The following is a 57,671-nucleotide window of genomic DNA, read 5'->3' on the forward strand; positions in this document are numbered from 1 at the left end:
CTGAGTGGTTTCTTCACTACCAGTTAAATTCTGTTCTATGTCTTCTTCACGCTCTTTTTTCATATATCGTGCAATCAAATTGGGGCGGAAAGATAATCAATTATGCAATAATAGGCCCCAAATGTGCAAAATCCGGGTCTTTTATTGTAAAATCTGCCACAGTATCCACCAAATGATTGGTACTACAAAACGAGACGCCAATACCAGCATTTCTAATACAACAAATATCATTTTCACCGTCGCCAATATAAAGCGTGTTTTTTATGTCAATTTGATATTTTTCACACAGAATATCTAAACTATTTAATTTGCATAATTCGTGTTTGCATTTACTTTTTGCATGATTAATAAAAAAAGAAGGGATTCTTACTTCACCTGTTGCAATGCTTCTTGAAAATTCTAATTCATTGGCTATGGAAAAGTCAAATCCATATTTATTCTTTAAGTGATTGGTAATGCAATCATAGCTATCACTCATAATGCCAACGATGTACCCATTTTCTTTTAATTGTTCAATAATTTGAGGAAGATTTGGCGTTACATCAATTTGCTCTACTATTTGAATTAATTCATTCAAGTTTTTACCCTTTAATAAATTTGCAATCAATTTGGTTCTTACAAATGGGTTACTATTATTAGCCACTATTTCAACTAAGCTTTCTTTAAACCCAAATTGATTGGCAGCCTGATTAATGAAGCTTCCTCTTAAAAGGGTATTGTCCATATCAAAAATGGCCATTTTTTTAAGTGTAAGTAAGCTATCTCTAATGGCAAAATCCATTTGCTCTCTTACTACTTGAATATTTTCAAATAACTCTAAATTATGATGCTTTAATCCAGAAGATTTTTGAATAATTGTTTTAGCAACTTCTCTAGACATTTTTCCCAATTGATCAAGTTGCTGCATTCTGTTTTCAATTTTGCCAATATTCACTTCTGTTATTCTTGCACCCAACTGAAACATATCTATCAGCAATCCTATATCTACTCCATAGCCATCCTCAAATTTACATTTTACAAAAAAGGATTTTTTACCACCAATCATTCCACTCAATGGTTGTTTAAACATAGGGAAATTGGGTTTAAGTAAAGCCAATAATGGCTTGGCCACTAATTCAGTTACTCTGCCAGCCTGACGATCAAAATAAGACTTAGTAAAATCAGCACTATCATCTAATATTGGGAAACTCAATAATTCAATCACATTAGACTGGTAGCTGGTAATATCCGCATCTAAAAAAACAACGCATTCGTTTTGGGCTATTAATATTCCGTCTAACATAGAAGCTCCTTTGCCCAATTTTGTACTAGTAATTACGGTGGCACCTGCGTTTCTTGCATTTATCACCGTTTCATCCATAGATTTATCATCCACTACTATAACTTCTGAAACATTGTTGGTTTTTAATGCCAGCTGAACAACTTGTGCTACTGTTGAAGCTTCGTTTAAAGCTGGAATTATGACACTAATCATGATAAAATCATTTAAGATTAAAAAAAGCTTAAATGCAATCGCAATCATCATGCCACAGAAATACCCTGCTTAATTAGGTTTAATAAAAAACTCCATATAGTTAATGTAACTATATGGAGTTTAAGGTATTAGGAAAAATAGATTATGCGTTTCTATTAATACAATTCAAGTCTTCAAAAGCTATTTCTAATCTTTTTGAGAAGCTTTCTTCTGCTTTTCTTAACCAAACCCTTGGATCATAGAACTTCTTATTCGGTTTATCTGCCCCTTCAGGGTTACCCAATTGGCCTTGTAAATAAGCTTCGTTCTTTTGGTAGAAGTCTTTTATCCCTTCCCAAAAAGCCCATTGTAAGTCGGTATCTATATTCATTTTGATTGCCCCGTATCCAATAGCTTCTCTAATTTGGTGTTGAGGAGAACCACTTCCACCATGGAAAACAAAGTATACTGGCTTTAGGCCAGTTTTTAATTCGGCCTGAATAAAGTCTTGGCTATTTTTTAAAATTTCTGGCCTTAATTCTACATTTCCAGGCTTATATACACCATGAACATTACCAAAAGCAGCTGCTACAGTAAACATATTTCCTACTTTGCTTAACTCGGTATAAGAATAGGCAACATGTTGAGGTTGTGTGTATAATTTGTCGTTTTCTACATCACTATTGTCTACGCCATCTTCTTCACCACCGGTAACTCCCAATTCAATTTCAATACTCATGCCCAAAGGAGCCATGCGCTTATAAAATTCAACAGAGGTTGCAATATTTTCTTCTAATGGTTCTTCTGAAAGATCCAACATATGTGAACTAAATAATGGACGTCCTTTCTCTTTAAAGTATTGTTCACCGGCATCTATTAAGCCACTTACCCAAGGCAACCATTTTTTTGCAGCATGGTCGGTATGTAATACTACCGGAACACCATAATATTTAGCCACATTGTGAATATGCAATGCGCCAGAAACCCCACCAGAAATATTTCCTTGAAGGGCATCATTGGGCATCCCTTTTCCCGCAACAAACTGAGCCCCTCCATTCGAAAACTGAATAATCACAGGAGAGTTTACTTTAGCGGCGGTTTCTAAAGTAGCATTTATGGTATTAGTACCAATGGTATTTACGGCAGGAAGAGCAAATTGATTGTCTTTAGCATCGTTGTATAATGCTTCTAATTCGTCTCCAAACAAAACGCCTGAGCTGTATTTTTTCATGTAGCTAAGATACTAAAAACCCTACAAAATCCCATAGCCAATTATAGCGCTTCCGTTACTTTCTGGGTTAATAATTTAAAGTAACTGGCCGCTTCTATTAACCTGCTGCCATACCAGCTGAACATTTCCCCATCCACCAATAAGATTAATTTATTGGGAAAATATTTTTGTAAAACATCAATATGCATTTGTTTAAATGGGTATGGCTCACTCGATAAAAAAATGACTTTACAATTAGATTGTTCAATATCCGATATGCTAATAGAAGGATATCGTGTTGTTTTAGCAAATACATTGGTGAAGCCTATTTTTTCAATTAAATCATTTATATAAGTATCGCCTCCAATGGTCATGTAGGGGTCTTGCCAAATTAGATAAGTACAAGGGATGGATTGAAGCTGTTGAATTTGCGATAGTTTACTTAATTCTGCGAAACGGTCTTTGATTGTTAAGATGATTTCATTTGCTTTGGCCTCAGAATGGGTGAGTGATCCAATATCTTGAATCATTTTTAAAGCATCATCAAAATTAGATACATCGGTTACATGCACATTTGTAAAAGCTTGCAAAGCTTCCACTTGTTCTTTTATATTTTCTTCTTTATTGGCAATTACTAGGGAAGGGGACAATGCTTTAATTTGGTCTACATGAATATTTTTGGTGCCTCCAATACGTGTTTTAGTTTTATACCATTCATGAGGATGAACGCAGAATTTGGTAATTCCTACCACTTGATCTGATAAACCTAAAGTATATAAAAGCTCAGTAATACTTGGTACAAGAGAAATAATTCGTAAAGAAACATCAGGCATTATTCTTATTTTAAATGCCTAATAAAGATACTGCATAAGTATGCAACAAATTATCTGTACTTATACCATGAACCTGTATTCATTAATAAAATTTTATCTGTATTTTTTGCCCAACCTGTTTTTAATAATTGTTGCGTAGCTACATAAGTGGCGGCTCCTTCTGGGCTTAATAACAAACCTTCTATTTTAGCAATTGCTTCCACTCCAGCTTCCATCTCTTTTTCGGTTACTGTTAATGCAATGCCATTGCTTTCTTTTAAAACTGCCAACATCATGGCGGTAGCAAAAGGATATGGAACTGCCAAACCTAATGCAGCTGAAGATTTAGGTGCATAATTGATGGGTAACTGTCCTTCATGAAATAGATGCACCATCGGACTGCACTCGATGGATTGTACCAATACCATTTTGGGTAAAGGCCCTTTAATGGCATTCAGTGCAATTAATTCTTTAAATGCTTTCCATATACCAATTAGTCCGGTTCCGCCCCCTGCTGGATAAACAATGATGTTGGGAAGTTCCCAATTAAATTGCTCCGCAATTTCATAGCCCAATGTTTTCTTCCCTTCTAATCGATAGGGTTCTTTCATGGTAGACATATCAAATGCCCCCGTTGAAGCGGCTATTTCTCTGGCTTTTTTACCACAAGCATCTATTAATCCATCTATTTGAATAAGATTGGCACCATATAATCTGCATTCTTCTTTTAAAGTATCAGCAGTATGTTTGGGCATAATTACCGTTGCTTCAATTCCTGCTTTTGCGCAATAAGCACTCATAGCTCCACCTGCATTCCCAGCTGTTGGAATAACCATTCGCTTTATTCCTAATTCTTTTGCTTTGGATACTCCCATGCTTAAGCCCCTTGCTTTAAAAGACCCAGTAGGGTTAACCGCCTCGTCCTTTAAATACAATGAATCTATGCTCAATTGGTTGGACATTTTTTTTAATTGGCTAATAGGAGTGAAGCCCTCGTTTAAGGATATTATATTTTTTGAATCTAAAACCGGCAACACGAATTGGTATCGCCACATAGAGTAGTCGGCAACATTAATTGCTTTGATTGTTTGATTGCTTAGATTGTATTCTGCAGATAAAGGCACATTGCAACAAGTAGAGAACGTTTGTATGTTTTGATGATCAAAATGGGCATTGCATTTACTACAAACAAGATGGGTAATTAAAGACCCAGTATTAAACTGCTGGTTTTTCATTCAGCAAATTTATTCAGCAGTCAATAACATCAAATGATTATATAGTTATAAACAATAACTACAAGTTATAGATTGATTTAGCCATTTTAATGAACCCCTTATTTAAATCACTCGTTTCACCTTTGCGTTCTATAAAAAAAAATTGTCTTTGTAAGGCCAACCCTTCAATGGTAACTTCTTTTAATTCTCCTGCTTTTAATTCTTTTGCAATAGATATCTTAGGAAGAAAACCCAATGAGTCAGATTCTAAAAGAAAATTTTTAAGCGCCTCCGTTCCACCTAATCTAACTTTTACATTCAGTTGAGCAAAATTGATTTTATGTTTAGTGAGCGCCCTTTTTAATACGGCCAATGTTCCACTGCCTACTTCTCTTAAAGCAATTGGCAACAGAGGTAAGTCTTGTATGGAATAGTTTTTTTTCTTGAGTAGTTTACTTTTACTGCTGCAAACAGCAACTACCTTATCGGTAATAAATGGGGTATATTGAATTTGATTTACTTTGCTATTCTCTTCAATTATACCTAAATTGATTTGTTTTGCCAGTAAAGCATCTTTTACCGACTCTGAATTTCTATTTAATACACTTATATCAATTTGTTGGTATTGCTGATGAAAAGTAGACAACACTTTTGGTAAAATATACAATGCCACTGTGGTACTTGCTCCCAACTTTAGATTTCCCTTGGCTTGAATGGCATCATGTAAAACAGAAATATCGAATTCTGTTTTGTTTTCAATTTCCTTAACTGCTTGTAGTCTTTCATACAACAATTTGCCTGCAGCAGTTAATTCAATATGCAAACCTTTTCGTTCAAATAATTTGGTTTGGTATTGCTCTTCTAGCAATTGTATATGCTTGCTTATTGCAGGTTGCGAAATAAATAATATTTGACTGGCTTTTGAAAAACTCAGTTCTTCTGCAACATTCATGAAAACCACATGTCGCATCGATATCATGATAAGCTATTTTGCAAGGCTTTGTATAACATCGTACTTAGTTACAATATGGTAGTCTCCTTTTTCGTCTTTGGCTAATACAGCACCCATTTCTTTGGTAATTAAACTACCTAATCTTTCTACAGGTGTGTCAAAATCTACTACTGGGTAGGAAGGTTCTATCACACTGTTTACGGTTGCATTTTTAATTTCAGGATTACTGAATACTTTTTGAAATAAACCATTTTCACTAACAGATCCAATTGGTTGACCATCTTGCATTACGGGTATATGTTCAATATCATATTTCTTCATTAACTCTACGGTTTCTGCAACAGTACTGTCAGGAGATATAGACACCAACCGTTTAGCATGTCTTCCATTTACAATGTCTTTAAAGGATTTCACGTCTAAGAAACCTCTTTCCATCATCCATTGGTCGTTATAAATTTTACCAACATACCTACTACCATGATCGTGAAAAATACATACTACTACTGCATCATTAGGTAATTTGTCTTTTAGCTGAATTAATCCTTGTAAGCAAGAACCTGCACTGTACCCACAAAACAATCCCTCTTCTTTAGCAATTCTGCGAGCCATTACTGCTCCATCTTTATCGGTCACTTGTTCAAAATGATCTATCACACTCATATCATAGTTCTGTGGCAGAAAATCTTCCCCAAATCCTTCGCTAATGTAAGGATGTACAAATTTCATATCAATTTCACCCGTCTTGTAATAGTTGGTTAACAGAGAACCATATACATCAATAGCCCAAATTTGAATATTGGGATTTTTTTCTTTCAAATACATAGCAGTTCCGGTAATGGTTCCGCCCGTTCCTGCAGTACAAACCAAGTGGGTGATTTTTCCTTCTGTCTGTTCCCAAATTTCAGGGCCTGTACTTTCATAATGTGCTTGACGATTAGCCAAGTTATCGTATTGGTTCATGTACATTGAATTGGGAATTTCTTTTCCCAAGCGTTTTGCCACACTGTAATAGCTACGTGGATCTTCGGGCAATACATTGGTAGGGCAAACAATCACTTCTGCACCTACTGCTTTTAATATATCTGCTTTCTCTTTTGATTGCTTATCGGTTGTTACAAAAATGCATTTATACCCTTTTACACAGGCTGCTAATGCTAATCCCATTCCAGTGTTACCACTGGTTCCTTCAATAATAGTTCCACCGGGCTTTAGCTTGCCTTCTTGTTCGGCTACTTCAACCATTTTTAAAGCCATTCTATCTTTTATGGAATTGCCTGGATTAAAGTAATCTACTTTTGCAAGGATAGTCCCTGGTATACCTTTAGATACTTTGTTTAATTGTATAATAGGAGTGTTCCCAATTGTTTCTAATACATTTTTCTTCCACATAAAAACGAACGCTTGTTTGTACAAAGGTATTGTTTTGACCTAATAGTTAGTGTCTACAGAAAATAAGTGTGGGTGCTTGGGTGTAATGGTACTATAAAAGTCCATTATTTCTTTCATGGTTGCAGAATAAGTAGTAGGAATAACTGTTTTACCAATCCCTGCGATTTTTTTACCATAATCTACATAGCCTAATAAAATAGGTACTTGAGCGTTGGTAGCAACGTGAAAAAATCCAGTTTTCCATTCTGTACGTTTACTTCTTGTGCCTTCTGGAGTAATAACAATAATCAATTCTTGGCAATCATTAAATAATTGCGTCATCGCTTCTACAAAACTAGGTCTATTCCCATCTTTTCTTGGAGTTCTGTCAATGGCAATTCCTCCCAAAGGCTTCATAATTAAACTAAATGGGAATCGCATCCATTCTTTCTTTACAGTGAAGCGTATTTTTAAACCATAGACCCCAAATGCTAATATCATATACCAGAAATCCCAATTGCTGGTATGAGGGGCAGCAATTACTATGCATTTATGTATGTCTTTGGGTAAACTGGAATCTAATTTCCACCCGCTTAATTTTAATAAAAAACGACAAATCTTGCGGTACATGATTTATGAATTAAAAAGACAAGAAATTAAATTGGCCGTTAAGCAGACTGAAAAGAATCCGCCATCTTAGTGCAAATACTGCTAGAAATCATTTTTTCTGCCAATGAAATCATATTCGAAAAAGCTTTAGCAGAACTGATGCCATGTCCTATAATAACTGGTTTTGCAACCCCTAATACAGGAGTACCCCCATAGTTTTCATAATGAAAACGACTTAAATATTCATCGTTGGCTAGCCCTCTTTCTTTTGCCAAATCATAAAAAGATTCGGCCATTTTCAACACAATATTTCCGGTGAATCCATCGCAAACCATTACGTTGGCTTTGTCATTAAAGAAATCTCTTCCTTCTATATTGCCTATAAAATTGATTTGTTTGTTCTCTTTTAAAAGGGGGTAGGTGGCCTGTGCCAAGATATTCCCTTTCCCTTCTTCCTCACCCACATTAACTAAACCAACTGTTGGTGTATTAATGCCTAGAATATGCTCTGCATATAAACTGCCTAGTATGGCAAATTGATTCAATAATTCGGGCTTGCAATCTGCATTTAACCCTACATCTAATAATACGCCAGTAGATCCATTTACTTTAGGAATAACAGTTGCAATGGTAGGTCTACTTACCCCTGCAATGGCTTTTATGCTAAACATGGCACCCACCAGCATTGCGCCGGTATTGCCTGCACTTATAAAAGCGTCTATTTTCCCTGATGCAAGTAAGTGAAATCCAATAGCTATAGAAGAATGCTGCTTTTCTTTTAAAGCTTTGGTAGGGTGTTCATGATAACCAATGGTTTCTGAAGCATGTACAAAATGCAAATTAGGTGATGAAACTTCATACTCCTTTATTAAGGGTTGTACTAAAGATTCATCACCTATGCAATATAAGTTTACCGCGGAATTTTTATTAGACATGAACAGAAGTATTCCTTTCACCGCTTCTAACGGTGCAAAATCTCCTCCCATCATGTCTATTCCTATATTCATTGCAGTAAGCTAAGGGTATAACTGATCTGTAAAGGTTATGCTTTCAACGGTGCTTTCTCAGCAACTAACTTTCCTTTATAGAACAATTTACCTTCGCTAACATGTGCACGATGGCGTACATGAATTTCTCCTGTTGTGGAGTCTTTGCTCAAAGTAACTTCTTGTGCTACATAGTGCGTTCTTCTTTTAGCACTTCTCTGCTGTGAATGTCTGCGTTTTGGATTTGGCATTGCTCAAAATTTATGGTAACAAAATTTTTATTCTAAATCTTTAAACTTTTCTAAACCCTTCCATACGGTTGGGGTACTGTCTTTGGTTGCTTCTTCTTCCATCTTCCTTAATTTCTCTAACACTTCTTTGTTGCATTTTGAACCACCCATCTCTTCGGGAGAACAGGTTTTTTGCAAAGGAATGCTCAAGTTAACAAACTCGTAAATCCAGTTAGCTACCTGTAGATGACTTTCGTTTCTACTGATATAATACACATCTGGATCTTCTTCCTGTTCATTTAAAGTGTCGGGCTCATCTACCATTTTTACAATGATATTGAACTCGTCCCATAATTGAAGGGGAAGTGTATTTCCGCAACGATCGCAACCTGTTTGAATGCTACCATCAATATCAAATTTCAATTGCATGAAACCCGATTTTTTGTCTAGTAGCAATTTTACAGTAGCATCACAATTACTGAAATCTTGCTCGCCATAAGGAATAAAGAACTTATCATCCACCTTGTATTCGTACACATGAACACCCGGCTTCAAACCCACAAAAGCGATCTCATATTCGCGCCGATGATTCATATCCACGTTTTAAGGGTTTGCAAAGGTAGAAAAAACAGCCCAATTTGCCAAAGTAAACTAAAAATAAGCCGTTTAAGTGCAGCCACCATCCTAACTTTAGCTTAGAACTAAGCAAATATGCAGCTAATAATAGATGAAAAAAAGATAAAAAAGACCTTTTTGCTGCTTCTTGGAGGCGTTTTAACCTATTTAGCAGGCCAATCTACTTGGTTTGTGGAAAACTGGTATGTAGTAAAATTTTATCCACTTTGGTCTAATTTTTTAAAAAGAGGGTCAAATTTTTTCCCTTTTAGCCTTGGAGATTTTCTTTATGCTGGATTAATCATCTATTTCATTGTCCTTTTTATAAGGTGGTGTTCTCGTTTTTTACGAGCAAACCAGCGCTCGGCCTTTTTCTGGTCTGGTATAAACCGAATGGTTCAAATGAGCTTAATTGGTTATATGCTGTTTCAAGTATTTTGGGGGTTCAATTACAAAAAAGGAGGAATTGCGCTACAGTTAGGTTTAAATCCCACCGTATATAGTCAAGAGGAAATAACCGAATTAACGAATGGATTAATTGATTCTGCAAATTATTATAGAAGAAAAATAGGTTCAGGTGATTTACCTGTTTTCAGTAAAACTCAATTAATTAAAGATGCTCAATACGCATTCACTAAAGCCTCTATTCAATATCCTTTTTTAAGTACAAATATTGCGTCTGTAAAATTTAGTTTGTTTGAACCTATTGCAGATTATATTGGTTTTTCTGGTTACTATAATCCTTTTACAGGAGAAGCTCATTTAAGAAATGACTTGCCAGGTATTTTAAATTTGTTTATCATTTGCCATGAAGTAGGTCATCAAATTGGTTACGCAAGTGAAAGCGAAGCCAGCTTTGTAGGCTTCCTGGCAGCAAAATCGAGTACGAATCCTTTTTTGCAATATTCAATGTATTTAGATTTATTGAATTATTCGTTTAATGAACAGTACCTTTTGTATGCAAAAGAAAACTTTGCTGCATTTGACCAGGTTGTAAAAAACAATCGCAATAGAATGGATTCATTGGTTAAAAAAGATCGAAAAGATATTCGTGATTTTTTTTACAATCGACGTAATTATATTAGTCCTATTAGTAATAACGTTTACGATCAATTTCTAAAAATGAATCAACAAATGGCTGGAATAGAAAGTTATAATGAAGTAGTAGCATGGTTAATCAGTTTTCAAAAAAGAAAAAATGAAAATAAGTAATACACAAAAACTAGTCATATCCATTGTTGCAACTGTTGGGCTTGGGTCACTTGGGGGCATTTTTACCATTGCAGAAATACCTAACTGGTATGCTGGACTAAATAAACCTTCTTTCAACCCGCCCAATTGGATATTTGGCCCAATGTGGACTACTTTGTATGTTTTAATGGGTATTAGCTTTTACCTTATTTGGAAATTACCCGTTAGTGCAACCAGAACCCAGGCCATTCGAATATTCATTATTCAATTTATATTGAATTTTTGTTGGTCAATTATTTTCTTTTCTATGCACCAAATTGGATGGGCATTGGTAGAAATTATTGCAATGTGGTTGTTTATTATACTTACGATAGTGCAATTCAGGAAATTATCCATTCTTGCTGCTGTGTTATTAATTCCTTACTTATTATGGGTAAGTTTTGCTAGTATACTAAATGGCAGCATCTGGCAATTAAATTAAAATTGATTCTTCCACATCATGCTCTCAATAGGCTTATTGGGTTGGCCGCTGTATTTGGCATTTCCTTTTTGATTGTATTTTACCCCAATTTCTCCGTCAACTGGGAAATAAATTAATTGACCAATGGGCATGCCTTTGTAAACACGAACGGGTTGTTTGCAAGAGATTTCTAAGGTCCAGTTACCGCAAAAACCCACATCGCCTTTTCCGGCAGTTGCATGGATATCAATGCCCAGTCTCCCTGTAGAAGATTTACCTTCTAAAAAAGGAACATGTGCATGGGTCTCCGTATACTCTTCGGTAACACCTAAGTAAAATCCACTTGGATGCAAAACATACCCTTCTTCAGGAATTTCAAAGTAAGTTATGGTATTGTGTTTTTTAGCATCCAACACTTCATCGGTATAAGTAGCTAACCATTTGCCTAAATGAACATCATAGCTATTACTTCCCAGGTCGGTTCTATTGTAAGGTTCAATTTTAATAGTCCCTTTTTCAATTTCTTCTAAAATGCGTAGATCACTTAAAATCATTACCGTTAATTTTACTGTTGAATTGCAAAAAAATGCTAATTCTGCAATGTATACGCTAAAATCTTTTTGTGCCCATCTATTATCAACAAAATATCAACGATTTTACTCAATTAGCCGTTTGGAAGATTGATGAAACGGAGTCATTTTTTAACCAAAAAGTAACCATACAACAGCAGGTAACCCACCCCCACAAACGATTACAGCATTTGGCTGGCAGGTTTTTGCTCCCTTATTTGTATCCAGATTTTCCCAGTGAGTTAATTCAAATAGCAGATACCCGTAAACCCTATTTACCCAATGAAGCCTATCATTTTTCAATTTCTCATTGCGGGGATTATGCTGCAGCCATTGTTAGTTCAACCCAAAGAGTAGGGGTAGATGTAGAAATGGTAACCCACCGTGTGAACAAAATCAGGCATAAATTCCTGCATGTTTCAGAATTAGAAAATTGGAATATTGAATCGTTAGAAGAACAAGAAAAATTCCGCACACTCACTTTGTTATGGAGTGCAAAAGAAGCTATGTTTAAATGGTGGGGAAGGGGCGATATTGATTTCAGTGATTGTATGCAAGTTGAAGCGGCAGACTTAAAAGCAAGTGGTATTTTAAAAGCTATTTTTAGAAAAGAAGATTTTATTGCTTCTTTGCAATTGCATTATCGGTTAACGAATGAGTTGAGTTTGGTTTGGGTAAACAATGATTAATTTATTCGTATTTTCCTGTCTTGGGCATTTTCTTTAAGTATTTCCTTAACGAACATTTTAAATGGGTTTTTAATAACTGTCCCATGGTGCGGGCTTTCAAATATTGTGGATTATTAAAGTGGACGAACAAAGATTCTCTTAATTCTGCAATTTTTTCATCTGTAGAAATTTGATCATCATCCATGATATCTAAAATTTCTTTAACTCGGTAACGGGAAGAAACCAATCGAAATGTCATCATTGTTTTTTCCTCTGCTTGGTATTGTTCTATAGACTGTTTATCTAAGTGTTTCAATACCATATTCACTAATGCTTGATTGTCTTTAAAAAATTGTGGTAGGTATAAATTTTTACGGCCTTCATAAGATTGCTGATCAAAATCGATGGCCCTTATTCGGTATTGGAAGTCTTCGATGTCTGGAATAATATTAACAACAAAATTATAGGAACGCATATCGCCCAATAACTGAACAAAACATCGCTCATTAAATTTGACAAACTCTTTGGCTAGCCTTATTTTGTTAGTGTTTTCAGCTTCTATATAATCTTGGATAAATAAATCGCCTGGTATACCTGGAATATGTTCCTCAATTAAAGTGTCTTTACTAGTAAAGTAAGTAATGCGATTGGGAGAGAGAATATGTTCTAATTCTAATCCATATATTCTACTTGCATCAGCTCTTTTAATGTAATAATGATCGTAATTGTCGTTAAACTTGTTTACAATCCTAATGCGAAAAGGTTGACTATTACCAAAATAACAGTAGTCAATTCTTGCTACATCCAAGTGATTGGCAAAACTTAAATCACCTTCTGTTTTTAAAATGGCATAAACTTTTACTAGACTTTTTCTGAGAAAATCCCATTCGCGCATATCATAAGAAACCTGCTCCCAAGCAGTATCTTTTCCATTTTTGTCTTTTAATGGAGTAGTATAAGTAAACCTTTGTAAATCTTGGTAGCTAAAGGGGAGTAGAACCTCTCTTCCATATCGCTTTAAGTAATGACGTAAGTCTTCCTTAATGGGAAACATAGGTTTCCTTTTTGAAGGGATATTCGCTTTACCTTCTGGGTTAATATGGTCAAAGAAATTAATCAATTAACATGGTATCATTGTCTTCTAATAAATTCAAGTTAACCGCATCTGCTCCAGCAATTCCTTCTACTGAGCCTTGTATATGGGCAGCATTCAATAACACTTTCTCTAATTGCTTTTCGCGAGCCTTCCAAAGTCGTTCCATAGTATCTCGTTCTTTTTGAATACTCTGACGCATACTCATGAACCCCTCTCTAATGGCTTTCCATTGTTCACTAAACTCGGTACCTGTTAAATAGTCGTAAAGCATGACCATTTTATCGCCCTTGTTCTCTTGACTTTTACGCGCATCTGCAATTTTCAACAACGCATTTCTAAGCAATAAGGCCACACTTCTAACTTCATTAAAGGTACAGATATATACCCCGTCTTTTTCTCCAAATCGTTCCATGTCTTTAGGGAAAGTTTGGGTTACAATAACTGCCACATCTGCGCCATGACTTCGCATGTCTTTTTTTAATTTCTCAATCCATTCATTGGAAAAATCTTTGGTACGTTTGCTCTCGTAAATAATTTTACCAGACTCATTGCCAAATTGATTTCGCACAATTTGAACACAATCTGCACCACGAACACCTTTACCAACTTCTTCAATTTTGTCGAACGGAAAGGTAGATTGCAACATTTCCTCTAACATCAATTCTTGTACTTCACCCTGCAACTGCATGCTGCCTTGCTCAGACTTCCTGCGCATTTCTTCAACCAGCTTTTTCTGGTCTTCAATTTGTTTTTCTAGCTCTTTTGTTCTTAGTTGGAACTCTTGTTCTTTAAGGCTTATTTTTTCAGATTCTTCTTTTTGTAACTGCTCCTTTAATTTAGACCGCTCTTCTAATAATTGACGTTGAATAGTCAATTGCATTTCTTCCTCTCGTGTTTTAAGAGCTTGTTCCTTTTGTAAGAATTCTAATTCTTTTCTTCTAGATTCTTTTAACTTCTCTGCATTTTCTGCGGCTTCTTGTTGTAATAATTTTAGTTGATTTTCGTAATCTGCAGCCAATGATTTTTTAACTGCCTCTTGCATTTCTGTTTGCATTTTCTTCTTTTCTACCTCTAGTAGTTCAGCAGTTTCAATCTCCTTTTTCTTTTGCCATTCTTTCATTTTACCACGCAGTTCTTTCTCAATTTCATCACGCATGGTATCTCCAGGTTCAAACTGGTGACTACAATTAGGGCAGGTTATAATAAAACTAGACATATACAAATTTTCTGCTGTGAAGGTATTAAAAAACAAAGAACTGATTTAGTTTAGTGAAACTGCACATTAACTAAGGCTAAGTCTGCTATGTATTGAGCTTGTTCTAATGAGATATAAGGAATGGTTACTGTTTCACCTGCAGTGTGCAATTCAATGCTTGCAAGATTTTTTCGCCGCTGAAAAGGAGTTGTTTTAACCATTACATGTTGAGTCTTATTGAAATTGAGCAATACATTTTCTTCGCCCCAAATACCTTTTTGAATTTGAATTGAGTTTTCATTATACCAAAACCTAAACTTTTGATATTTAACCCAATTGGACAAGGCCAAATAAATCAATATTAAAAAAGGGAAAATGATATACCATGGATTCCAAAAAAAGATGGCTATACTACTCCCAATGGTTATTGGCAAAACGAATAATAGGGTATTTCTCCATCCATATGATGGGTGTACATTATTTAATATAGCATTGGAAGATGGCCAAACTGCTTGATATGGTGATACTAATTGATACAATAAATGGGGACGCATCACCGGTAGCTGAATATGTTGCTTTGTTAGGTTTATGTCTTCTCCAGCCATATAAAACCGAAGTATTTTAATCCCTAATATTCTTCTAATAAAATTATTGTTCCAGCTAATCAATTGAACCTTATTTTGAAAGAGCATTTTTTGTTGGGTTTGTAGGAATCCCCATTCCATTTGAAACCCTTTTATGGTAGAAATAATAGTCATTTCATGATATCGGAGCATAACTCTAATAAATGAAACTAGTAATGTGAAAAACAAGCCTGCAATCAATATGGTTAAAAACCCCGATAAAGAAAAAGCTGCTATATCAACTTGTTCGTCAATTATATCTGATGCATCAAACCCAAATAATTGTTTTAAATCTTCCAATCTTGAATAAGCAAAAGCTAGAATAATTAAGAAGGTTCTTATATGGTTTTCTGAGATGGCTAATCTAAGTAAATCGAGAAACTGAATTCCTATAAGCTGTTGCGGCTCTTCAGCTATATTTACATTTTTTTCTGCTATTGAACTTTGCAATAAAGTTTGCAGCAATAATGCTTTCTCTTTACTGATGGCTTGTACTTCAATTTCTGTTGCATCAGTACCCGCTGTTTCAATCTTCAATTCGCAGGTATTCGTCAATTTATGCAAATAGGTTTCTATTAAGTGAACGGATTGCACTCTATTTATTGGCACAATGGTTTTTGTTTTTGTTATCAAACCACCTGTAACTATTAATTCAGACCCTAAAATGTAAATTCGAAAAAAGAAAAAATTAATCAGTTGGCTAATATGAATTAATAATATTAATAGGGAAATTCCTAGAATAAAAAAGATGCCAACACTCGTATTAGTTTTTGCTTCATTTTGTTCATTAATGATTATTCTGCCAATTACTATCAAAACAAGTGGCCAACTAGCTTTAATGACTTTTAAGAGTATGAATAGCAATGCAACTGGAGAAAGCCTTTGTGGAATAGACCAATCAAATTTGCTGGTGTTCATGCGCTTCAATTTTTTCCATAATAAAGGCTTTCAATTGTTCTGCAGTTTCTTGTTTAAGCCCCTTAATACTTATATCAATATTGTTACTTGATGCCGTATTAATTCTAATAGAAGCTAAACCATATTTTCTGCCTATAGGGCCACTAACCAACTCACAATGCTGAACTTTATTGAATGGAATAACATGGGTGGTTTGAAATAGCCAACCTTTTTTGAATTGAATATCTTTTTCTCTAATTGCCCATCCTTTATTTTTAAAACCAATTTCAACAGCGGCAATCGTGATTGAAATAAGTAGAAGCAGGGTCGCCACCACTAAGTAAATTAACCAAGTAATATGTAATGCGCTTATGAAAATAAATAGTGTTATCAAGATGGCAAATAAAAAAGTATAAGCAATAAACCAATTAATGTATAATACATTCTTGTATGCCTGTTCTACTGGTTGTAAAGTAACACGCGCATATTGTGGAATTTCCAAATGCGGAATTTGATTATTTGTATGCCTAATTGGTTCAATTAAGTCCCAAAGATTTCCATATAAGTCTTCAAATACCGCTACTGTGCCATACTCCTCATGGCTAGGCGTTCTAACTATTTTGATGTCCATATCAATTAGGTTCTGATAATCTCTTTTAAAATCATCAGTATACAAGAATAAGAAAACTCTTCCCCCTGTTTGATTCCCAATTCTACTCTTTTGCTCACCATTTGCTGCTTTAGCTAATAGTAAACAACATTCATTAGACCCCTTCGGTCTTACTTTAACCCAGCGCTTAGTTTCGCTTAAAACGGTGTCTTCAATTAATTCGAAATGTAGTTTCTCTGTATAAAATGCAATGGCTTCATCGTAGTCGTCTACAACAATGGCTATATGTGCTAAATGTTGTTTCATTGGTTAAATGCTTCCTTTATATTTTGGATCATAATCTACCATCCATTCAATTCCATATTTATCTCTAAACATTCCAAAGTAGGAGCCCCATGGACTATCAGAAATAGGCATTTCAACTTGACCGTCTGCAGATAACCCATTAAACAAATGGTCTGCTTCCTCTTTGCTTTCTGCACTGATAGAGATTTTACTTCTGGTTTCCATCAAATTGTGAACTCCAAGGGCTTCAGGTGTATCACTACCCATTAAAATATCTTTTTTACCAATTGGCAATGCAATGTGCATGATCTTATTTGATTCACTTTCATTGGTGATGCTTCCCTCAAAAGCCATATCCTTAAAACGCATTACCATAGCAAACTCACCTCCAAAAACAGATTTATAAAACTGAAATGCTTCTTCTGCATTTCCATTAAAATGAATGTAGGGATTAATTTGTGCCATATAGCTAATTATAAAGTGGTTTTATTTTTATTCAGGTTTAGGCCCTTTTGAAACGATTGTTCTCACCAAGCTAGGCAACCATTGTTGTAACCAAACAAAAAATTTACCATGTGTTGTGAAAACATAATTTCTTTTTCGCTTGATTATAGCTTTCACCATAACTTTCGCCGCTTTATCTGTTGGCCACATTAATTTAGTTGGACGTGGATCTTGACGATCAGGATGCCACTGACCCTCATTATCAACCCTAGCAATTTCCGAAACCACGAAACCAGGATGTAGGGTTGTGCAACTTACACCAGTACCCAATAACTCAACTTGTAAGGTTAGTCCTATTGAATGAACTGCAGCTTTTGAAGCACCATATGCTCCAACATATGGATTAGGAAGAAATGCGCCAACGCTACCCACTAATCCAATACGACCTTTGTTTAATTTCAAGTAGGGGAGTGCATATTTTACTGTTAATGCTAATCCTATCACATTACCTTGTAATTGTCTATTCCAATCCTTTGCAGTTAATTTATCTATTGATCCAAAAACGCCAAAACCTGCATTTGCAATCACAATATCAATTCGTCCCCAATAGTTAATGATATGTTGAACTGCTGTCTCAATTGAATTCTCATCCATAATATCAACAAACACAGCCAATGATTCTCCACCTGATAGATTAATCTCTAGTGCAATTGCATCTAATAATTCTTTCCGTCTAGCAGAAAGTATCACTTTATAACCCAATCTTGCCCACTCAAAGGCCATTGCTTTACCAATCCCAGAAGAAGCTCCAGTAATCCATACAACTTTGTCTTTTGTACTTGTCATTTCAGGTTTAATTTAGTAAAATTATTTGAACTAAAGCTGATGAATAAGACAGATATTAATGGTTGGGCTTTTATTTTAGAAAATTATTTGTATTTACACGCATAAATTCTGGGGAGCAATCAAAAAAGTAATTAAGTAAATTTAAGTGCCCCGCACCATAAATTATCAGAATCTTATCAGAGGAATTAACTTCAATCCGCTGTATATTCCTAAAGATTTTTAAATTTCTATTAAACCACCTTCCTGTTTCAAAATCAACCCCAGTAAAATCCTTTTCCTGAGACTCATACTTAAAGAGACCTATTAAATAGTTCCCCAAACTTCTTTTTATGTTTATTTCGTCGTTATATTCCCGTAAGGATGCTAAAATTCCAATTGTTTTAAATTGGGTTGTATTTATAAAACGTTTTGGCTTGTCGGGATTATTTTCAAAATATGCTTCAAATTTTTTAGATTCTATACTGTCTTTTCCATTTAAGATTTGATTGATTTTGTTATTAAAATTTCCCCATTCATCAACACAGTAAAGCTTCTTCAATCCAAAACGTTTTGCTAATCTAAATCCAATCTGTTCCTCTTCGCTTCTCTTAAGTTGATAATTACCTGCTAAATATTGTTGAAAAATAGAATCAATTTTCGGCTGTTCTGAAGGTTGTCTTTCAATAATAACAATAGTGGGTTTAAATCTTGCTATTTTATTCACAATGTCCTCTATTTCATTTTGAAAAACTGGTTCGAGTACATCAATTTGGTCACTCTTGTTAATCTTGTTTACATCTAAATTTGGAAAATTAAAATGAAAAACCCCCAATGTCATTACTTCTGTTTTAGAGGATTGAGCAGTTAATGATGAGAAAAAAAGTGCCAACAAAATTGTTAAAAATACTTTCATAATATTAAGTTATTATTATAGTACGATCAACAATTCATAAATGTTACACTATATAACTGAATCTAAATTTTTCGCCTATATAGTTAGATGCAATTCGCATTTATTAATGATTGTCGGCTTCGCCAACTACTCCTTTAAAAATGATTGTCGGCTTCGCTTCGCTGCGCCGACTTCCTTGATTGGGGGGCTTACCCAAATCCCCTGCCGCACCTTTGGTGCTGCTAGGGTTTCCCATTTTCATGCTTACAAAAGCAAGCTTTTGACGCATTCAAATAGAAAACCCCGACACTTCGTGTCAGGGTCTTTGTGCCCGAGACTGGATTCGAACCAGCACGCCGTTTCCAGCACCACCACCTCAAGGTGGCTTGTCTACCAATTTCAACACCCGGGCGCCTAAATGATAGGCTGCAATATTAAAATATTTTTCTTACATCCGCTCGGGTACTTTAATACCCAATACTTCCATTCCGTTTTTAATAGCAGTTGCAGTTAAAACAGATAACATCATCCGCAATTGTTGCTTAGAATTACTCTCTGCATTTGCAATTGAATGCTCACTGTAAAATGAACTAAAAGTCTTTGCTAAATTAAAAATATAAATAGCCACTTTAGAAGGATCTTGTTCCGTACCTGCATCTTTTAATACCGCTGGAAACTGTTCTAAGGTTACAATTAATTCTTTTTCTAATGGGAACCAAGTATCATTTGCATCAACCACTAATTCAGTTAAAGCTTGATAATTCAACTTCCTTAAAATACTACTGATTCTTGCATAGGTATATTGAATAAATGGCCCTGTGAATCCATGAAAGTCAATACTCTCTGCTGGATTAAAGACCATTTTTTTCTTAGGGTCTACTCTTAACAAGAAAAACTTTAGTGCCCCTAATCCAATGGTATCATATAATTCAGCTCTTTCAAATTCTGTAAAATCATTCACTTTGCCCAACTCTTCTGTTTTCTCTCGAGCTATTTTGATCATTTCATCCACTAAGTCGTCTGCATCTACTACAGTGCCTTCTCTGCTTTTCATTTTACCTGTTGGTAATTCTACCATTCCATAACTTAAATGATCTATGCCATCAGCAGAGGGGAGTTTCAACTTTTGACAGATTAACTTTAATACTTTAAAGTGATAATTCTGTTCATCGCCCACCACATATATACTTTGATTAGCATTGAACTCTTTTTGCTTTTGTTCGGCCAGTCCAATGTCTTGAGTAATATAAACCGATGTTCCGTCTTTACGTCTTACCAACTTTTCGTCTAATCCATCGCTGGTTAAATTGATCCAAACACTATGGTCTTCCTTTTGATAAAATACTTTTTCTGCTAAGCCTTTATCAACTAAATCCTTGCCTAATAAATAGGTATTGCTTTCATAATAAACCTTGTCGAAGTCGGTGCCAATCCTTTTATAAGTAGCGTCAAATCCTTCATACACCCATCCATTCATATTCTTCCACAACTCCATCACAGCTGGGTCTCCAGCTTCCCAGTCTAATAACATTTGCTGGGCTTCTTTCATGATGGGTGCATCTTTCTCTGCTTGTTCTTCTGTAAGGCCAGTTGCTTTTAATTCTGCAATTTCCGTTTTATATGCATCATTGAATTTTACATAATAATCTCCAACAAAATGATCGCCTTTCATTTGGGTGCTCAAAGGGGTTGCTCCATTGGCATATCGCTTCCAGGCTATCATGCTTTTACATATATGAATACCTCTATCATTTACAATGCAGGTTTTAACCACTTCGTTTCCTGTAGCTTTTAAAATTTCTGCAATGCTTCTTCCCAAAAAATTGTTTCTTAAATGTCCTAAGTGTAAGGGCTTATTGGTATTGGGCGAGGAATACTCTACCATTACTTTATTACCAATAGGAGCAGCGTGGCCAAATTTAGGGTCATTGTATTGATTCATTAAAAACCCCGACCAATAGCTAACATTTATGGTTAAATTCAGAAATCCCTTAACTACATTAAAGGCAGTAAATAATTCAGGAAAACGCCCAACCATTTCGGCGCCCAATTCTTGTCCTAATTGCTCGGGTGATTGCTTCAGTTCTTTTACAAACGCAAATAAGACCACGGTATAGTCACCTTCAAATTCAGGTTTGGTTTGATTTACCAACACTTGTTCTGGCTGCACGGGGGAACCATATAACTGATGGATACTGCTTGCTGCTGCTTGTTTAATCCTATTTACCACACTCATAATCTTAACAATTTCGGGATGCAAAACTAACTATTTATAAGCTACCTTCGCCGCCAGTTATGCAAAAGCTGCACAAATACATTAGTCATTTCATCCTTTCGGTGGTGGATTGGTTCTATCCAATGTTCCAAAAGCTAATGCCCAAACAAACCTATCGTTATGCGGCTTGTGGCGGCTTTAATACCGTTTTAGATATTGGCCTTTTTTTTATTGCCTATAATTATATCTTAGTGAAGTCTACAGTGCAATTGGGTAATATAGTCATCAGTGGGCATATTGCTTCCTTTATGATGAGCTTTATTGTCACATTTCCTACGGGTTTCTATTTAAGTAGGTATGTTGTTTTTCAAGAAACATCTGTTACAAAAAGAGAACAATTGGGCAAATACTTTCTAGTGGTATTTGGGTGTATTTTACTCAACTATATCTTCCTCAAGATTTTTGTAGACAGCTTCGGCTGGTATCCAACCCCTTCCAAAATACTGACTACTGTATTTGTGGTGATGTTTAGTTATTTCTCTCAAAAGAACTTTACATTCAAAGCCAAGTCCTTAAAATAGTGGCACCCAAACCGCTAAAATGACCTTTAAATTAGGTACAACCAGACTTTTTGGTAGTTAAAATGGCCGAATATTGGCCTTTTACTTCGTTTGCTGACAATATTTCACGTTTACCACCCGTGGCATAATGATTGAATAATAAGCTGTAATAGAAAACAAATATTATGGCAAAAATTATTGGAATAGACCTCGGAACCACCAACAGTTGTGTATCCGTTATGGAAGGTAATGAGCCTGTAGTCATTGCAAATGACGAAGGACGTAGAACTACGCCATCGGTAGTAGCATTCTTAAAGAATGGAGAAAGAAAAGTTGGAGACCCTGCAAAAAGACAGGCTATCACTAACCCTCAAAACACTATTACCAGTGTAAAGCGTTTCATGGGTCGTCGTTTTGACGAAGTAACCGAAGAAATTAGCCATTGGAGCTATCAAGTTGCCAAAGGCGATAACAATACAGTGAGAGTACAAATTGAAGATCGTATGTACACTCCACAAGAAATTTCTGCAATGATTTTGCAGAAAATGAAAAAGACTGCTGAAGACTATCTAGGTCATGAAGTAAGCGAAGCAGTTATTACTGTTCCTGCTTATTTTAATGACGCACAGCGTCAAGCTACCAAAGAAGCTGGTGAAATTGCTGGTTTAAATGTTAGAAGAATTGTGAATGAGCCTACTGCTGCGGCTTTGGCTTATGGTTTAGATAAAAAACATGCTGACCAAAAAATTGCAGTATTCGACTTAGGTGGCGGTACTTTCGATATCTCTATTCTTGAACTAGGAGATGGGGTGTTTGAAGTTAAATCTACCAATGGAGATACGCACTTAGGTGGTGACGATTTCGATAAAGTAATTATGGACTGGTTGGCAGATGAGTTTAAATCTCAAGAAGCAATTGATTTGCGTAAAGACCCAATGGCTTTACAACGTTTGAAAGAAGCTTCTGAAAAAGCAAAAGTAGAATTGAGCTCTTCTTCTGAAACTGAAATCAACTTACCCTATATCACTGCAGTAGATGGTGTTCCTAAGCACTTGGTACTAAAGTTAACAAGAGCTAAGTTTGAAGCTTTAGCAGACAACTTATTTGCTCGTTGTTTAAAGCCTTGCGAAGCTGCATTAAAAGATGCTGGTTACAGCAAATCTGAAATTGATGAAGTAATTTTAGTAGGAGGTTCTACTCGTATTCCTAAAGTACAAGAAATTGTTGAAACCTTCTTTGGTAAAAAACCAAACAGAAGTGTAAACCCTGATGAAGTAGTTGCTTTAGGTGCTGCTATTCAAGGTGCGGTTTTAACTGGTGAAGTAAAAGATGTTTTGTTATTAGACGTTACACCTTTAAGCTTAGGCATCGAAACCATGGGTGGAGTAATGACTACCATGATTGCTTCAAACACTACTATTCCTACCAAAAAAACAGAAGTATATTCAACTGCTAGCGATAATCAACCTGGTGTACAAATTCATGTATTACAAGGCGAGCGTCCGATGGCTAATCAGAATAAGAGCTTAGGTATGTTCAACTTGGATGGAATTCCACCAGCTCCAAGAGGTGTGCCTCAAATTGAAGTGACTTTTGATATTGACGCAAACGGTTTATTAAACGTAAGTGCGAAAGACAAAGGAACTGGTAAAGAGCAAAAAATCAGAATTGAAGCAGGTAGCGGTTTAAGCAAAGAAGAAGTAGAGAAAATGAAAGCGGAAGCTAAAGCCAACGAAGCTGCTGATAACGAAGCTAGAGCTCGTGTAGAAAAATTAAACCAAGCAGATAGCTTGATTTTCCAAACAGAGAAGCAATTCAAAGAATTTGGAGATAAGATTCCTGCCGATAAAAAAGGTGCAATAGAAACTGCTTTAACTAAGTTAAAAGAAGCACATAAAAATCAAGACATTCCTGCAATTGATGCTGCAATGGAAGAAATGAATGCTGCTTGGACTGCAGCAAGCGAAGACATCTATAAGGCGCAACAAGATGCTGGTGCTCAACCAGGTACTGATGCCGGTGGTGCTGAGCAGCCTAAGTCTGATACGGTTGAAGATGCACAATTTGAAGAAGTAAAATAAACAAACTAGATAAATTAAAAGCCCTGAGTAATTTGATTTACTCGGGGCTTTTTTATTTAATATGGTAATCGTATAAATGCTTTATTATCTAAGTATCACTGTTCCTAATTGCTTGGTGATGGCAATTTCAAATTCTTTTAATTGTTTGTGCAATTGAATTAATTTCATTTGCTCTTCAAAGGGAGCAAATTCCATGTCTCGTTGGTTTTGCTCAAACATTTTTTTAATCTTTCTGAGTTTAAAATAATTCAAACTCATTTCTGTATCGGCTATTGAAATGTCTTTATTTACAATATTCATATTGGGCAATATTTCATCCCAACGATTACTTAATTCGAATGGGAACATAGAAATATTAATCAATAATTGGCGCACTTGTTCGTCTTCATGATACAACATAGATTTAGTAGTGGGTTCTAAACCTTTATTGTACCAATCCTTATATAACTCTATTAACTTTTCGTAGTCGGGGTTTTCTAAAGGATAATTTTCCAACTGCTCAAATATATATGCGGCAATGGTTTGCTCTTCACTGTAGTTTTTTAAACCATATTCAAACAATACCCGAATTACATTTTTTTCTACCTGATCATCCTGTTGTAAAAGTAGTTGACCTTCATCATAGTCTTGGTTGGTTTGAGCCGAATCTTGTTGAATAAATTGTGCTTCATCAAAAGGCAGTTTTTTCTCTTCTTTTGAAATTTTATCTCGCTTAAACTTATTTACCAAATTCGTGAATCCAGCTTCGTCTATTCGCAATAGCTGTGCGCACTGTTTTATATAATCTTGTTGTCGAGTAAAATCTTCTGCCTTGCTAATTTTACTAAGCGTTTCTGCAATTTGATTTACAATACTGCTCTTTTTATTAACGTCATTTCCTGCTTCTTTTAACAGCACTTCTAATTGAAAGAGGATGAAGTCTTTCTTTGATTGTGCTATGAAATCATTGAATGCAGTTGCACCCACTTTATTTACATAACTATCAGGGTCTTCTCCGTCGGGGATCAATACCAGCCGAACGTTGAGGCCTTCTTCAATAGCCAGGTCCAATCCACGCAGTGCTGCTTTTATTCCTGCGCTATCACCGTCATAAATGATAGTTAGATTATTGGTGTACTTTTTTACCAATCTTAATTGATCTATGGTTAATGAAGTACCACCACTTGCCACCACATTTTCTATACCTGCTTGGTGTAAGCTTACCACATCGGTATAACCCTCTACTAATAAACACTCATCCGCTTTATCAATGGCTTGCCTTGCAAAATAAGACCCATATAAGATTTTACTTTTACTGTAAACTTCGTTTTCTGGGGTATTAATATACTTGGGCGCTCTATCTGCTTTGCCAATTACGCGTGCCCCAAAGCCAATAATTTTGCCAGTATTATTATGAATAGGGAAAATAATTCTGCCCCTATAATTGTCTACCAATTCTTCGTTTCTTAAAGCAACCAATCCTGTTTTAGGTAAGAGCTCTTTATTAAATTGATTGGCAACCAAGGCCTTGGTTAATGCATCTTTTCCTTCGGGATTATAGCCGACTTGAAATTTTCGCAGCACTTCTTCTCTAAAGCCTCTTTCTTTTAAATAGGAGAGGGCAATTAGGTTTCCTTCTTCAGAATTAAATAATTGTTCAGCAAAAAATTGTTGGGCAAATGAATTGATGGCATGCAAACTCTCGGCCATTTGCACTTGCTGCAGTTGCTCAGGTGACTGCTGGGTTTCTTCTACTTCTATATTGTATCTAGTGGCCAACCATTTGAGCGCTTCTACATAACTGTACTTTTCGTGCTCCATTAAGAAAGTAATGGTATTGCCACTTTTGCCACATCCAAAACATTTATAAATTTCCTTGGCTGGAGAAACAGTAAATGAAGGTGATTTTTCGCCGTGGAAAGGGCAGAGGCCTAAATAGTTGGTTCCTCTTTTCTTTAATTTAACAAACTCACCTACCACATCAATAATGTCTATTCTGCTGGTAATTTGTTGTATCGTGTTGGGAGATATCATAAATGGACACCAAAATTAGGTAAGCAGCACTGTAAAGGCCAAAATAAAAATTATTTGCGTGATTATGCGGGAACGCATTAATTTTAAAGATGCTTAAAAAAGAACGACAGGCTTACATTATACAGCAAATCAATATCCATAATAAAGTATTATCCTCTGATTTGTGTGTACAATTAGCTATTTCAGAAGACACCGTACGCAGAGACCTGCAAGAATTAGCCGAAGATGGAAAGCTAATTAAAGTTCATGGTGGCGCATTGGCCAAATCCTTTCATTTTACCATAGAAAGCAAACAAGTTTATTCCTTACCTGAGAAAAAAATCATAGCCCATAAAGCCATCGATTTAATTAAAGATGGCATGTTGGTGGTCATATCTGGAGGAACCACTATGCGTGAATTAGTGAATATGCTCCCCCCAGACCTTAATGCTACTTTTGTAACTACCAATGTACCCATTGCATTGGAATTATTGGAACATCCCAATGCTGAAGTCATTTTTTTTGGCAATAAATTATTGAAAAGCGCTCAAATGGCTGTTGGAGCAGAGGTAGTTCAAAGATTTGGACAAATTAAAGCCGACCTATGTTTATTGGGTACCAATAGTATCGATTTGAACTTTGGTATTACCGATTTAGAGTGGGAAATCATTGAAGTGAAAAAAGCCATGATTGCTTGTGCCCAAAAAACGGTATCATTAGCAATATCAGAAAAACTCAATTCTACTCAACGTTTACAAGTTTGCGCACTTGACCAAGTAGATATCTTAATAACCGAGTTAGCCCCTTCTGATGAAAAACTATTGCCTTATGCTAAGCGTGGCTTAGCTATATTATAATAAAAATTAATGCGACTCGGTTAATACCCGCAAAAAAATGTGCATTATTTTGCTGTGATTTTTATGGTTTTAACAGATGATTAACCATATATTTATGCCATCAATTAATTGATTAACGAAATGCTAAAATTTTTTGCAGCTTTTTGCAAGTAAATTTTGTCAATGAACCAAACACTGTAGTTATGAGAAAACTCGCTTATGCCTGGAGGATTGCTTTCTTGCTTTTCTTCCTTGTGATGAAAGTCTCTGCACAGGATATTACCATAACAGGTAATGTATCCGATTTAGAAAAAGGCTCTGCATTGGAGTCTGTTTCCATCCGTGTAGTAGGCAAAACCGTTGCAACCAAAACAGATGCCAAAGGTAATTTTACCATTAAAGCATCAAAAGGTCAAACCTTATTGATTACTTCTCTGGGATTTGAATCTCAGCGTGTATCAATTAAAGATGATCAAAAAATAATCGTTCGCTTAAGAGCTGAATCTTCTGAATTAGAAGATGTAGTGGTAGTAGCGATGGACCAGAAAAGAAAGCCACGTGAGTTGGGTTACTCTACTCAACAAGTAAAGGGGGCTGAAATTCAGGAAACCCAACGTGATAACTTTGTGAACAGTTTACAAGGTAGAGTTGCGGGTTTAACTGTGAATCCAACTTCAGGTACCGTTGGGGCATCTTCTCAAATTGTACTTCGTGGATTTAACTCTTTGTCTTTAAGCAACCAACCATTGTTTGTGGTAGACGGGGTAATCATGGATAACTCTTCTTTTGATGAAACTTCTGATGGTGGTAGAAGCGTAGGTTTAGCTTCTGATCGTCCTAATAGAGGTAGTGATTATAGCAACAGGGTTTCCGATTTAAACCCAAATGATATAGAAAACGTAACTGTATTAAAAGGACCTGAAGCTACCGCATTGTATGGTAGCCAAGCTAGTTCTGGTGCAATTGTTATTACTACAAGAAAAGCGAAAACCAGCAAACTAGCAGTACAATATGACAATGCTTTTAGAATTCAAGTGTTGAATCGTTTCCCCCCAACTTTTGATGGTTATACAAATGGTACCAATACTTTGCCTAGTAATATCTTCCGTTATTTTGGACCTGCTTACCCAAGTGGAACAAGATTGTACGATAATATTGGTTCATTTTTTAGAAACGGTAAATCTCAAACGCATAACCTTGGTGTAGACTTTGGTATCAAAAAATCCATTTTCCGTTTCTCCGCTTCTTATGTAAAGCAGGAGGGAGTTGTGCCAAACAATGACCAAGAAAAAATTAATTTAAGCTTACGCAATACTACTAAGATTGGTAAATGGTTAGAAATTACCCCAGCTGTTGCATACACTAGAACCAATACTGCTAAAGTATTGCGCTCTGCCGGTGGTTATTTGATTGGATTAATGCAATATCCCAATACGGTTGATGTTACTAAGTCTGAAGATGATGGTGGTAATAAATTGCCTTTGTTCTCTGCTAATGCCAATGGAGAAGTAGACAATCCATTATGGAACGTAGAGAATAATAGAGGTCGCGATCAAACAGACCGTTTGTTTTCATCATTAGGTATAAATATTAATCCAACCAAATGGTTAAGCATCACCGGACGTTTTGGATACGATACTTATAAAACAATTGGGTACCAGAATTTCCACCCACAGTCTTTCTTTGTATCAACAGCTGTAAGAGGTTCTCAGGATAATTACTGGAATACTTATAAAGGATATAACCATACCATTAACGCTACCGCCAAACAAACTTTTGGAGACTTTAGTGTACGTGCTATGGCTGGTACCATGTGGCAAGATTATAGAACAGAAGTATTTGCAGTAACTGGTAATAATGTTGCAGATCCAAATAGAACAGATAGTAATAATACAGCTCCAAATACTAGAAGAAGATTACTTCGTAATGAATACGGCGAACCCAATCTTAGAGTAATTAGGCAAATCGCTTTCTTTGGCGAATTGGCATTAAGCTATAAGAATTTATTATTCTTTAACTATTCACACCGTTTTGAATCTGCTTCTACTTTACCTTCTCAGAATAGAAATTACAACTATCCTGGTTTAAGTTTAAGCGCCATCATGACCGATATCTTACCTGGATTAAAGAAAAGCGGCGTATTTAATTATTGGAAATTGAGAGGATCAATGGCGAATACTGCTCGTTTAAATTCTGCTTATTCAACCCAATCGGTTTTTGTAAACAATTTTGGTAGTTCAAATGGTCCAGCATATTCTTACGGTTTCACCAATAATAATCCAGACTTACAACCTGAGCGTCAAAGTACTTATGAAATTGGTACTGAATTCAAATTTTTGAAAAACAGATTGAGTATTGATGCAACTTATTATAATACGCTAACCAAAGGTCAAATCATTGAAAATATGCGTTTGAGTTATGGTACTGGGTTTGTACTAAATACGCAGAATGCTGCTAGTACCAGAAATGAAGGCGTTGAAGTTGCAATAGATTACCAAGTAGTGCAGAAAAAAGACTTTGGTTGGAATACTCGCTTGAACTTTAATAAAATGTGGAACGCGGTTGTTGGATTCCCTGCAAACGTATCTGAATTTTATATTTCTGATACCTGGTTATATGGTAATGCTCGTGCGAGCGTACTAGGATTAGGTAGCCCAACTACTGGTATTGCGTCATGGGGTTATGCAAGAAATACTGCTGGACAAATTTTAATTAACCCATCAACAGGTCTTCCTTTTGCCGAGCAGTTATTTAAACTTAGAGGTGATCGTAATCCAGCATTTACTTTAGGAATTCAAAACTCATTCCGATACAAAAACTGGCGTTTGAGTTTCTTATGGGATTTGAAAGTGGGTGGAGATATATTTAATGCCAACGAAATGATGTTAACCAGCATTGGCAGAAGCAATAGAACCATTGATCGTTTCACTCCAAGAGTAATTGATGGAGTATTAAATGACGGATTTGCAAACTCTGCAACTCCTACAAAAAACACCATTTCGGTTATTCCTGCTTACAATGATGCTTATTATACAGCTTTAGTTATGCCTGAAGAAGCCTTTATTCAGAAGAATGTGAATTGGTTAAGAATGCGCGATATTACTTTAAGCTATTCTTTAACTGAACGTACTTTAAGGAACTTGAATGGCGTAAAATCGGCCAGCATTTTTATCACAGGAAACGATTTGTTCTTAATCACCAATTATATGGGTGCTGATCCTCAAGTTAGTGGAAACACAGCTGCTACAAGAGGAGTAGGAGCATTTGGTTTTGATTATGGAACCCTTGCTACACCCATTGGTGTAAACTTTGGTGTAAGAGTAGGTTTTTAACTTGAAAAAATAGCTAAAATGAAAAAATCATATATAAATATTAAAACATTAGTGAGCCTTGCTTTTGCCGGCTTACTAGTATCTTCTTGTCAGAAGAAATTGGACGAAGCTTTTGCTAATCCAAATGCAGGGGTTCGAGTGCCTGTAGAATCATTATTACCTGGTATTATTAGTAATATGGGGGGTAGCTCGGCTGCTGCAGGGTCAGCATATGGTACACAGAATGATGGACTTTACATTGGAAGGTATGTGCAATTTTGGGCAACCAATACTGCAGGAAATGCATTTGACCAAATGGGTGGTGCAACTGGCGGAAGTGATTTGATGGGGTCTATTTGGGCCATGCACTATTATGGTATGGGGCAGAATCTCAAGCGCATGATGGAATGGGCTGCAGTAGAAAAAAAATGGGATTATGTTGGGGTAGGTCAGGCTATTTCTGCTTGGAGCTGGCTAACTACCGCTGAAATGTATGGAGACATAATTGTAAGAGAAGCATTCAAGGCAGATCAGTTGGTGTTTAATTATGATGATCAGTCATTAGTTTACGACACCGTTAGACAAATTTGCAGAAGGTCAATTGTTAATTTAAATAATACAGGTGACAGCGCAAGCCCAGCCAATTTAGCAAAAGGCGATGCTTATTTTCACAACGGCGATGTAAACAAATGGAAAAAATTTGTTTATGCAGTAATGGCTCGTTCATTTAACCATCTAAGCAACAAAGCTTCCTACAACGCAGACTCTGTTATCTTTTATGCAAACTTGGCAATGAATGTAAATGCGGATAATGCCACTATGCGTTTTGCCAATACTGGTATAACTGGTACATCTAACTTTTTTGGACCTGTAAGAAGCAATGTAGGCGCATTAAGACAAACGGAATATATTGCTAACTTAATGAGTGGTTTGAATAGTCGTTTTCTTGGGGCAGTTGATCCAAGAGCTGCTTATATAATTAGAGAAAATACGAATGGTACTTTTAAAGGTGCAAGACCAAATACCGGTGCAAGTGGTTTAGCTGTGAATGATCAGCCTAGAAATTTTTGGGGTAGCATATTTACTTCTACTGCAGCACCCACTTCAGATGCAGATTGCAGATATATTTTTAAGAATGGTTCGCCATTCCCAATTATTACTGCAAGTGAAATCAAATTCATGGTTGCGGAAGCGCAATACCGCAAGGGGAACAAAGCAGCTGCAAGAACAGCTTATTTAGACGGTATACGTTTGAGTTTTGATTTATTGATGAATAATTATGGATCTGCTGTTCCTGCTGCAAGAATTATTACTGATGCAGTAAGAGATGCTTATTTAGCCAACCCAATAGTAGCACCAGCAGCTAATGATTTAACTTTATCTCATATCATGTTGCAAAAATACATTGCACTATATGGATATGGCATGCATGAAACATGGACCGATATGAGAAGGTTTCATTATACCGATGTGGAAGCTGGTCAAACCACTCCAGTATATGCAGACTTAGTAGTGCCAACTGGAATCAATTTATTTGCAGCTAATAATGGAAAGTTAACTTATAGAGCTAGACCTCGTTACAATTCTGAGTACCTGTACAATGTAAAAGAATTAACCAGAATTGGGGCTATTGCACTAGATTATCATACCCTAGAACAATGGTTCTCTAAACCTTAATTACTACGATTAAAATGAAAAATATGAAAATGAAACTCTTTTCTATAATAGCAGTAATTGGTTTATTCGCTGCTTGTAAAAAGGATTTTGATGGCCGAGCCACAGAATCTGCTGGTACAGAAAACAAAGCATTTATACGCTTTGTTCCAGGAAGTCTAGCTGCAACTAGAAATTTTATCACATTAGATGGCGCTCGTTTAAATGGGACTGCACTGGCAATGGGTGGTGTTTTTCCTGGGGCTTCTACTGTTACCGCTTTTGCAACTATTTTACCTGGAGCTAGAACTATAAGAGTATTTGATAGTGCTGCTGTGCCACTGCAAACACCAGTGAGTATTTCTGCCACATTTGACGCGGGTAAATTTTATACCGTATATACTTATGACACTAGTAATGCAGTAAAAGCGTTAATTCAAAATGATGTATTTACTGTTCCTTCTGATACAACAGCAAATGTGAAATTCGTAAATATTATTTTTAGTTCTTCCGCAGTTCCTAATGTGGATCTTTATTCTAGAAGAAAGAAAGCGAATATTGCTTCTAATATTGCACCATTAGGTTCATCAGCGTATATTAAACATATAACAGGGTTGTCTGACACATTGGAAGTGAGGGCTACTGGCACTACTACCGCACTGACTATTGTAAACGGCTTTACATTTAATGCAAAAAGGACTTATAATGTGGTTTTCAGAGGTAGATATCAATCCACTTCTGGAACCATGTCTAGAGGCTTAACTGTAATGGCCACTTATTAATTGAAACCTACAAATGATATTTATGAAAAAAAATATGTTATTCATAGCTGGTTTATTTTCGGTATTACTTTTCACAAGTTGTGCAAAGGATCCGGTAAATCCAGGATACGCCCAATATATGTTTATTAATGCAGCACCTGATGTAGCTGCAGGATTAGACTTTTATATGGGAGATTTAAAACAAAATATTTTACCTATTGCTTTTGGCTCTAATACTATTTATAATAGTACAACCCCAGGTAGCAAAGCGATTCGTGTAACTATTGCTGGGCAACAAACTGTTTTTTCTGCCAACAATTACAATGTATCTGATTTAAGAGATCAACCAGCTAGGTATACTTTGTTAGCAGTTAACAAAATTCAGAATGCTGAACTAGTTTGGATTCAGGATAACTTAACCACACCAGCAGCTGGTAAAGCGCACTTAAGAATTATTCATGCCAGTGAAGATGCACCTGCAGTGAATGCTTTTGTTGGTACGGCAACCACCGCTTTATTTCCTTCAGCAATTTCTTTTAAGGGATCTTCTAGTTTTGTTGCATTAGATGCAACATTATTAGGAACATCATACAGCATTCAAATCAGAAATGCAACCACCAATGCAGTTGTAAGAACGCAACCTATGACTGCTGTAACGGGTAAAATTTATACCATTGTTGTAAGGGGGTCAGTAACACCATCTCCATGGCTACCGGCTAACACCCTATCTTCTACTTTGGTAGCTAATAACTAAAGTAGAAAACTTTAAATATTAATCCCAGTTGCTCTGCAGCTGGGATTTTTTATTTAGATAGTATATAGATTCCCAAACACAGTAAAGCACTTAAAAAAGCTACTAACGGAATTTTAAATTGATCCCATTTTGCTTCTGATTTTTTCTCACTAAATAGTTGGTTAATTGCATAGATATACTGTGGATTTGAAAAACAGAATTCCATTTTTTGTTGATAAGCCTTCAGTTCATGGTAGGGCAAGAAGCTTAAAACATACAATACCTGTTTCAATAATTTTTGTTGTTCTTGTTCACTGCCCAATTGAATCATCTCGCTAATTAATGGTAAAAACAGCGGATAATTGAGTTTACATTTTATTCGATCATAATTGATAAACCGAAAATCGGATTGTTGCATTTCTCTTTCAAATAAATGGAAATACCTTATCAGGTCTTGAATATGTTGAATGGAAGGTTTTGTGTATGCTGATTTTCCTTCGAGTTGAATACTTTTATCGTACAGCCTTTTTGATTCGTTATTCCCTAAAATTTCATAAGCTTTTTTTATTTGCTTAAACTGTTCAAAATAAATAGGGTTACTATTTTTATCTGGGTGATAAATATGCGCCAACTTTCTAAATGCCCTTTTAATTTCAGACTCAGTTGCAGAAGAAGTAATTCCTAAAACTGCATACCAATTTTGTTCTACCATTATTTTCTACTTTAAGCAGGCTCTTCAGGATGATTCTCAAAATTGATATCGTCTCCATCTAATAACTCACGTTCAATTTCTTCCATTTGAACAATGTCCCAGGCTTCAGATTCTGTAGGCGTAATATTCCACATTTCTAATACTTCCATTTGATCCAGCTCCGCTTCTAGTTTTTCTTTAATTCCGCAAATTACAAATGAAGCACTATTTTCATAAAAATGTTGTTGAGATTCAGTTAATGCATCCACTACTTCAGCATCCATGGTTTGCACATTTTCTAAATTCAAAACCAGGTTTTTTTGTGGAGAATTTAGCACTGTTTTGCATTGATTGGTCAAACTTGCTGACATATTTGCAGTTATATCGGCGGTTTCCAACGTTAGAACCGTGAATTTTTCCTTGGTATCAATTTTGACATTTAGCATATAGAAGGTATATTAACATACTGTGTACAATTACCGCACAACTTCACTCAAAAATATTCGTTATAATTGTATAAATCCAAATAAGATATGGATAATAATTTTTCAGCTCAGGTAAAAGAAATCATTTCCTTTAGTAGGGAAGAAGCGCTTAGGTTAGGAAACGACTTTATAGGAACTGAGCATTTATTGCTTGGTTTAATTAGAGACGGGGATAATACAGCTATTAAAGTACTCAAACAGCTGAATATAGACCTATACGAACTAAGGAAAGAAGTAGAACTTGCCGTAAAAGATAAAACCGGTAAAAATATTGCCAATATTAATAGTCTGCCGCTTACAAAACAGGCAGAAAAAGTAATTAGGGTAACTGTTTTAGAGGCCAAAGCTTTGAAAAGTCCATTGGTAGAAACAGAACATTTGATGTTGAGCATCCTTAAAAACAAGGAGAATATTGCTACGCAAATTTTAAATCAGTTTGATATTGATTACGATTTATTTCGCAATGAATTAGGCATGGTGGGCACTTCTAATCCTCCTCCAAGGAGCGAATTCCCAGAAGACAGTGATGATGATTTTGATGAAGAAAAAAAAGGATCGGGCTTTCAACAATCTAGACCTGGTAAACAAGCACCTGGTGCTGCTAAAAGTAAAACGCCAGTATTAGATAACTTTGGAAGAGATATTACCAAATTAGCCGAAGCAGGAACCTTGGATCCAATAGTAGGCAGAGAGGCTGAAATTGAAAGAGTAAGTCAAATTTTAAGTAGAAGAAAGAAAAACAATCCTATTTTAATTGGTGAACCTGGTGTGGGTAAAACTGCCATTGTAGAAGGTTTGGCACTGAGAATTGTTCAGCGAAAAGTGAGTCGCGTATTATTCGATAAAAGAGTAATATCATTAGATTTAGCCGCTTTGGTTGCTGGTACTAAATACAGAGGTCAGTTTGAAGAACGCATGAAAGCCATCATGAATGAGTTAGAAAAGAACAGAGATGTGATTTTATTCATTGATGAAATACATACTATTGTTGGCGCAGGTGGCGCAAGTGGATCTTTGGATGCTTCAAATATTTTTAAACCTGCTTTAGCTAGGGGAGAATTGCAATGTATTGGTGCATCTACATTAGATGAGTATCGCATGTACATTGAGAAAGATGGCGCATTAGATCGTCGTTTTCAAAAAGTATTGATTGAACCACCTAGCGTAGAAGAAACCATTCTAATTTTAAATAATATCAAGTCTAAATACGAAGATTTTCATAATGTTCATTATGGGGATGACGCTATTGATGCTTGTGTTAAATTAAGCGATCGTTATATGACCGATCGTTTATTGCCCGATAAAGCCATTGATGTAATGGACGAAGTGGGCGCAAGGGTACACTTGAAAAACATCAATGTGCCTGAAACGATTGTTGAACTAGAGAAAAAAATTGAAGAAGTTAAGAATGAAAAAAACAAGGTAGTTAAAAGCCAACGTTTTGAAGAAGCTGCTTCTTTAAGAGATACTGAAAAGAGACTAGGAGAAGAGTTAGAAAAAGCCAAACTTCAATGGGAAGAGGAGAGCAAGAATAAGCGTTATCCTATTACCGAGGAAAATATTGCCGAAGTAATTAGTATGATGACGGGTATACCTGTTAAGCGTATGGTTCAAGCCGAGACGGAAAAACTTCGTAGAATGAGCGAAGACATGAAGGGTATGGTGATTGGCCAAGATGAAGCCATACAAAAAGTAGTTCGTGCTATACAAAGAAATAGGGTTGGATTGAAAGATCCTAAAAAGCCTATTGGTACCTTTATTTTCTTAGGTCCTACAGGAGTTGGTAAAACAGAATTAGCGCGATCTTTAGCACGTTATATGTTTGACTCAGAAGATTCTTTAATTAGAATTGATATGAGTGAATACATGGAAAAATTTACAGTTAGTAGATTAATTGGTGCGCCTCCAGGATATGTTGGTTACGAAGAAGGTGGTCAGCTTACAGAAAAAGTGAGAAGAAAACCTTACTCAGTAATTCTTTTAGATGAAATTGAAAAAGCACATCCAGATATTTACAATATTTTATTGCAAGTATTAGACGATGGACAATTAACGGATGGGCTAGGTAGAAAAGTAGACTTCAAGAACACGTTGATTATTATGACTTCAAATATTGGAGTTAGACAATTAAAAGAATTTGGAGACGGCGTTGGTTTTGCAACTGCAACTAGAATGCAGAATGCAGAAGAGAACAACAAAGCTGTTATTGAGAAAGCGTTGAAGAAAACCTTCTCTCCGGAATTCTTGAATAGAATTGACGATGTAGTTGTGTTTAATTCTCTCACTAAAGAAAATATTTTCAATATCATCGATATCCTGATGAAGGGTGTTTCAAAGAGACTATTAAATCTAGGCTTTGAACTAGAGTTAACAGCAGAAGCGAAAGACTTTATTGCAGAGAAGGGTTATGATGTGCAGTTTGGCGCCAGACCGCTTCATAGAGCAATTCAGAAATATCTAGAAGATCCTTTGGCAGAAGAAATCATGAAAATGTCTATTAAGCAAGGAGATGTATTAATTGCCGATTTAAATAAAGAAACTAGTTTATTGGAATTCAATTATAAATCTAGAATAGAAGAAGAAGAAGCTAAAGCTGAATCTTAATAGTACAATTGTTTTATACAAGTCCCGGTAGCAAATGTTATCGGGATTTTTATTTGCCCCAACGGTAACTTTTTACATTGATGCCTGCTAAATCTAAAACACGATCTACTACTGTAGCAGCTACTTCTTCAATGGTACTTGGTTTGCTATAAAAAGAGGGGGTTGCGGGGCAAATAATTCCACCCGCTAGTGTAATGGTTTCCATATTTTTAATATGAATCAAATTATAGGGGGTTTCTCTTGCAACTAGTATAAGTTTCCTTCTTTCTTTCAATATTACATCTGCCGCCCTGGTAAGTAAGTCATCACTTATTCCTGCAGCAATCCTACCCATGGTACCCATACTACAAGGAATTACAATCATTGTATTGTACTGGGCTGAACCCGATGCAAATGGGGCATAGAAATCTTGTTTTTCGTAAAATGAAAATGGGTATTGGGTGTAAGACTGATCTCCTAATTCGGTTTCCCAAACATCTTTGGCATTCTTGCTCATCACAATACCAACTGCTTCATATTGGTCAGGGTATTGCACTAACTTATCCAATATCCCTTTTGCATAGATGGAACCACTGGCACCGGTAATGGCTATGATGAGTTTGTTCTTCATTTAATACTAACAAAGCTAAGTAGGAAAGGTTAAAAAAATACCCTCCTTATTGGGGAGGGTATTCCATTTTATCATTTCTAGCTTACTTGTACATGATTTCATAGTACTCGTGAGCCATTCTATTACTGTCGAACTGAAAACGAACATCACGCATTCCGTTTTTCATGATTTGTCTCCAAGTATCATGGTCATCGTAATACAATGGGATAATCTGTTGCTCTAAAATTTCATATGCCTTGTTCAAATCATATTCATCTTGATCATGAGTAGTCATATTGGCATAATCTGCCTTTGGAACCACAAATCCATTGTTACCATGGTTTACAAATTCTGGTATCCAACCATCATCAGTTGAAAAGTTAACCGCACCGTTCATAGCTGCAGTCATACCACTGGTTCCAGAAGCTTCTCTTGGAACTCGAGGATTGTTTAACCAAATATCGGAAGCTTGCTTTAAGCGCTTACTTAAGGCCAACTCGTATCCAATAACTACAGCCACATTTTTGTAGTTTTTACTTAAATGAACCAAGTTGTTGAACTGAGAAATAGCTGGATAATCTACTGGATAAGGTTTTCCTGCCCAAATTATTTGAACGGGATGCTTTGTATTACTCAACATTTTCTCAAAACGCTCCATGTCATAGGTGAGCATATCTGCACGCTTATAGCCTGCAAAACGTCTTGCCCATACAATGGTTAATACATTTGGATCAAATACTTTACCTGTTTGGTCTGCAACAATTTCAAATGCACGTTTTTTCAAGAATTTCTTACGATCATCGTACACTTCGTCATTGCCTTCTTCCATGGCGCGATACATTTGCTTATCTGCCCAATAACGCCAGTTCTGTGCATTCGTTATAGAAGTGATAGGGCAGATGCCTTCGTAATTCTTCCACATTTCTCTACTCACTTCACCATGTAAAGCAGAAACTCCATTGGCTTTTCTTGCAAACCTAAGTGCAGCTAAAGAGTGATTAAATTGATCGTCTGTAATACCGGTGAGTTTTCTTACTTCATCTATACTTAATCCACAGAAATAACTCATTTTATGACACAAATAAATATCGTGTTTTTCATTGCCTGCTTCTTCGGGAGTATGTGTTGTAAATACTAAATGTTCTTTTACTTTTTGCACACTTTTGAATTTATTCAACAAATAAAATGCAGAAGAAATTCCATGCGCTTCGTTTAAGTGATAAACATCTGGATTAAAGCCTAATTCATCTATTAGCTTTGCTCCACCCACACCCAGCAATATGAATTGTGCTACTTTAGTTGCAACGTTGGCGTCATATAAACGATGGGTAATTGTTTGAGATACATAATCGTTCTCTGGTAAATCGGTACTCAATAAAAATAGGGGAGCACTATTGAATGTTTCAGGATTTAAATAATATGCTTTAACCCAAACTGGATGCTCGTGAATTAGTATTTGAAATTTAATGCCCGTATCTTCTAAGAAACTATAAATTTTTTCCATGAAAGTTACCTGCAATGTTTGATCTTGGTTTCTAGCTTGATCATAGTAGCCATATTTCCATAAGATACCTACTCCAATCATGTTTTGACGGAGTTCATAAGCACTACGTAAGTGAGACCCAGCAAGGTATCCTAGACCCCCACTGTATATTTTTAAAGGCTGATGTATGGCGAATTCCATAGAGAAATACGCTGCTTTTTTTGCATATTGCTCGTTAATTTGATAAGGAACATTGTAACTTCTAAAATTCATTTCTACTTATTTGGTTAAAAATTGATACGGCAATATAAGCCTAAAATGTGATAATGTAAATTTTACACTAACTAACGTTTATTGGCTTTCTTTTTACGAGGTTCACGCTTTTTGGTATAACGATCATCAAAGAAACATTTAATCCCTCTATGATTACCACAGCTTCCTTGTTCTTTAATTTTTAATTGATTACCATTAAAAATAAAATCGATTAAACATGGATCCCCATTTTTAGAATACAATCCTTCTGATGGTTTAACTAACCTGAATTCACCTTTCAATTCTCCTTTACATGCACCATTACTTTTCTCGAATAAGATAAAGAACAAATAAGTATTTTGGTCTTTGCCATCTCGTATAGAAACATAATTGTTTTTATCTTTTACATAGTCGCCGCTAAATTTATTCAATTTGGGTAGAGTATCTAGCGGATTTATTACTGCTGTTTTTGCGGGGTCTTCATTTGAATCTTTTATTACAACCATGAAAAATCCCGCATCGTTATATACCCATCCAGCCCGTGTAAACAACATCTCGTTGGCTTTCCCCATTTTTTCTCTACTAATCAAAAAGGTAGGTTCTTTATTAATTGATAGTGAACGATGGTATTCTGTTCCATCAAAATTGTTCAACAATTCTTTACAAGCCAGAAATTGATTTTTCTCATTGGTAACCAATACAACCAGTCTTTTTTTCTTTTTAGTTTCTTTGATAATGAATAGTAAATATTTTTCTTTCTCCTTATCAATTAAACCAATTGGGTGAATTGTATAAACTTTTGTTTTACCCATGATATTAGTAAAAGCACTATCAGGATAAAATTGCAAGAAGACTTCTTTACCAATCAACAAGGTGTCGGCTTTAGCATCTATATTGGTATCCGACACACTAAAAGGCAACGACATGGGTTTAAATGCATTTAAGAAATCCTTTTCTTTTACCGTTGTTTTACCCGATAAATCAATTGGTTCCGAATTGCACCCTACGCCTATAAACAACAATAACAATATGATTACTAATTGATTAGCAAATTTCATTGTATGCATATTTTCATAAAAATAAGGCTTTTGAAGGTTGGGTTTATAATTGTTTGCAAATGAGGATTTAAAATTTTAGATTTGTCTAAAAATATTTTTAAATATGCCTTTTACTGCGGCCGAAGAAAATTATATTAAAACCATTTTTCAATTACAATTAGTTGAAGGGATGGTGAGCACCAATTCGGTAGCTAGTACATTAGAAACCTCCGCAGCTTCCGTTACTGATATGCTCAAAAAATTGAAATTAAAAAAATTGCTTGTCTATGAAAAATACAAGGGTTTTAAATTGAATAATGAAGGCAAAAAGGCTGCGCTAAGTATTATTAGAAAACACAGACTCTGGGAAACTTTTTTAGTGAATATTCTTCATTTTAAATGGGATGAAGTACATGAAGTGGCAGAGCAATTAGAGCATATCCAAAGCAATCAATTAATTGACCATTTAGACAACTTTTTGGGTAATCCTCAATTTGATCCACATGGCGACCCTATTCCAGATGCAACTGGCAAAATGCCGGTGATGACTCAAATTAATTTAACCAAATTCCCTTTACATATTGTGGGTGAAGTTTGTTCTGTTGGAAGTCAGTCTTCGGATATGTTGTCTTTATTAAGCCATAAGCAAATTGAGATTGGATCTACAATTAGTGTAGAGCAATTCTTTGCTTTTGACGAATCCATTGATGTTAAAATCAACAATACTTTAATGGTTAATATAAGTGCTAAACTGGCACAGCATTTATACGTTAAAAAATTGAACTATGCGAGTTAGTAATGTAGAACAGTCGTTAAGTGAAGTTCACGAAACAGTTGATACAACTTTACCTAGAAAAGGCTGGAAAAGAATACTGGCCTATATTGGCCCAGCTTATTTGGTAAGCGTTGGCTACATGGATCCTGGTAATTGGGCTACCGATTTACAAGGAGGGGCCAAGTTTGGTTACCAATTGATTTGGGTATTATTGATGAGTAATTTAATGGCTTTACTGTTGCAAAGTTTAAGCGCAAGATTAGGCATTGTAAGAAGAAGAGATTTGGCACAAGCCAATAGAGAAACCTATCCACCTCTCGTTAATTTTTGTTTGTATATTTTAGCTGAATTGGCCATTGCTGCATGTGATTTAGCTGAAGTATTAGGGATGGCCATTGGTATTCATTTGTTAACCGGATTACCCATACTTTGGGGTACAGTAATTACTGTTTTAGATACTTTTTTATTCCTTTTTTTACAACGCTGGGGAATTCGAAAATTGGAAGCGTTTATAATTGCATTGGTGGCCATTATAGGTATGTCCTTTTTGGTACAAATTCTAATTGCGCAACCTGTTATGGGAGAAATGGTAGGAGGTTTAGTACCTGGGTTTTTAAACGATGGGGCACTATATATTGCTGTTGGAATTATTGGCGCAACTGTAATGCCTCATAATTTGTATCTGCATTCGGCATTGGTTCAAACAAGAAAAATTAGCCCCGATAAAAAAGGAATCAAAACTGCCATCAAATACAATTTAATTGATAGCACTGTTGCTTTAAATGCAGCGTTTTTAGTTAATACAGCCATTCTGGTGTTGGCTGCTACTGTTTTTTACAAAACTGGGAATACCGATGTAGCTAAAATTCAAGACGCGCACCATTTATTAGAACCTTTATTAGGATCTGCTTTAGCACCTATTTTATTTGCTATTGCCTTAATTGCTGCAGGACAAAGCTCCACAATAACGGGAACTATGGCTGGACAAATAGTTATGGAAGGCTACCTGCACCTACGAATAAATCCATGGCTAAGAAGATTGCTCACCCGTTTAATTGCAATTGTTCCAGCGGTATTGGTCATTGTGATTTATGGCGATGAAAAAGTAGATGATTTACTAATTTTTAGCCAGGTTATATTGAGTCTTCAATTGGGCTTTGCAGTGATTCCACTCATCCATTTTGTTAGCGACAAAGCAACCATGGGAGACTTTGCCATCGGTACAAAAACCAAGATATTATCTTGGCTCGTTGCTGTAATTCTTGTTTTCTTAAATGTGAATTTAGTAGCAGACGAAACACTGGCATTTTTTCATACCGATATTAGTTGGTTGGCCAAAGCAGCCATTATAATGGTGATCCTTTTATTTATTTGGCTGTTTGTAACAATGACTTTTTATCCGCTTTTAAACAAGAAGAAAAAACAGTCGACTGATATGCTTTATGGAGAAGCTGTTTTACTAGAAAATTTAGCCATTAATAAGGTACAAAAAATTGCTGTAGCACTTGATTTTACTATGGCAGATGAAAAGTTAATTGCACATGCTTTAGCCCAAGGAAATATGGATGTAGAATACCAACTAATTCATATTGTAGAAAGTGTTTCTGCCAGGTACTCAAATTACTCAAGTGATGATGCCGAAACAAGAAAAGACACCGAACGATTAAATAGTTATGTAAGTCAATTAATACAAAAGGGGTATAGGGCCAAAGCAATGCTGGGATATACCCATCGGGTTAAAGAAATTGTTCGATTAGTAACTGAATCAAAGTCAGAAATGTTAATCATGGGGGCTCATAGGCATAGTGGCTTAAAAGATTATGTTTTTGGTGAAACCATTGAAGATGTAAGACATCAATTAACCATACCCGTTCTCATCGTGAATGTTTCCGAAAAGGCCATTCCCCAATAATGTAATATATTTGCACCCTATATTCAACAAAATAAAACAAACTATGGCCCAAAAAATTAAAGTTGCAAATCCAGTAGTTGAACTGGATGGTGATGAAATGACTAGAATTATCTGGAAATTCATTAAAGACAAGTTGATCTTACCTTACCTAGAATTAGATATAAAATATTATGATTTGGGGATGGAATACCGTGATCAAACCGATGACCAGGTTACCATTGATGCTGCACATGCAATTAAGCAATATGGTGTAGGTATTAAGTGTGCTACTATTACACCAGACGAACAAAGAGTAAAAGAATTCAAACTAAAACAAATGTGGAAGAGTCCAAATGGTACCATCCGCAATATTCTAGATGGCACTGTATTTAGAGAGCCTATTGTTTGTTCAAATGTACCAAGATTGGTACCGAATTGGACAGCACCTATTTGTATTGGAAGACATGCATTTGGCGATCAATATCGTGCAACTGATTTTGTTACAAAAGGAAAAGGGAAATTGACTGTTAAGTTTGAAGGAGAAGATGGAACTGTTCAAGAATTTGAAGTGTATAATTTTAAAGGAGATGGTGTTGCATTAGCTATGTACAATACCGACGAAAGTATTCAAGGTTTTGCAAGAGCTTGTTTTAATCAGGCATTGTCTAAAAAATGGCCTTTATACTTGTCTACCAAAAACACCATCTTAAAGAAATATGATGGTAGATTCAAAGACATTTTTGAAGATATATACCAAGCCGAATTCAAGCAATTATTTACAGATGCAGGCATTACCTATGAACATCGTTTAATTGATGATATGGTAGCTTCTGCATTAAAGTGGAACGGAAATTTTGTATGGGCTTGTAAAAACTATGATGGCGACGTACAAAGTGATACCGTTGCGCAAGGTTTTGGTTCTTTGGGATTAATGACGTCTACTTTGGTAACACCCGATGGTAACGTAATGGAAGCTGAAGCAGCTCATGGCACTGTTACACGTCACTTTAGAGAGCACCAAAAAGGGAATCGTACATCTACTAATCCAATTGCATCTATTTTTGCATGGACAAGAGGTTTAGAGTTCCGTGGAAAATTAGATAAGAACCAAGAATTAATTAATTTCTGTACAACATTAGAGAAAGTTTGTGTAGACGTGGTTGAGTCTGGCAAAATGACTAAGGATTTAGCAGTTTGCATATACGGAAACAAAGTAAACCACGGAGAACATTATTTATACACAGAAGAATTTTTAGATGCAATCGACAGCGAATTGAGCAAGCGTTTAGCCATATAAAAATTTCTTTTAAAAATAAAAATCCCGGTTCAATTAAAATGGCCGGGATTTTTTTTGCAATTGACTTTTTCAATAAAATTTATGATACTTCAACCCAAGTATGATCAGCTAATAATTTTACTGATGATACAAATTGTTTGAATGGTCCATGGGTACCCCATTCTTGGGGGGCTACTAAAGAAAGTAAATGGGTATTATCCCTCTTCTCGTATAAATGATAAACTTGCCCTATTTGCGGTTTAAAATTCAATTTAGCTTCGTATATAATCATACTAAGCTCTTTACGCTTTCTTATTTCTTGCGCTTGCCTAGCCAAGAGCTCAATTTGTTGCTTTATTTGGTCTAACTGCATATTTGTTTGGTCTTCCATAGCGCTGAGCGCCTTATGCTTTATAACACCTTCTTTAGTTGGTCTTATTGCAACGCCTGCAACAGAAGCAGAATATGGAAGTACACTCAATTGCTTGTGGTATACTTCCATATTCTTAAACGCTGTACCATTTGTATTGTATCCTTCCTGTGTAATTTTCATGTAACCATTGGGCATGATTTCATGCATTACACGAAGTACTTGTAAGTTGTCTTTGTAAAAAATAGCATTCAATGTTGAGGCATTCGTAATACTTGCTTGTACTTGATTAGCCATTTCATTGTTTTCCAAATTAATCAACTCGTCATTTGGAATGATTCTATACTGAGTGTAAAAAGCTTCGTTGTCTAGGCTAACCCAATTGATACTTATACTTAGTGCTTGCCCATTCTCAATACTTTCTATTTTGTAATTGCCGCTTTTAGGTGCAACTCCATTTTCGAAAATACATTTCTCTGGAAACAACTGCCAACTCGCAAGAAAATTATACGCTTGTACCATTCAATTTATTCTACGGTAAATTCAATATTAATAGTCCCCCATTTTAGAACAACCAATCCTTTATTAGAAATGGTATATTCTAATTTTTCTGATGAATCAGCAGCAACGGTTTGTTTAGCCACAATTCTTAAGGCGTCATCTGCTTCTTTATATTGAAATGCCCCCCATTGTTTCCAAGTTTTATTGAAAATAAGGGTGGTGGCTTTTTCGTTTTGTAAGGTAAAGATTGAATATTTACCCGCAGGCAACAACTGACCATTTACTTTAAGGTCTTTACTTGTTTCAAATACAGTTGCATCATTTGCTCCTGCTCTCCAAATTTTACCCATCATAGGCTCAATATCTTTTCCAGGAGTTCTCCCTTTCAGAGAAGGCTGGCTGTATTTAATACTTAAAGCTGCTCCATTGGTAAGAACTGCTGAAACTTCAGCTGCAGGACTTGGTTTGGGCTTAGGGGTTGTTTGGGCATTCAAAGTAAGCATGCTCAAAGAAGCAAATGCAAATAAGAATGATAAGATGGTCTTTTTCATAATTAATCTATTTAACGTATTTAGAGATAAATGGTTCAATCTAATTTACAATAACAAAGTCAGGTTTTTGTATTAAATCTGTTTGGAACCTAAATCTTAAATTGGTAGACAAGCTAATATTCCAACTATTCATATTTTCTACCACTTTTGGAAAATAATAAGCTTTCAACTCCATCGTACCAAAAACCAAGTTTTCATTACGGCTTCGCAATCCAGCACCTAGGGCACTGTAAACTGCTCCATCAGCAGGGTCAAGGGCAGATAATTTTAAATAAGACAAATTAGAAAAAACAAAAGGGGCAAAGTTAAATCCTACCAATTTGAATGTATTATATAATACCGTTTCAGCATTAATAGTTATCCTTGCTGTTCCATCTATTCTAGTATTCCGAATTTTGGGTATACCAAAAATGCTTGAAACCCTTAGTGGATCATTCAATCGAATAAATTTTTGAAAAGTAACACTGCCACTTAAAAAATGTCGCACAAACCAATTCCTTTTTTTCAATTTCTTTAATGGAGTAATTAATTCCATACTTGCTAATGCTGAAATGTCTTCTGCTTCATTTTTATTTAGATATCCGCCAGATTTTAATGTGTAATTTAAAAATGCCTTTTTATTGTTGAAATAACTTCGTTGGTATTCAAACCCAATATACAGTCTAGAAATATCTTGTCTATCTGCCCATCCTCCGGTAAATGATAAACTAAATCCTTCAGGAAGATCTTCGTTTCTACCAAATCCGTAAATAAAATTGGTATGGTAAAAGTCTCGTTCAAAAACAGTGTAAGAAAACAGCATACCCGTTACATCATTGTACCTACTATCATATAAAAAATGAAGTGTGTCTGGTCTAACGGTAAAATATCTATGTAAAACTCTGGCAGATAATATATTTCTTTTTCTGGTTCCTAAATTATCTAGCATTCTTTCTTTTGCCCCCAAGCTGTAACCCAACCACAAATCTGCATTGTAATACCCATATTTTAATTGTTGATTGTACAGCGAATCTGAAGAATAAGCATTCTGTGTATTATTCACCGATAAATCAAATCCGCCTGTATAGGGGTGATAGGGGCTTACTAAAGGCAATTCGCCTCTCAAAAAATAGCTGTTTTCTTCTCTTTTAGAAGAATTAAATGTGGGTCTTTCAAAATTAATACCGGCAGCAACATTTAAAAAACTACCCGCTATATTTCTACTAAGAAACTCAAGTCCATAAGTATATTTTGGATTTCTCTTTATATCGAATAGTTGTTGAAATTTCAACCGATTTCCAGAACCAAATAAATTATCGTTGTTTATTTCCATATCAAATAGATTGGTGTTTACTTCAGAAACACTACCACCAATCGGAAATACATCTTTCACTAATACCAATACATCTACTTCATCTGCATTATCTTTTACTGGAACTATGATAATTCTTGCATCTTGTAAAAAACTTAAGTCGCGTAAGAATTTTTCATTGTCCGCAAATAAGTTTGGGTCTACTCGTTCACCTTTTTTAAAAAACAAATTCTTTTTTACTACTTGTTGATGAGTACTAATATGTAACTTATTACCAATCTGATTGAAAATATTTGAATTATTAAAACTGGTATCGTTTACCATTTTATTAAACATCAATTTATTAATTGAAATAGTACGAATAAACTTCCCTTCAAATGGTTCAAATTCAACTGCATTTTTCTCGGCAGAATTTTGGGGGATATTCGAAATTGGGTTGGAAACTGAAATAGACTTTCCTAATGCACCAATTAACCCTTTTTTAGATGATAAGAAAAAACTAGTGTCGTATTTTGTTGTTTGGGTGTAGCCTAGAATAGGCAAAATAATAACCAGTACAAGTGTGGCCAAATGTAATGGGTTTGTTATTTTATTGCACCAATTCATCTCTAAGATATTTCTAAAATTATATACTAATTTGTTTAATTCTCAATATGATGCCGTAATTGTAGAACTAGCTCAATCTTGATTGTAGTGATACCACTACAAAGAGCAAATATGTATAAATATTTAGTAACCTACTGATTATTAATTATAACTTAGAAACTATTAAAATATCTTAACCAAGCATTAACTCGCCATGAAAAGCAATATTCCATTCAAATTGTATTCAGGATTAGGAATCTCCATTTTCTTGGTATTAATGGTGGGCTATTTCTCTATTACTACACTCAATACACAAGTAGAAAAAACCACCCATTTAATAAAGGTTAAAAAGTCTATCAGCGATATTCAAGACCTGCAATACAATATTTCTCAAATGAGAAATGCAAGATTAAACTATTGGGTTACTCAAAATGATACAGCTATTACCAATTATACCATTTCAGCGTCTAGCATTAAGCCTATTATGGTAAAACTCCATTTTGACTTACCCCAAAATCCTATTACAATAGATAAAATTAATGCCTTAGACACTGCCATTACAAGGTTGAATCTATTTTGGGATAACAATGGAAAAGTTTTAACTGCGCAAAACAATTTAGAATTAAATAACAAAATTATTGCTGAAGGTCAATTAATAAGAAGCGTTTTAGTATTAATTGATCAAACCAAAAGAGGGTTAGTTTATGAATTAGACTCAACTGAAAAAAGCATCAAAGAATCTTTTGAAATCTCTACCAAAGTCATAGTTGGTGGAGTAGTGCTACTAATAGTTATTGTATTAATTCTAGTGAATGCTGTTGTTGCTACCTTAAAAAGTAGATTCAGGTCTGAGCGAAGGTTAAAAGACACAGTGGTAAAAATGGAAGAGATTAATTTACTTGCTGCAGAGAAAAATAAATTATTGGAAGGGGTTAGTTATATTAATGACCATATTCAAAAATCGTATTCTCTTGAAACACTTTCGAATAATGTCATTAGATCTGTTGTAGGATATTTAGAAGTTCCAGCCGGTGTAATTTATATTAAAGATGAAATTGCTGATTTCCTAGAAATGACAGCTGGGGTTGCCATTTCTTCAGATGCTAAAATTGGATTTAAACTTGGGGAAGGTATAATAGGCAATGCTGCTTTGCAAAAAGAAGCTGTTAGTATATCAGAGGTACCACCTGACTATTGGCATGTTGAAACATCTTTAGGTGATATGACCGGTAGGGGTGAAATATTATGTATGCCGCTTTGGCTAGATAATGAACTAAAAGGTTTAATTGAGCTTGGTATTTTTGGAAAATTTTCTGCTCATCAAAAAAACTTATTAGAAAACATATCTCATAATGTTGCGTCTGCTATTCAAGCCCAACAAGCAAGAGCAAAAATCAATATACTTTTAGCCGAAGTGCAAGAGCACAAAGAAAGCTTAGTAAATCAACAAGAAGAATTAAGACATACCAACAATGAATTAAGTAGACAAGCGCACGAGTTGCAAGAAACCAGTAAATACAAATCTGAGTTTTTAGCAAATATGTCTCACGAATTAAGAACACCGCTAAATAGCGTGCTAATTTTGGCAAAATTATTATCTGATAATAATCCTAAAAATCTGACCCCTAAGCAAATTGAATATGCTTCAATTATTCACAGATCTGGTACAGACTTATTAAAGTTAATTAATGATATTCTAGACCTATCTAAAATAGAAGCAGGTAAAATTGAACTTACTGTTGAAGACATTAAACCAGAAACCATAGCCACAGATTTACAACAGTTGTTTAGTGTAGTAGCCTCACAAAAAAACATTCAATTTAATATCGTTCAAGATTCATCTATTCCAGCTTCTATTAGAACTGATATTCAGCGTTTGGAACAAATTATTAAGAACCTGTTATCAAATGCATTCAAGTTTACTCCAGAAGGTGGCAAAGTAACGGTTGAATTTAAGCGTATTGAAAATGTTTTCCCTAAAAAAATAAGTATTTCTGTAAAAGACAGCGGCATTGGAATTTCAGCAGAAAAGCAACAATTGATTTTCGAAGCTTTTCAACAGGCCGATGGTTCAACGAGTAGAAAATATGGCGGCACTGGCTTGGGATTATCTATTAGTAAAGAATTAGCCAAACTATTAGGGGGCGAAATTTCAGTACATAGTATTGAAGGAGAAGGCAGTGTTTTTAGTTTAATTATTCCTGAAGAAACTACCAATACAACTGAAGTGGTTAAAGAGGCGTTACAAACCAGTGCTGCACCTTCTTTAACTAATATTGAAGAACAAGACAAAGTTTCAGACGACAGAAATAATATAAGTGATGAAGATGAAGTGGTCCTAATTATTGAAGACGATGTCAATTTTGCTTCCATTGTTAGAGACTTTGCCAGAAATAAAAAATTTAAAACAATAGTAGCACTACAAGGAGACGAAGGTTTATTGTATGCAAAAAGATATGCTTTAAACGCTATTATTCTAGACGTGCAATTACCTGTTTTAGATGGATGGTCTTTACTTAAGATTTTAAAAGAAGATAAAGACACCAAACATATTCCAGTTCATATTATATCTGCTTTTGACGACAATAGATTTAATGAGGGTGGGGCATTGGCTTATGTTAAAAAACCAATCAATTTAGAGGGTTTAGATTTAGCATTTTCTAAAATAAGTCAATATTTGAAGCAAAATTTTAAGACTGTTTTACTTATCTCAGCTGATAATTTTAAGGACAAAAAACTTCAACAACTATTCCAACAAAAATACAAAGAGGTTTCATTCATTACAACTTCAACAATAGAAGATGGCAAATTAAAGGCAAATAATATCCATTTTGATTGTATTATAGCTGATTTGGGAGATGACACAAGCGATGGAATCAAATTAATGCAAGAGTGGAAGCCTCAATTAATTGAACAAAAAATTCCCGTAATACTATTAATTAACAATAATATTTCTGCAGAGGATGAAATAAGATTAAAAACTATTTCTGAAACTGTAGTAAGAAATACTGCATCTGCAACTACTAAGTTAATTGATGAAATTGAACAATTTTTATACAAACTAAAACAGAATGAAAGCCAATCTGGCAAAGATTCTCAACATCCTAATATTTTAATCGACAACTTAGATGGAAAGAAAATATTAATTGTTGACGATGATATGCGAAATGTATATGCGCTTAGTACCGCTTTAGAATCAGAACTAGCAGAAGTAATAAGTGCAGCAGATGGTAAGGAGTCTCTTGAAATGCTTAAGTTAAACCCAGACACAGAACTGGTTTTAATGGATATTATGATGCCTGAAATGGATGGATATGAAGCTATGCAACATATTAGAAAAACGCTAAAACTGAATCAACTGCCCATTATTGCATTAACGGCAAAAGCCATGGCAGGGGATAGGGAAAAATGTATTGCCTCAGGTGCTTCCGATTATATAACCAAACCTGTAGACATTCAAAAATTACTGACTTTAATTAAAATCTGGTTATCAAAATAAGTTTGATACAATTAGAATTATATGGAACAATTAAATAGCAATGAGCATTTTCTTATTTTGTTGGTAGACGATCGTCCTGAGAATCTTATTGCCCTTGAAGAAATCTTAGAAAAGCCAGGTCGAAGTTTCATTAAAGCAAATTCGGGCAATGAAGCTTTAAAATTGGCACTCAAACACGAAGACATTGGATTGGTATTATTAGACGTTCAAATGCCCGACATGGATGGATTTGAAGTTGCTCGAATGCTTAAATTAAATAAAAGAACACAGCACTTGTCGGTCATTTTTGTAACTGCAATTAGTAAAGAAGAAAAATTTGTATTGAAAGGATTTGATGAAGGAGCTGTTGACTATTTGCAAAAGCCATTAGATATTAATATTACACGGGCAAAAGTAAATGTTTTTGAAAGACTCTATTTTGCACAACAAAAACTAAAAAATAGTTTACTAGAAATTGAACTGGTAAACAAACAATTGGAAAGATTTGTCTTCATTGTATCCCATGATTTAAAATCGCCTATTGCAACAATTGCTATGTTAGCAGATATGATGCAAAAAGACGAAGTTGTTAAAAATGAACCAGAATTATTAGAAAACACAAGCATTATATACAGTGCTGCAAGTAAGCTCACTGGAATGATTGAATCTATTTTAGATTATTCCAGAAAAAGCCTTAGTGAACAAACTGTTGAAGATGTTGACAGTTTTAAATTAGTAAATGAAATTATTCAAATGTTGGTATTACCTCAAAGAATTAATATCACAATTGACGCTAATTTACCAAAGCTCAAAACAAGAAAAATAAAATTACAACAGGTTTTTCAAAATTTAATAACCAATGCCGTTAAATATAACAACAAACCCAACCCAGAAATACAAGTTGGAGTTTATGCAGCAACCAATGAGTTTTATGAGTTCTATGTTAAAGACAATGGACAAGGAATTTCAAAAAAAGACCATAGCAAAATTTTTAAATTATTTGAAATAACCGATAATAAATCATCGGGTGAGTCTAGCACTGGGGTTGGATTGAACTTGTTAAAAATGCTAGTTGAAGAACAAGGTGGTAAAATTAGGGTTGAAAGTAGTCCAGAAATGGGAAGCACTTTCTTTTTTGAATGGCGCAGATAATTGCTTATTTCTTTGCTGCCAACCACAAGTAACCAACTATCATAGAGAACACAGAACTAACCAATACAGCTATTTTTGCGATGTCTTGTACAATATGGTCACTAAATGCCAACATAGAAATAAATATACTCATAGTAAAACCTATGCCAGCTAAAATACCTGCTCCAATTAATTGATGCCAATTTGTTTGTGAAGGAAGATTCGCCCACTTTCTTTTAATCATCCAATAACAGGCCAAACAAATTCCGAGTGGTTTACCAATAAATAAGCCAGCCATAATCCCCCAGGAAAAAGAATTATTCAATGCAGCTAATCCTTCTTCAGGAAATACAATAGCCGTATTAGCTAATGCAAATAAAGGCATGATGATAAAATAAACTGGTGTATGAAAACTTAGTTCCAATTCTGCTAATTTTTTAACAGGTATAGTAAAAGCAAATAATACACCTGCTACAGTTGCGTGAATACCAGAATTAAACATGGTGTACCAGAGTGCCAATCCTAAAACCCATGTGTACCAACCCAATTTCGATCTATTCTTTTTTAGTGCTAAAAGTGTTAACATAATTAATGCACTTAATAATAAATACATCAACTTCAATTGACCACCATAGAACAAAGCAATGACTACAATAGCCCCCAAATCATCTATTATAGCCAATGCAGTAATAAAGATTTTAAGTGCAACAGGAACCCGATTTCCCAATAATGAAGCTATACCTAATGTAAATGCAATATCAGTAGCCATAGGAATTGCCCAACCATTCATGTATGTTGTTCCTCTACTAAACTGACTATAAATTAAAGCTGGAATTAACATACCACCAATGGCTGCCACAACCGGCAGAATTGATTGTTTAATGGATGCTAGTTCTCCAGTTACTAGTTCTCTTTTAATCTCCATACCCGCTATAAAAAAGAATGCGGCCATGAATAAATCATTAATGATGACTAAAATGGAATTGGGCAAATGAAATATACCCCAATCAAAAACATGATGGTCTGTTCCGTCTATACTCCAGTGAAATAATGAAATATAACTACTAGAAATGCTATTAATATTTGCCAATACAATAGATATAGCGGTAGCAATTAATAAAACTATTCCAATAGATTTACTATCATGAATAAATGTAATCAATGGATCAATAAAGACTTTTTTTACCATTTTTCTTGCTGCCATTTTATCTTATTTAAAAGTCAATAATTCATATTTAGATTTGGGTCGTAAAGCATCATGCCATTTAAACCCTCTGATTTTCAAGTCATCGTGATTGGTTAATCTCATTGGAAAAGTAGTACCGTCTAGATTTCGTAAAAAGACCACTTTTTGAGGTTTACTGTCTTCAAAAAACACATCAATAATATCTGCAGTTGATTTGTTTACTCCTATAAAGCTTTTGTCTTCATCTGTTGCATAATAAACATTTTCTGCATTCCCTTTTGCTCGCATAGAATTAATTTTTCCGTCTACAAACAATGCATTCAATGTTGTTCCTCTTAATTGATTAAAGTAATTAGAGCTATCTACTTTATTAATAGCCATACTGTTTTCAAAAACATATAATCGTTCTGGCTTTTTATTCTGGATATACAAATAAATTGTATCCCCCGAAATTTGGTTTTCCTGCGCCCAAACTATGGGCTTTTTAAACAATCTAAATACTGAATCTTTTAAAGAATAGAATAAGCTATCCCCAACTGCTTGTAATGAATCTGAAAATACTTTTACATTGTAATATGCTTCAAAAAATTTATCTGAACTGTCTTCTGCTTCTTTATCGGAAAAAACTATTTTATTGACTAAAGTATCGTTTGCTGCATGATCTCTTATTTGAGGAACCGCTCTTGTTTTAGTTAAATCAGATAATTTGGCAGAATAGAGGGTGTCTGCAGTTATATAAATGGTATCAACACCTTGTTTAATTAATAACAATGGCTTCTGGGTTGCCACCATTGAGTTTGTTTTTTTATTGGTTCTGATATTATTAGCAATCATATCAAAACCCTGAGCAGTGTCTTTACTTCTATAAACAGCATTCCCCCTGAATTCACCTAAACCTGTTGAATCATCAAATGCCATTTCGTCTGCAGTAAAAATTGCAGCACTATCTTCAATTACTGAACGCTTGTACAATTCTGCTTTTTTATTCTTCATATCATAAAAGCCTTCCCTTGTTTTTATTGTTCGCTTGTCTTTAATATTGTAAACCACTGTAGGAGAAGTGAAAGTCGCAATTTCTGTACCGGTATTGTATTGCAATGTATCGCCAGTGATTTTATTGTCCGGATCAATCATCACTACTTTTCGTTTAAATATCACATCTCTTGTATCTCCGTAGTAGTATCCTTCTTGGCTGGTTAAAGTAGACTTCTTATTTACGAGTTTGCCCCCTTTCAAATAAGTTCCAATTTTTACGGTTGCATCGTATTCCAACTCTTCGGTAGTGAGTACTCCCTTACCATCTGTTAATCGAACTTTTTTCTGAAGAAAAGCTTTTTTTTCTTTACCCAAATAACGAAGATATTGTGCATAGGTATGTATACTATCAGCGTCATTAATATGAACGTTTCCAAATGCTTCTAAAATATTTAACTGTCTATTTAAAACAGCACTATCAGCATAAAAAATGACATTGTCTTGTTGCACTTTAACTTTCCCAACTAAAGACACAAATTCATTTAGTGAATCTATTTTTTGATAATTATATTTATCTGCATATAAAATATCAATTCTTTTTCCCTCTGGGCTGGTAGTATCTGTGGGGAGTCTTTGCGCGAAGGAAAAACCAAAAGCAAAACTAAATAGAACCAGTAATATAAATCTGCTAGTCATTTATTGATTTACTTTTACCGAATCAGCCAGAGGAGCCATTAATGGCCCAGACTTATCTTTTTTCCCGAAAACCGAAATATTTACATATCGTTTAGGATGAACCCTTAAATCGTCTACCAAAATATTGGCACTTCTAATGGTATTATTTAGGTTATTGTAAAGCGTTTGATCATTAATTAATTTACCAAGACTTCCATCAGAAGAATTGACTTTATCAACCAGTTTATTTAAATTTCCAATAGCCAATTTTAACTGATCTACCGATCCTGCTAAGTCTGCTTTTACAAAATTCTCTGAAGTTTTAGTTACGTTAGTAAGCGTTTGAGAGATTTTGTCGTTGTTGTCACTTAAATTCTTTGTAAACTTATTTACATTATTCATGCTCTGTGCAACAACACCGGTTTGTTGATTCAACATTTGTTGTAAAGACGCAGAAGAAACGACCAAACTTTCTGTAGTTTTATTTACATTGGCAATTACTGCTTGTAAATTATTTTTAGTTTGAGGATCAAAAACCGAATTGATATTTTTTAATACTACATCTAAAGTTGCAATAGTTTTTTCTAATTGTGCTGTTACTGGGCCTAATTTGTCCATTACTCCACTCAATAAACCCTTACTTTCTGCAGTTTGTAAAGTGTCTCCTTGTTGTAAAAAGGTTTTACTATTTCCCAACCTAATTTCAATGCTAGGGGTACCTAAAGGGTTTTCATTAATAACTGCAATAGAATTGGTAGGAATATCGTATACATCGGTCAACTTGATTGCAACAATTAAAGACTGAAGGGTAGGGTCTGCATTTTCAATATCTGCAACAGCTCCAACTTGAAATCCGTTAACGTATACCGGATTTGATATTTTTACCCCTTTGGTGTCGGTATAATTAGCATATAAATAGTTCCCTGACTTCAATAGGGTTTTACCCTTTAAAAAATTAAAACTTAGAATAAGTAAAGTAATAGCCACTGCAGTAAGGGCACCTACTTTTGTTTCGTTCGATACAGTCATTGATAAGACATTAATTGAGTCAAGAACAAATTTAAGGTACTTCGTTCGTTTAAAGAGTAATCGGTTAAGCTATTATCTGTTATTGCCAGACCCGGAATTGGTCAATTGCTTTTCTAAAGAGTATTTGTAGCGTTTTACTGCCTTAATAATGACTTCGCATATTTCTTTTTGCCCTTCATCACTATTTAAATAGTCTTCTTCCTCAGGATTGGAAATAAAGCCTGTTTCTACCAAAACAGCTGGCATGTTTACGGCATGCAACACAAAAATACCCTCATTACGCTGCTTGGCTTCTCTGCTAATTCTGCCTACTTTTTTAAATTCATCCTCAATGGTTAGGGCTAAATCTGCACTTCTTTGAAAATAAGTTTGGGTTTTCATGCTCAATAGCATCATTTTAGCAGGATCATTCTGCTCAAATAACTTCATTTCTTGTTGGGTAGCACTGTCCATACTAAAATCATCTCCCTGGCTTAATGCCTTCATGCGGCCACTGGTTTTATTTACATTGTAAATAAAAGTCTCCGTTCCTTTAGCAGGATTGGGCAAATACCAGGTTCTATAATCCTTTACTTTTTTGGTATATTTTTTTCTTTTTTTACCCTTCCCTTTATAGGCTGTTACTGTTTTATAACCTATAAATTCAGTTTGTTTAATTGGCCTAGCGCTGTTTACGTGAATACATAGAAATAAGTCGCCCTTTGCCTGATTGGCTATTTCTGCTTTTCTAACCACATCATCAAAAACATCTGTAGTTCTTGTCATGACTAATTCCACATCTGGAATTTCCTGACTCATCATTTTCTCTAACTTTAAAGAAATTGCTAAACACAAGTCTTTTTCCGTAGAATATTTTCCCTTGGCCCCCACATCGGTTCCGCCATGGCCAGCATCAATAATTATACGCTTTAAAGGCTGTTTTTGTTGGGGTACAGGTTGCTTATCTGTAAAAGAGGTAAACAGTAGGAATGCAAAACTTAACAGATAGAAAGCAGCAATATGTCTTTTAATCATATCATTTCATTAAGGAATCAGACCTAAAATTCTATTTACACGGTTTTAGACCTTAATTTTGTCTTCAGCACCATGAACAGGATAAGTAAAATTAACGTAAAAACAAGGCTGGCTATTGTTCTGTTCCTGTATTTGGGGATATTAACATTTCTAACGCCTAATCTGCAGGCACAAACCCTACCTACGAATACTGCTAAGAGTCTTAAGGATACGCTATCTAAGCCAATTCCAAAAGACAGTATGAGAATTAAAACTGATACGTTAAAAATTTCTAAAGATTCTATTGATGCTCCCATAAAATACAACGCTGAAGATTCCGGGGTACTGATAATATCGACTAGAGAATTTTTCTTATACGGCAAAGCTAAAGTAGATTATACCGATCTTAAGTTAGATGCTGCAACCATAAAATATGACCAGCGATCTCAAATGGTACAAGCATATGGATCAAAAGAT

At 35.1% G+C, this 57,671-nt stretch carries 50 protein-coding genes, 1 tRNA gene and 1 pseudogene (2 of these 52 cut by a window edge); 17 read left to right on the plus strand and 35 right to left on the minus strand.

Annotation, left to right across the window (positions count from 1 at the left end; genetic code table 11):
- From accD to Q8S25_RS07975, 11 genes are all read right to left on the minus strand, one after another.
- On the minus strand, positions 1-63 hold the beginning of the coding sequence (gene accD / locus Q8S25_RS07925; RefSeq protein ID WP_305536524.1) for an acetyl-CoA carboxylase, carboxyltransferase subunit beta. 864 nt of this gene lie to the left of the window's left edge; 63 of the gene's 927 nt are visible here — the first part of the coding sequence; it begins with the start codon at positions 61-63; its stop codon lies beyond the left edge, outside the window.
- Positions 64-100: 37 nt separating this feature from the next.
- Complete coding sequence (locus Q8S25_RS07930) at positions 101-1,474, minus strand: HAD-IB family phosphatase (protein WP_305536526.1); 1,374 nt, start codon at positions 1,472-1,474, stop codon at positions 101-103.
- 142 nt (positions 1,475-1,616) lie between these two features.
- Positions 1,617-2,684, minus strand: a complete 1,068-nt coding sequence (gene fbaA / locus Q8S25_RS07935) for a class II fructose-bisphosphate aldolase (protein ID WP_305536528.1) — start codon at positions 2,682-2,684, stop codon at positions 1,617-1,619.
- Positions 2,685-2,725: 41 nt separating this feature from the next.
- Positions 2,726-3,496: an ABC transporter substrate-binding protein gene (locus Q8S25_RS07940; RefSeq protein WP_305536530.1), complete on the minus strand. Its 771-nt coding sequence runs from the start codon at positions 3,494-3,496 to the stop codon at positions 2,726-2,728.
- A gap of 50 nt (positions 3,497-3,546) precedes the next feature.
- Positions 3,547-4,710, minus strand: a complete 1,164-nt coding sequence (locus Q8S25_RS07945; RefSeq protein WP_305536532.1) for a threonine synthase — start codon at positions 4,708-4,710, stop codon at positions 3,547-3,549.
- 58 nt (positions 4,711-4,768) lie between these two features.
- Positions 4,769-5,668, minus strand: a complete 900-nt coding sequence (locus tag Q8S25_RS07950; protein WP_305536534.1) for a LysR family transcriptional regulator — start codon at positions 5,666-5,668, stop codon at positions 4,769-4,771.
- Between the two features lie 6 nt (positions 5,669-5,674).
- A complete protein-coding gene (locus Q8S25_RS07955; protein ID WP_305536536.1) occupies positions 5,675-7,030 on the minus strand; it encodes a pyridoxal-phosphate dependent enzyme in 1,356 nt (451 codons plus the stop codon).
- Between the two features lie 39 nt (positions 7,031-7,069).
- On the minus strand, positions 7,070-7,639 hold the full coding sequence (locus Q8S25_RS07960) for a 1-acyl-sn-glycerol-3-phosphate acyltransferase (RefSeq protein ID WP_305536538.1): 570 nt from the start codon (positions 7,637-7,639) through the stop codon (positions 7,070-7,072).
- A gap of 38 nt (positions 7,640-7,677) precedes the next feature.
- The gene (gene plsX, locus Q8S25_RS07965) at positions 7,678-8,625 is read right to left on the minus strand and encodes a phosphate acyltransferase PlsX (RefSeq protein WP_305536540.1); all 948 of its coding nucleotides are present in this window, start codon (positions 8,623-8,625) and stop codon (positions 7,678-7,680) included.
- A gap of 35 nt (positions 8,626-8,660) precedes the next feature.
- Positions 8,661-8,855 (minus strand): 50S ribosomal protein L32, encoded by a 195-nt coding sequence (rpmF, locus tag Q8S25_RS07970; RefSeq protein WP_026751917.1) that lies wholly within the window; start codon positions 8,853-8,855, stop codon positions 8,661-8,663.
- A gap of 27 nt (positions 8,856-8,882) precedes the next feature.
- Positions 8,883-9,428 carry a DUF177 domain-containing protein gene (locus Q8S25_RS07975; RefSeq protein WP_305536543.1) on the minus strand — a complete coding sequence of 182 codons (546 nt, stop codon included), beginning with the start codon at positions 9,426-9,428 and terminating at the stop codon, positions 8,883-8,885.
- 117 nt (positions 9,429-9,545) lie between these two features.
- Here Q8S25_RS07975 and Q8S25_RS07980 point away from each other — a divergent pair, with 117 nt between their 5' ends.
- Positions 9,546-10,661 carry a DUF3810 domain-containing protein gene (locus Q8S25_RS07980; RefSeq protein ID WP_305536545.1) on the plus strand — a complete coding sequence of 372 codons (1,116 nt, stop codon included), beginning with the start codon at positions 9,546-9,548 and terminating at the stop codon, positions 10,659-10,661.
- Positions 10,648-11,121 (plus strand): TspO/MBR family protein, encoded by a 474-nt coding sequence (locus Q8S25_RS07985; protein ID WP_305536547.1) that lies wholly within the window; start codon positions 10,648-10,650, stop codon positions 11,119-11,121. The genes Q8S25_RS07980 and Q8S25_RS07985 overlap by 14 nt, the downstream gene beginning before the upstream one ends.
- Here the strand turns inward: Q8S25_RS07985 and dcd are convergent.
- A complete protein-coding gene (gene dcd, locus Q8S25_RS07990; protein ID WP_305536549.1) occupies positions 11,118-11,654 on the minus strand; it encodes a dCTP deaminase in 537 nt (178 codons plus the stop codon). The genes Q8S25_RS07985 and dcd overlap by 4 nt on opposite strands.
- A 68-nt stretch (positions 11,655-11,722) precedes the next feature.
- Between dcd and Q8S25_RS07995 the strand changes: the two genes are divergently transcribed.
- Entirely contained in the window at positions 11,723-12,358 is a 636-nt protein-coding gene (locus Q8S25_RS07995; RefSeq protein WP_305536551.1) for a 4'-phosphopantetheinyl transferase superfamily protein, read from the plus strand.
- 1 nt (position 12,359) lies between these two features.
- Here Q8S25_RS07995 and Q8S25_RS08000 read toward each other — a convergent pair whose 3' ends face one another.
- The 10 genes and pseudogenes from Q8S25_RS08000 to argS all read right to left on the minus strand — a co-directional run bounded on the left by Q8S25_RS08000 (position 12,360) and on the right by argS (position 21,464).
- A complete protein-coding gene (locus Q8S25_RS08000; protein ID WP_305536553.1) occupies positions 12,360-13,391 on the minus strand; it encodes a hypothetical protein in 1,032 nt (343 codons plus the stop codon).
- Between the two features lie 58 nt (positions 13,392-13,449).
- On the minus strand, positions 13,450-14,649 hold the full coding sequence (locus tag Q8S25_RS08005; RefSeq protein WP_305536555.1) for a DUF2130 domain-containing protein: 1,200 nt from the start codon (positions 14,647-14,649) through the stop codon (positions 13,450-13,452).
- Between the two features lie 50 nt (positions 14,650-14,699).
- Positions 14,700-16,169, minus strand: coding sequence for a PH domain-containing protein (locus Q8S25_RS08010; protein ID WP_305536557.1), 1,470 nt, complete (start codon positions 16,167-16,169; stop codon positions 14,700-14,702).
- Positions 16,150-16,485, minus strand: coding sequence for a PH domain-containing protein (locus Q8S25_RS14720; RefSeq protein WP_371131587.1), 336 nt, complete (start codon positions 16,483-16,485; stop codon positions 16,150-16,152). The genes Q8S25_RS08010 and Q8S25_RS14720 overlap by 20 nt, the downstream gene beginning before the upstream one ends.
- A gap of 198 nt (positions 16,486-16,683) precedes the next feature.
- Positions 16,684-17,064, minus strand: a pseudogene (locus Q8S25_RS14725) (VOC family protein); the annotation flags it as partial.
- Between the two features lie 3 nt (positions 17,065-17,067).
- Entirely contained in the window at positions 17,068-17,508 is a 441-nt protein-coding gene (locus tag Q8S25_RS08020; RefSeq protein WP_305536561.1) for a VOC family protein, read from the minus strand.
- 27 nt (positions 17,509-17,535) lie between these two features.
- Entirely contained in the window at positions 17,536-18,333 is a 798-nt protein-coding gene (locus Q8S25_RS08025) for an SDR family oxidoreductase (RefSeq protein ID WP_305536563.1), read from the minus strand.
- Positions 18,334-18,403: 70 nt separating this feature from the next.
- On the minus strand, positions 18,404-19,225 hold the full coding sequence (locus Q8S25_RS08030; RefSeq protein ID WP_305536565.1) for a DUF5694 domain-containing protein: 822 nt from the start codon (positions 19,223-19,225) through the stop codon (positions 18,404-18,406).
- A gap of 307 nt (positions 19,226-19,532) precedes the next feature.
- A tRNA-Leu gene (locus tag Q8S25_RS08035) sits at positions 19,533-19,616 on the minus strand.
- Positions 19,617-19,652: 36 nt separating this feature from the next.
- On the minus strand, positions 19,653-21,464 hold the full coding sequence (gene argS / locus Q8S25_RS08040) for an arginine--tRNA ligase (protein WP_305536567.1): 1,812 nt from the start codon (positions 21,462-21,464) through the stop codon (positions 19,653-19,655).
- Positions 21,465-21,499: 35 nt separating this feature from the next.
- On the opposite strand from argS, the gene Q8S25_RS08045 reads away from it, so the two are divergent.
- Positions 21,500-22,000 carry a GtrA family protein gene (locus tag Q8S25_RS08045; RefSeq protein ID WP_305536569.1) on the plus strand — a complete coding sequence of 167 codons (501 nt, stop codon included), beginning with the start codon at positions 21,500-21,502 and terminating at the stop codon, positions 21,998-22,000.
- Positions 22,001-22,164: 164 nt separating this feature from the next.
- Positions 22,165-24,060, plus strand: coding sequence for a molecular chaperone DnaK (gene dnaK / locus Q8S25_RS08050; RefSeq protein WP_305536571.1), 1,896 nt, complete (start codon positions 22,165-22,167; stop codon positions 24,058-24,060).
- A gap of 84 nt (positions 24,061-24,144) precedes the next feature.
- Here dnaK and dnaG read toward each other — a convergent pair whose 3' ends face one another.
- Positions 24,145-26,073 carry a DNA primase gene (dnaG, locus tag Q8S25_RS08055; RefSeq protein ID WP_305536573.1) on the minus strand — a complete coding sequence of 643 codons (1,929 nt, stop codon included), beginning with the start codon at positions 26,071-26,073 and terminating at the stop codon, positions 24,145-24,147.
- A gap of 89 nt (positions 26,074-26,162) precedes the next feature.
- On the opposite strand from dnaG, the gene Q8S25_RS08060 reads away from it, so the two are divergent.
- The 5 genes from Q8S25_RS08060 to Q8S25_RS08080 all read left to right on the plus strand — a co-directional run bounded on the left by Q8S25_RS08060 (position 26,163) and on the right by Q8S25_RS08080 (position 33,367).
- Entirely contained in the window at positions 26,163-26,909 is a 747-nt protein-coding gene (locus Q8S25_RS08060) for a DeoR/GlpR family DNA-binding transcription regulator (protein WP_305536575.1), read from the plus strand.
- Positions 26,910-27,091: 182 nt separating this feature from the next.
- Positions 27,092-30,220 carry a SusC/RagA family TonB-linked outer membrane protein gene (locus tag Q8S25_RS08065; protein WP_305536577.1) on the plus strand — a complete coding sequence of 1,043 codons (3,129 nt, stop codon included), beginning with the start codon at positions 27,092-27,094 and terminating at the stop codon, positions 30,218-30,220.
- A gap of 18 nt (positions 30,221-30,238) precedes the next feature.
- Positions 30,239-31,876: a SusD/RagB family nutrient-binding outer membrane lipoprotein gene (locus tag Q8S25_RS08070; RefSeq protein WP_305536579.1), complete on the plus strand. Its 1,638-nt coding sequence runs from the start codon at positions 30,239-30,241 to the stop codon at positions 31,874-31,876.
- A gap of 23 nt (positions 31,877-31,899) precedes the next feature.
- Complete coding sequence (locus Q8S25_RS08075; RefSeq protein ID WP_305536581.1) at positions 31,900-32,634, plus strand: DUF4397 domain-containing protein; 735 nt, start codon at positions 31,900-31,902, stop codon at positions 32,632-32,634.
- A gap of 22 nt (positions 32,635-32,656) precedes the next feature.
- Positions 32,657-33,367 (plus strand): DUF4397 domain-containing protein, encoded by a 711-nt coding sequence (locus Q8S25_RS08080; RefSeq protein WP_305536583.1) that lies wholly within the window; start codon positions 32,657-32,659, stop codon positions 33,365-33,367.
- 49 nt (positions 33,368-33,416) lie between these two features.
- On the opposite strand, the gene Q8S25_RS08085 is transcribed toward Q8S25_RS08080, so the two are convergent.
- Both Q8S25_RS08085 and Q8S25_RS08090 read right to left on the minus strand, forming a co-directional pair.
- Positions 33,417-34,058 (minus strand): J domain-containing protein, encoded by a 642-nt coding sequence (locus Q8S25_RS08085; RefSeq protein WP_305536585.1) that lies wholly within the window; start codon positions 34,056-34,058, stop codon positions 33,417-33,419.
- An 11-nt stretch (positions 34,059-34,069) separates the two neighbouring features.
- Positions 34,070-34,483 (minus strand): STAS domain-containing protein, encoded by a 414-nt coding sequence (locus Q8S25_RS08090; protein WP_305536587.1) that lies wholly within the window; start codon positions 34,481-34,483, stop codon positions 34,070-34,072.
- Between the two features lie 87 nt (positions 34,484-34,570).
- Here Q8S25_RS08090 and Q8S25_RS08095 point away from each other — a divergent pair, with 87 nt between their 5' ends.
- On the plus strand, positions 34,571-37,126 hold the full coding sequence (locus tag Q8S25_RS08095; RefSeq protein ID WP_305536589.1) for an ATP-dependent Clp protease ATP-binding subunit: 2,556 nt from the start codon (positions 34,571-34,573) through the stop codon (positions 37,124-37,126).
- A 49-nt stretch (positions 37,127-37,175) separates the two neighbouring features.
- Here Q8S25_RS08095 and Q8S25_RS08100 read toward each other — a convergent pair whose 3' ends face one another.
- From Q8S25_RS08100 to Q8S25_RS08110, 3 genes are all read right to left on the minus strand, one after another.
- Positions 37,176-37,736 (minus strand): UbiX family flavin prenyltransferase, encoded by a 561-nt coding sequence (locus tag Q8S25_RS08100; protein WP_305536591.1) that lies wholly within the window; start codon positions 37,734-37,736, stop codon positions 37,176-37,178.
- Between the two features lie 82 nt (positions 37,737-37,818).
- A complete protein-coding gene (gene glgP / locus Q8S25_RS08105) occupies positions 37,819-39,471 on the minus strand; it encodes an alpha-glucan family phosphorylase (protein ID WP_305536593.1) in 1,653 nt (550 codons plus the stop codon).
- 71 nt (positions 39,472-39,542) lie between these two features.
- A complete protein-coding gene (locus tag Q8S25_RS08110) occupies positions 39,543-40,508 on the minus strand; it encodes a hypothetical protein (RefSeq protein ID WP_305536595.1) in 966 nt (321 codons plus the stop codon).
- Positions 40,509-40,611: 103 nt separating this feature from the next.
- Between Q8S25_RS08110 and Q8S25_RS08115 the strand changes: the two genes are divergently transcribed.
- From Q8S25_RS08115 to Q8S25_RS08125, 3 genes are read left to right on the plus strand one after another with little or no spacing between them, the layout of a single operon-like run.
- A complete protein-coding gene (locus tag Q8S25_RS08115) occupies positions 40,612-41,283 on the plus strand; it encodes a metal-dependent transcriptional regulator (protein WP_305536597.1) in 672 nt (223 codons plus the stop codon).
- A complete protein-coding gene (locus Q8S25_RS08120; RefSeq protein WP_305536599.1) occupies positions 41,273-43,174 on the plus strand; it encodes an Nramp family divalent metal transporter in 1,902 nt (633 codons plus the stop codon). The genes Q8S25_RS08115 and Q8S25_RS08120 overlap by 11 nt, the downstream gene beginning before the upstream one ends.
- A 43-nt stretch (positions 43,175-43,217) precedes the next feature.
- Positions 43,218-44,450 carry an NADP-dependent isocitrate dehydrogenase gene (locus Q8S25_RS08125; protein ID WP_305536601.1) on the plus strand — a complete coding sequence of 411 codons (1,233 nt, stop codon included), beginning with the start codon at positions 43,218-43,220 and terminating at the stop codon, positions 44,448-44,450.
- Between the two features lie 79 nt (positions 44,451-44,529).
- Here Q8S25_RS08125 and Q8S25_RS08130 read toward each other — a convergent pair whose 3' ends face one another.
- From Q8S25_RS08130 to Q8S25_RS08140, 3 genes are read right to left on the minus strand one after another with little or no spacing between them, the layout of a single operon-like run.
- Positions 44,530-45,321 carry a DUF2452 domain-containing protein gene (locus Q8S25_RS08130; RefSeq protein ID WP_305536603.1) on the minus strand — a complete coding sequence of 264 codons (792 nt, stop codon included), beginning with the start codon at positions 45,319-45,321 and terminating at the stop codon, positions 44,530-44,532.
- Between the two features lie 5 nt (positions 45,322-45,326).
- The gene (locus tag Q8S25_RS08135; RefSeq protein ID WP_305536605.1) at positions 45,327-45,851 is read right to left on the minus strand and encodes a DUF2911 domain-containing protein; all 525 of its coding nucleotides are present in this window, start codon (positions 45,849-45,851) and stop codon (positions 45,327-45,329) included.
- Between the two features lie 40 nt (positions 45,852-45,891).
- Positions 45,892-47,712 carry a hypothetical protein gene (locus tag Q8S25_RS08140; RefSeq protein WP_305536607.1) on the minus strand — a complete coding sequence of 607 codons (1,821 nt, stop codon included), beginning with the start codon at positions 47,710-47,712 and terminating at the stop codon, positions 45,892-45,894.
- 229 nt (positions 47,713-47,941) lie between these two features.
- On the opposite strand from Q8S25_RS08140, the gene Q8S25_RS08145 reads away from it, so the two are divergent.
- Complete coding sequence (locus Q8S25_RS08145; RefSeq protein ID WP_305536609.1) at positions 47,942-51,226, plus strand: response regulator; 3,285 nt, start codon at positions 47,942-47,944, stop codon at positions 51,224-51,226.
- A 21-nt stretch (positions 51,227-51,247) separates the two neighbouring features.
- Complete coding sequence (locus Q8S25_RS08150; RefSeq protein WP_305536611.1) at positions 51,248-52,357, plus strand: hybrid sensor histidine kinase/response regulator; 1,110 nt, start codon at positions 51,248-51,250, stop codon at positions 52,355-52,357.
- A gap of 4 nt (positions 52,358-52,361) precedes the next feature.
- Here Q8S25_RS08150 and nhaA read toward each other — a convergent pair whose 3' ends face one another.
- From nhaA to Q8S25_RS08170, 4 genes are all read right to left on the minus strand, one after another.
- Positions 52,362-53,540: a Na+/H+ antiporter NhaA gene (gene nhaA / locus Q8S25_RS08155; RefSeq protein WP_305536613.1), complete on the minus strand. Its 1,179-nt coding sequence runs from the start codon at positions 53,538-53,540 to the stop codon at positions 52,362-52,364.
- A 6-nt stretch (positions 53,541-53,546) separates the two neighbouring features.
- Positions 53,547-55,193, minus strand: a complete 1,647-nt coding sequence (locus Q8S25_RS08160) for an OstA-like protein (protein ID WP_305536615.1) — start codon at positions 55,191-55,193, stop codon at positions 53,547-53,549.
- Positions 55,194-56,201 (minus strand): MlaD family protein, encoded by a 1,008-nt coding sequence (locus tag Q8S25_RS08165; protein WP_305536617.1) that lies wholly within the window; start codon positions 56,199-56,201, stop codon positions 55,194-55,196.
- Between the two features lie 72 nt (positions 56,202-56,273).
- Positions 56,274-57,215 (minus strand): N-acetylmuramoyl-L-alanine amidase, encoded by a 942-nt coding sequence (locus Q8S25_RS08170; RefSeq protein WP_305536619.1) that lies wholly within the window; start codon positions 57,213-57,215, stop codon positions 56,274-56,276.
- 72 nt (positions 57,216-57,287) lie between these two features.
- Here Q8S25_RS08170 and Q8S25_RS08175 point away from each other — a divergent pair, with 72 nt between their 5' ends.
- Positions 57,288-57,671: the beginning of a putative LPS assembly protein LptD gene (locus Q8S25_RS08175; RefSeq protein ID WP_305536621.1), read on the plus strand. It continues 2,259 nt past the right edge of the window; the window shows 384 of its 2,643 coding nt (coding positions 1-384); it begins with the start codon at positions 57,288-57,290; its stop codon lies beyond the right edge, outside the window.

Origin of the sequence: Sediminibacterium sp. (assembly GCF_030695065.1) — a bacterium.
Lineage (GTDB): Bacteria > Bacteroidota > Bacteroidia > Chitinophagales > Chitinophagaceae > Sediminibacterium.

Bases quoted from the DNA above. Each gene is read 5' to 3' on its own strand.
- Q8S25_RS08125 (WP_305536601.1), top strand. From the start codon at position 43,218: ATGGCCCAAAAAATTAAAGTTGCAAATCCAGTAGTTGAACTGGATGGT.
- rpmF (WP_026751917.1), bottom strand. From the start codon at position 8,855: ATGCCAAATCCAAAACGCAGACATTCACAGCAGAGAAGTGCTAAAAGA.
- Q8S25_RS08075 (WP_305536581.1), top strand. From the start codon at position 31,900: ATGAAAATGAAACTCTTTTCTATAATAGCAGTAATTGGTTTATTCGCT.
- plsX (WP_305536540.1), bottom strand. From the start codon at position 8,625: ATGAATATAGGAATAGACATGATGGGAGGAGATTTTGCACCGTTAGAA.
- glgP (WP_305536593.1), bottom strand. From the start codon at position 39,471: ATGAATTTTAGAAGTTACAATGTTCCTTATCAAATTAACGAGCAATAT.
- Q8S25_RS08045 (WP_305536569.1), top strand. From the start codon at position 21,500: ATGCAAAAGCTGCACAAATACATTAGTCATTTCATCCTTTCGGTGGTG.
- Q8S25_RS08010 (WP_305536557.1), bottom strand. From the start codon at position 16,169: ATGAACACCAGCAAATTTGATTGGTCTATTCCACAAAGGCTTTCTCCA.
- Q8S25_RS08100 (WP_305536591.1), bottom strand. From the start codon at position 37,736: ATGAAGAACAAACTCATCATAGCCATTACCGGTGCCAGTGGTTCCATC.
- Q8S25_RS08085 (WP_305536585.1), bottom strand. From the start codon at position 34,058: ATGGTAGAACAAAATTGGTATGCAGTTTTAGGAATTACTTCTTCTGCA.
- Q8S25_RS08030 (WP_305536565.1), bottom strand. From the start codon at position 19,225: ATGAAAGTATTTTTAACAATTTTGTTGGCACTTTTTTTCTCATCATTA.
- Q8S25_RS08170 (WP_305536619.1), bottom strand. From the start codon at position 57,215: ATGATTAAAAGACATATTGCTGCTTTCTATCTGTTAAGTTTTGCATTC.
- Q8S25_RS07960 (WP_305536538.1), bottom strand. From the start codon at position 7,639: ATGTACCGCAAGATTTGTCGTTTTTTATTAAAATTAAGCGGGTGGAAA.
- Q8S25_RS08145 (WP_305536609.1), top strand. From the start codon at position 47,942: ATGAAAAGCAATATTCCATTCAAATTGTATTCAGGATTAGGAATCTCC.
- dnaG (WP_305536573.1), bottom strand. From the start codon at position 26,073: ATGATATCTCCCAACACGATACAACAAATTACCAGCAGAATAGACATT.
- Q8S25_RS07930 (WP_305536526.1), bottom strand. From the start codon at position 1,474: ATGATTAGTGTCATAATTCCAGCTTTAAACGAAGCTTCAACAGTAGCA.
- Q8S25_RS07950 (WP_305536534.1), bottom strand. From the start codon at position 5,668: ATGATATCGATGCGACATGTGGTTTTCATGAATGTTGCAGAAGAACTG.
- Q8S25_RS08120 (WP_305536599.1), top strand. From the start codon at position 41,273: ATGCGAGTTAGTAATGTAGAACAGTCGTTAAGTGAAGTTCACGAAACA.
- Q8S25_RS07975 (WP_305536543.1), bottom strand. From the start codon at position 9,428: ATGAATCATCGGCGCGAATATGAGATCGCTTTTGTGGGTTTGAAGCCG.
- Q8S25_RS07955 (WP_305536536.1), bottom strand. From the start codon at position 7,030: ATGTGGAAGAAAAATGTATTAGAAACAATTGGGAACACTCCTATTATA.
- Q8S25_RS08095 (WP_305536589.1), top strand. From the start codon at position 34,571: ATGGATAATAATTTTTCAGCTCAGGTAAAAGAAATCATTTCCTTTAGT.
- Q8S25_RS08110 (WP_305536595.1), bottom strand. From the start codon at position 40,508: ATGAAATTTGCTAATCAATTAGTAATCATATTGTTATTGTTGTTTATA.
- Q8S25_RS08130 (WP_305536603.1), bottom strand. From the start codon at position 45,321: ATGGTACAAGCGTATAATTTTCTTGCGAGTTGGCAGTTGTTTCCAGAG.
- Q8S25_RS08150 (WP_305536611.1), top strand. From the start codon at position 51,248: ATGGAACAATTAAATAGCAATGAGCATTTTCTTATTTTGTTGGTAGAC.
- Q8S25_RS08060 (WP_305536575.1), top strand. From the start codon at position 26,163: ATGCTTAAAAAAGAACGACAGGCTTACATTATACAGCAAATCAATATC.
- Q8S25_RS08165 (WP_305536617.1), bottom strand. From the start codon at position 56,201: ATGACTGTATCGAACGAAACAAAAGTAGGTGCCCTTACTGCAGTGGCT.
- Q8S25_RS08160 (WP_305536615.1), bottom strand. From the start codon at position 55,193: ATGACTAGCAGATTTATATTACTGGTTCTATTTAGTTTTGCTTTTGGT.
- dnaK (WP_305536571.1), top strand. From the start codon at position 22,165: ATGGCAAAAATTATTGGAATAGACCTCGGAACCACCAACAGTTGTGTA.
- Q8S25_RS07985 (WP_305536547.1), top strand. From the start codon at position 10,648: ATGAAAATAAGTAATACACAAAAACTAGTCATATCCATTGTTGCAACT.
- Q8S25_RS08090 (WP_305536587.1), bottom strand. From the start codon at position 34,483: ATGCTAAATGTCAAAATTGATACCAAGGAAAAATTCACGGTTCTAACG.
- Q8S25_RS07940 (WP_305536530.1), bottom strand. From the start codon at position 3,496: ATGCCTGATGTTTCTTTACGAATTATTTCTCTTGTACCAAGTATTACT.
- Q8S25_RS08115 (WP_305536597.1), top strand. From the start codon at position 40,612: ATGCCTTTTACTGCGGCCGAAGAAAATTATATTAAAACCATTTTTCAA.
- nhaA (WP_305536613.1), bottom strand. From the start codon at position 53,540: ATGGCAGCAAGAAAAATGGTAAAAAAAGTCTTTATTGATCCATTGATT.
- Q8S25_RS08070 (WP_305536579.1), top strand. From the start codon at position 30,239: ATGAAAAAATCATATATAAATATTAAAACATTAGTGAGCCTTGCTTTT.
- Q8S25_RS08025 (WP_305536563.1), bottom strand. From the start codon at position 18,333: ATGACAAGTACAAAAGACAAAGTTGTATGGATTACTGGAGCTTCTTCT.
- Q8S25_RS08000 (WP_305536553.1), bottom strand. From the start codon at position 13,391: ATGTTTCCCATTAAGGAAGACTTACGTCATTACTTAAAGCGATATGGA.
- Q8S25_RS08080 (WP_305536583.1), top strand. From the start codon at position 32,657: ATGAAAAAAAATATGTTATTCATAGCTGGTTTATTTTCGGTATTACTT.
- Q8S25_RS08005 (WP_305536555.1), bottom strand. From the start codon at position 14,649: ATGTCTAGTTTTATTATAACCTGCCCTAATTGTAGTCACCAGTTTGAA.
- Q8S25_RS07945 (WP_305536532.1), bottom strand. From the start codon at position 4,710: ATGAAAAACCAGCAGTTTAATACTGGGTCTTTAATTACCCATCTTGTT.
- Q8S25_RS07980 (WP_305536545.1), top strand. From the start codon at position 9,546: ATGCAGCTAATAATAGATGAAAAAAAGATAAAAAAGACCTTTTTGCTG.
- fbaA (WP_305536528.1), bottom strand. From the start codon at position 2,684: ATGAAAAAATACAGCTCAGGCGTTTTGTTTGGAGACGAATTAGAAGCA.
- dcd (WP_305536549.1), bottom strand. From the start codon at position 11,654: ATGATTTTAAGTGATCTACGCATTTTAGAAGAAATTGAAAAAGGGACT.
- Q8S25_RS08020 (WP_305536561.1), bottom strand. From the start codon at position 17,508: ATGGCACAAATTAATCCCTACATTCATTTTAATGGAAATGCAGAAGAA.
- Q8S25_RS08135 (WP_305536605.1), bottom strand. From the start codon at position 45,851: ATGAAAAAGACCATCTTATCATTCTTATTTGCATTTGCTTCTTTGAGC.
- Q8S25_RS08065 (WP_305536577.1), top strand. From the start codon at position 27,092: ATGAGAAAACTCGCTTATGCCTGGAGGATTGCTTTCTTGCTTTTCTTC.